Genomic DNA, 57,671 nt, shown 5'->3' on the forward strand with positions numbered 1-57,671 from the left:
AGACAACCCCGAACACGGGACGTCAGTGGCTTTCCGAGCCAGACCCTGCCAGGCCTCCATCCACACACATCATCATCACTGTGGCTTTCGCGACATGCTCGCGACCAGCAGCGGCACCGTAAAACTCGGCTGGCCTGAGACGGAGGGGACTTTCCCTCGCCCGACCGGCGAAGACCCCAGATGAACACCTCGGTCCGACCCGCACAGTGGCCTTACCCCTCACCAGCACACCGTCAGTAAGCATCGCTACGCGGAGTACAGGGTGTGTGGAAATCGGGACACTCAACGTCCCGATTTCCACACACCCCCGCATCCGCCGGAGGCGATAGCAAAGGTCCCTTGCTCTCTTTCGAGGTGGGCCTAGCAGCGCAACCCTCCTTTCGTCGTTCACGTATATGAACTTCAATCATGTCCTTGACTCTCGTTCGTAAAGAGGCTTAACGTCTAGCCCGTCGCCGCCACGACAGAGCTTCGATCCCTCGACGAGGAGGACCACGGATGCGTGTTCGTGAGCGGGTTCTGGCCATCGTGACCGGCGCTGCCCTGCTGTCGGCACTGACGGCGTACCCCGCACAGGCCGCGACGGTCCGCGTAGGGACTTCGGAGCAGCTGTCGGCGGCGCTCGCTTCGGTCACTCCGGGCACCGTCATCGAACTCGCGGCCAACACCACCTTCGCGGGCAACTTCAAGGCGGCGAAGGGTGGCACCTCCGGCAGCCGCATCACGCTGAAGGGTCCGCGAAGCGCGGTCATCAAGGCCTCGGCCGGGCGCACGCTCGAGCTCACCGGCAGCTACTGGAACCTGACCGGCTTCACCCTCACCGGTGGCCAGAAGGGCCTGATGGCGACGGGCGTCAAGAACACCGTCGTCGACGGCATCAAGGTCATCGGTGTCGGCCACGAAGGTATCCACTTCCAGTACACGAGCACCGACAACATCGTGAAGAACTCCGAGGTGACCGACACCGGCCGCGAGTTCGCGGGCTACGGCGAAGGCATCTACTTCGGTTCCGCGAAGGGCAACTGGCCCGGCGGCACGCCCGACCGGAGCGACCGCAACAAGGCACTGAACAACAAGATCGGCCCGAACGTGCGGGCCGAGTCGATCGACATCAAGGAAGGCACCACCGGCGGCGAACTGCGCGGCAACGTCTTCGACGGGACCGGGCAGAGCGGCGAGCACTTCGCCGACAGCTGGGTGGACCTGAAGGGCAACAACTACGTGGTCGCGGACAACCGGGGCAGCAAGGTCTTCGTGCACGACGCGACCTACGGCGGCTTCGAGGTCCATGTCCAGCTCGACGGCTGGGGCCGCGACAACACCTTCTCCGGTAACACCGCGGACGTGCAGTCCAGCTACGCGTACGGCTTCTATCTCGTGAAGGCCGCTACGGGGAACAAGGTCTGCGCGAGCAACAAGGTGACCGGCGCCGGAAAGGGATTCGCGAACGTGGCCGCCACGGCGGGCTGCTGACGCGATCGAAGACCGGGGGCCCGCTCAGCCCGGCGGCGGGGGCGGGCCCCCACCCTTCGTTCACTCGCTGATTCGGGCATGGTGTCGGTATGGACGATTTGTATCCGCCCATCCACGTTCGCGCCGAAGGCCTGCTCGACGTCGGCGACGGACACCGGATCTACTGCCAAGAGGCCGGGAACCCGGACGGCAAACCCGTGGTCGTCCTGCACGGAGGCCCTGGTAGCGGCATCTCTCCCATGGCCAGGCGGCATTTCGATCCCGATGCCTACCGGATCATCTTGTTCGACCAGCGCGGCACCGGCCGCAGCACTCCGCACATCGGCGAGCCGGACGTCGACCTGTCGGCCAACACCCTCTGGCACCTTGTCTCGGACATGGAAAGGCTGCGCGAACGGCTGAATCTCGAAGAGTGGCAACTCTTCGGCGGCTCGTGGGGCGCGACCCTCGCGCTCGCCTACGCCGAGACCCATCCGAGCCGCGTCACCGAGATCATCCTGCGCGGCGTCTTCACCGTCCGGCGTAGCGAACTCGACTGGATCTACGGCGGCGGCGCCGCGAACCTCTTCCCCCGCGAGTGGGAAGCCTTCCTCGCGCCGATCCCCGAAGCGCGCCGCGGCGACCCGATGTCGGCCTACCGCGAACTCGTCTACCACCCCGACCAGGTGGTCCGGGAGCGCGCCGCCATCGCCTGGAGCACCTGGGAAGGCGCGATCGTCTGCCTGCGCCCGGATCCGGCCTTCCACAACCAGTACGCGTCGCCCGACTTCGCTGTCACCTTTGCGCGACTTGCGCTGCACTACTTCTGCCACGGGGCGTGGCTTGAGGAAGGGCAGCTGATCCGGGAGGCCGGGAAGCTGTCGGGGATTCCTGGCGTGATCGTGCAGGGGCGGTACGACGCGGTGTGCCCGCCGGCGACGGCCTACGAACTGCACCGGGCTTGGCCGGATTCGAAGCTGGAGCTCGTCGAAGCGGCCGGGCACGCGGTGACGGATCCGGGGATGCTGGCCGGGCTTCGGGACGCGACGGACTCTTTCCGACCGATTTGACCAAGGCCCCTGAGTCGAGGTGCCCGCGCCTGCCAGGCAGCGAAACCTGGAACTCCTGCAAGCGTCACGGTACTGCGAAGGCCCCGCCAGTCCAGCTGGGCGGAGCCTTCCTTCGCCCTCGTTATCTAGGCAATCGAGACAACATCCGCGCGAGTTCCTCCGGAAACTCCGCCATGTGCGGTTCGGGACAAACCTCGGCGAGCCAGTTTCGATTGCAAGTTCGCTTTCAGCTGAACAAATTCGACGATTACTTGACATTGCCCACAACCTGAAGGCGGAGCCTTAAAGGTAAATGGCTGACACGGTCCGCCAACTCCTACCGAGGGCAAACATACGATTCCCGGTAATCACAGAGCCCTTCAAGCCATCCCGAAGTGTAGCCACCTTGAACAACTTAAAGCTCCACGCCTGACACAAGCCGCTCAGACTGTTTGATGGCCAATTCGCTGATCAAAATTCGATCCGAATATCAATCTCATCAAGGGAGCCCGAGCCATCGACACCATGGGGACGCCCCGGCGACCAGGACGACGATCCTGACGCCCCACCCGCCACAGCCGTCGTCCGCTGACGTTGCCGTCAAATACCGCAGAGCCCTCATCGACATCCCTGTCGATGAGGGCTCGTGTGCGGTTTTCAGGGTTCTGAATCGTCAGCCGAGAGGGTGTCGTTTTCTGAAGAACCCAAGTTCATCAAGACTGCCGCGCATCCTTCTCACTGAAGCGTCCACTCACCCAATGAAATTGGTCGAATCCCAGCCCTCATCATCGAGAACATTGCATTGCGATCTTCCCCATATTGATAGACCGATGAATCGAACCCCGCATAGAACCTTCCGTCGTTTCCCGAGTACACGGTCAGATGGAAGCTGTCCACGCCAATCGGGAATAGAGGGGTGTCAGCCACCTCTGCGCATCGGCGAGCCACCTCTGCATCACGGGTGGTGCAGACCGCGGACGGATCAAAATTCGTCCAACTTGAGATCCTCTCCCCCGCGATAACGAGGGCTGGGAGATGGTCGATCCTTAGGTCAAGATATTCACCCAAGAACTTCCTTGCCTCCTCATGACAGGCGAAACCGACACGCTCCAGACCCGCCACGATGGCATCCGTCTCACGGCGAAACCCAGCCCCCTCCCAGCCACACGACCTGAGGAATTTCTCCAACTCCGACTCGCACATCCTTTTCACCTCGATAGGTCTGTCGCTCCACGCCGAACAAGAACACTCTGACAGGATAAGCACGCGGCTTCTGAGGCACCCGTGGCACTGCGAACGGTCAAGAACTCGATGTCACTCAGCCGCAGCGAGCGCCCGACTTGATCCTCGAAATCAGCTCCATGTTCGGCGATTAGAGTATTGCAGGCCCGGATCTCGGCACAGTTATCGGCTCCGCGGCCAGCGATCTGCCCACCATCCGCAAGAACAGAATCAATCTCGGGCTCGAAATAGGCGGGGCGAGACGTATGACCAGAGTGACCTGTGGAAACCATATCCGTACCCCGGAACCGAGCTGCCGCGCTCATTGTGGCGTCCGCGGGCGCCGATTGCGCTGCTGCTCTAGCCTCACGTCCGCAGTTGTGGGTGAGGACGGGTGTCTGACCTGCAACAACGAAGTATGTGTGGTCGGTGTCGACGGTCAGGTTGTAGACCCGCCGGGTCTCCGACCACGACCGCGTCCCCGTAACCGTCGCATCCCGGTGATCCCCGGTCTCAAGCCGATGACCAGCCTTCAGATCGACGGCGTTCGACCACCGCTTCTCCGACTCGACCCAGAACGGATGCTCATCCGTCGCCACCACGGACCCACGATCGGCACCACTCGCGACACCGACCTCGACCAACGTCCGCTGACTCGCATGCGAACGGGCATCCGTCACCACTCGGACAGCGGTACGCCCCGTCGTCGGATCCTTCGCCAGGACCTTGTCCCCGACCTTGACGTCCTTGATCGGCTTACGAGACCCGTCGCCCATCACCACCAGCGTGTTCGGATCGAAGCTGTTCTTCCTCACACAGCTCGTGGCCGCCCCATCCGACGACTCGTCGTGATGCTTGCCCCGCCCCTTGTTCCGCCCGGTCAAACCACCCAAGGCGGAAAGAGCGTCCTCCGGAGAGACACCCGACTGAGCGATCTCCGACACCGCCGTCACGGTCTCGGCGACGTTCTGGACGACGTTCCCGTCTCCGACCACCTGCTTCTTGAAGAAGTCGAATACCTGGCCGGAGTCCTGCACATTGGCCTTGAACGACTGCACGATCCGAGCGGGAACCAACGGCGACGACGACACCAGATCGGTGCCCTTGAACACCGGCTTCAACGCCGCCTTCAGCGTCGGGATCGGGTTCTTCTTCGCCGTCTTCTCCGCAGCGCCCCGGGCGGCGGCCGCGACGGCCTTCTTCTTCGCGAGGATCGCTGCGGCACGCCGGGCAGCAGCCGCTACGGCCGCTTTACGAGCAGCCGCAGCGGCGGCCTTACGTGCGGCCGCGGCAGCGGACGCCTTGCGAGCGGCGGACGCGGCGGCGTCACCGGCGGTTCGACGGGCCGCCCCGGCGACGTCGTCGCCATAACGACGACCGAGATCGATGGCGTCGTCGGCGTATCGACCGGCCCGGCGGCCGCCGCCGATGAAGTCACCGGCCTTGCGTGCCCACTTCGCGGCTGTCGCGGCGTTGCCACCGAACGGGATGGCGCCCGCGGCGGACCACGCGGCGTTCTCCCAGTCACCCTCCACCGCGTAGATCGCGGCGTTGGCGAGGTCGGCGATCTCGCCGATGCCGGGGATCATGCCCGCCACGTCCAAGGCGGTGTGCACGATGCCGCCGGCCTTGTCCCACAGGTCACTGAACCAACCGTGACCGTCGGGATCGAAGTAGTTCAGCGGCGAGCCGAGGACGTAGGAGTACCGGTTCGCGCTGATGGACGGTGAGAACGGCAAGCCGATGCTGTCTCGCGAGGCGAAAGTGCCGGAACCCGGCTGGTACCACCGCGCACCCATGTTGACGTTCCCGTTGTCGGGGTCCGTCCAGTCACCCTGGAAACCGACCGACCGCGTGGCACCGGTCGACGCGATCCGCTTGCCGTACGGGTCGTACGCCGTCGAGTCGACGACGCCACCGGACGCGGGCGCCAAGGCTCCGACCACATCGCCGTGCCGGTCGGAAAGCGTGAGCCGGGAATCGGAACCCTGCGAGAGCGAAAGCAAGGAACCGTCGGGTCCGCGGCCGAACCGTGAGACACCGTCGCTGACCGCGTCTTGTTCCATCCCCGAGTACGAGAACTGCTGCCCGCCTCGGGTCGAGAGGCGATCGAAGTCGTCGTAGGTGTATTCGGTCGAGTCGAACTTGGTCAGCCGGTCGAAGGCGTCGAAGGAGTACTTCTCCTCCTTCCCGGACGACGTACGCGAGCTCAGTGAACCGCGCGGTGAGTACGCGTAGGTGTAGTCGCCGTCGGCGAGGACCCGGTTCCGTTCGTCGTAGGTCGCGTTCTTGTCACCCGCCTTGACGCGGTTGCCCGAGTCGTCCCAGCCGTACTCGGTCGACTTGCCCGAGGGGTCGGTCCAGGAGAGCATCCGCCCCTGGAAGTCGTACGAGTAGCTGTTCTGACCCGCCCCGGCGAGTCCGGCGGTGGTCTTCGTCTTGACCCGGTCGTTCGGGTCGTAGGTGTAGGCGATCGACGAGAGAACCGTGCCGTTCGCTTCCTTCAGGACGTCGGACTTCGGTCGTGCGAGGTCGTCGTAGTCGTAGGTCCTGAGCCTGCCACCGCCGTAGTCGACGGTCTTGACCTTCCCCGCCTCGTTGTAGCGGTAGGCCAGCCGGCCGCCGGTCGCGCCGTCGGTGACAGTGTCCAGCCGTCCCTGGAGGTAGCCGAACCGAGCGGTGCCGGCCGCATCCGTCCGGGTGATGACGCGCCCGGCGTTGTCGTACTCGAAGGACGCCGCGCCGGAAGTACCGGTCGCGGTCAGCAGCCCGCCGCGGTCGTTGTAGGTGTAGGCGTTACTCCCCGCCACCCGCAGACGGCCGTCGGCGTCGTAAGTGCGCGACTTCGAGACCGTGGAGACCTCGGCACCGGTCCCGGATTCGGTGAGCATCCGGTTCAGCGCGTCGAACGTCCGGTCACGGTTGACGTTCCCGGGCGCGGTCAGCCGGGTCGCGTTGCCCGTCGCGTCGTAGGACTGTGTCCAGGTTCGATCCGCGGCCGCGGGGTGGGTGGCGGTGGACGGCTCGACCACCGACTCCGGCAGGTTCAGGCTGTTGTAGGTGAAGACGGTCTTGTTCGACCGTCCGTCGGTGAACCTGGTGCGGTTCCCGGCGGCGTCGTAGCCGAAGGACGTCGTGATCGTCTTCCCGTCCGCGACCGGCTCGACCTGGCCGGACAGCCGGTTCGCCGCGTCGTAGGTGAACGTGGTGACGCGCTTCTCCCAGTCCTCCGACGTCCGCATGTTGCCGGCGAGGTCGTAGGTGAACTTGCGCTCCCGCAGCTTCGGCTGCGAGCCCGTCCACTGGCCGTCGACGTCGAACTCGGAGACCACGCGTCCGGCCAGGTCGTAGTCGAGCCGTTTCGTGGCGCCCGCGCCGTCGGTCGCCCGGACCAGCCGCCCCTGCCGGTCATAACCCCGTTTCGTGGTGACCCCGGCCGGGTCGACCGTGGTGATCAGCTGGTTCAGCTTGTCGTAGGTGTTCCGGCTCGTCTCGCCCGCCGGGTTCTCAGTGGACACGACGTTGCCCGCGGCGTCGTATCGGTACTTGGTGGTGTACGCGGCGGGTTGCGGGTATCGCTCCACCGACGTCGAGGTGGCCTTGCGTCCCAGCTCGTCGTACGTCGCCTCGACACGGGCGCCGGTCGACGAAGTGGCGGACAGGGGTAGCCCGGTCATGGTGTACGAGTACTTCGAGACCCCGGCGGCCGTGCCGTCGTCCTTCGGATCGTGCCGCTCCAGCAGCCTGCCCAGCTGGTCGTAGCGCAACTCGGTCGCGTGCTGACGGGCGTCGATCTGCTTGATCACCCGTCCCATGGCGTCGTAACGGATCTCCTTGGTCGGCGTGATCGGCGCCGTGGCGCCGGGCGGGGTGTACGACGGCAGACTCGCCTTCACCAATTGACCGAGCTTGTCGTACTGCGCCGTGGTGATCCGGCCGAGCGGGTCCTTCGTCTGCGTGACCGAGCCGAAGGTGTCGTAGCCGGTGATCATGGTCGCCTGCGCGTCCGACGGCGCGCCGCCGTTCGACTCCACGCGGACTCGCGGGCCGGTGGCCAGGATGGGCCTGGCCAGCTCGTCGTACTTCATCGTCGTGGCGTACTGGGAGGAAGGCGGGTTCCCGCGCGGATCGGTGACCGACGTCGGCATGCCGCGCTCGTCGTAACCCCAGGTGGTGTTCAGTCGTTCCGGACCATTGTGGACGGTCTGCTTGATCCGCTGGCCGGAGGCGTTGTACTCGAACTCGGTGATCTCGGCGGTGTTCACCTGCCCGCCGCCGGTGTTCGAGGGGAAGCCGGCCTTCTCGGTGCGGATGACGTTGCCGCTGCGGTCGTAGGCGAACCGCGTGCTGCGGTCGAGTCCACCGGCGTCCTCGACCGACTGCGTGACCCGGTTGACCGCGTCGTAGTCGTAGGTCGTGGTGCGGTTGCCCGCCGTGGTCTGTTTGATCAGGTTCCCGGCGCCGTCGTAGCCGTTGTTCTCCAGCACGAGGTCGCGGACATTGCCGGTGACCGGATCCCGGTAGCCCTCGGCCACGACCTGTGCGACCAGATCGTTGGTGTAGTAGCTGTTCCGGGTCATGCGACCCATCGCGTCCACGTGCAGGGTCTGCCGCCCGGACTCGTCGTACCGGAAGGATTCGAGCACCGTCGGCTTCGAGTTCCCGGGATCGGTGTCGCCTTCACCGTCGCCGGGACGGCCGTCCCCGTCGGCCGGGTCGACGACACCGCCGTGCCAGTCGTGCAGGCGGACCTCGGCGACTTCGTTGCGGGCCGTGTAGGCGTAGGACTTCTTCACACCACTCGCGTCGATTTCGAACATCCGGTTGCCGAAGACGTCGAAGCCGTACCTTGTCTCCTTGCCCTCGGGGTTGACGAGGTGCACGAGACGGCCATGGTCGTCGTATCCGCGAGTGGTGACCCGGCTCGGGTCGCCGCCGAGGAGGTCCGAAACCTCCTCTCGCTCGATGTTCCCGTCCTTGTCGTAGGACGTGACCGTCCGTGCACGATGCTTGACGCCGTTGACGGCGTTCGTGGTCTCGGGTCCTGTCTCGACCCTCACCCGCGAAAGCGCGTCGTATTCGTAGGTGGTCGTGATGCCGCCGGGATACGCGTCGACGTAGATCGTGGAAGAGGTCCGCCGTCCGGCGCTGTCGTAGACGAACCGCGTCCGCATTCCGGACTCTTGCTGGATCTCGCCGAGATCTCCGGTGCTGTAGTACCGGTAGTTCGTGTTCTCACCCGTCGGGCTGAGCGTCGACAGCAGCAGGTCGGCCGGCACCTTGTTGGGGGTGTTGATGTCGAGCGGCTCCTCGGTACCCGTGGTGTACCGATGCACGACCTCGCCGCCGTCGGGCATCTTCTGGCTGGCGAGGTCGCCCTTGGCGTTGTACAGGTACGTCGTCAGATACCGGTCGTCCTGGGCGTTCGCAGACCGTCCGTCGCGGCTCCAGACGACTTTGTCGTTACGCGGGTCGAGCGGGTTGTCCGGGCTGAGGTGATAGCCGAAGTACTCGGTCTGGCACTGGCCGGGCAACAGGCAGGTCCGCTTGCTGATCACGTTGCCGCGCGGATCGAAGCCGAGCGTGACCTTGCTGAGGTTCTCCGAGACGATGGTGTTCTGGTTGCCGGCGTCGTCGTAGTCGTAGGTCCGGATCCCGTAACCGGCTTCCGCGGCGGGCTCACCGGACCGGTCTTCCGGACGGACGCCGAGCCCCAGCGGGGTAACCGTCCGCAGGATCCGGCCTCGAACCGGGTCGTAGTCGAAGGTGTGGTTGCGGTTCGCCGGATCGGCGAACTGGACGGTGCGGATCAGGTTGGTCTCCGCACCCGTGATCACCGGCACGCCGAGCCGCCAGGTCCCGCCGTTGCGGTCGGTGTAGTTCTTGACCCGCTCGCTGACCGTGTCGTACTCCACCTCGGCGGCGATCTTGCCGCTGGGCATGGTGATCTTGCTGAGCCCTTCGGACGGCTGAGCGGCCTGGAACTGTTCGCGGACCGCGTTGTCCCCCAAAGGTTTGCTGTAGACGGCGACCTCGTCGATCGCGCCGGTGAAGTAGCCGTGGTCGTTGGCGGGCTTGGCGGGCCAGTTACCGGAGACGAAGCCGGCGCCGACGTAGGTCTTGGTCTGGTTGCCGTGCTCGATCACGCCCTGCTTCGTCGCGACCTGCGCACCGTCCAGATAGAGCCATTGCGTCGCCAGCGAGCCGGAAAGCACCACGTGGTGCCATTTGTTGTCGTTGACTACACCGGCGGTGCTCATCGGCGCGGTCGTGCCGTCCGCGAACTGACCGTAGAGCTTCCCGTTCGTCCCGACGTACAACGCCGGGGTGTAGGCGTTCTGCAGCGCGCCCGAGATCTCGTTCTGCTGGTAGCCCAGCAGGACACCGGCGCCGCCGGTCTTGAACCAGAGCCCGACGGAAAGATCCCTGCTCTTCTTGATCGCCCCGTCCGGGAGTTGCAGCACCGACGAGGAACCGTTGAAGGTCGCGGCGGTGTCGGCCGAACCCGGCACCGCTCCCGCCGCGCCGAGGACGACGTTCTTGTACTTGCCGTTGTCCTTGCCCCGGTTGAGCACCACCTGGCTGACGGCGGCGTCGCCGCTCTGATCGCCCAACCGCCAGTACCCGTCCGGCGCCGTGTCGTTGACGACCGTGCGGAACCTGGATTGATCGGCGTAGTCGTACCGGGTGACGTTCGCCAGGGGATCTTCGACCTTGGTCAGCCGGTTGCCCTCGTAGAAGTACTTCCAGTTCCGGATCTGCCCGCTGACCTCGGTCGCGAACACCTCGGCGACCTTGCGGTTCTCGATCCGGAAGACCAGTTGCCGTCCACTGGCCAAGTCAAGGGCGCGGGTGAGGGCATCACCCTCCCAGTAGATCTTCACGCCACGCCCGACGCCGTCGGTGTAGCCGGTCACCTTGCCAGAGGAGTCGAAACGATACGTGGTCGCCGTTTTGTCGGTCAGCGACCAGCCGCCGTCCGATTCGGACTTGAACCCGGCGTACCGGCCCTGCGGTGGCGCCCAGCTGCCGTCCGGGTTCGCACCGAACCTCAATTGCTGGCCGTCGGGATAGGTGACGAGGGCGTTCCCCGCGTAGTCCCGGGCCACGCGCATGTCGTACTTCGTCGCCCACCCCGTGCCGAACCAGTGGTCGCGGCGAGGGTCCAGGGAGTTGTAGGTCCGGATGACGCTCAGACCGGGGCCGGCGGTCGGCATCTGGACGTCGACCGCGCTGGAGTAGTAGTTACCGACCATCGGGTCGAAGTCGCGATCGGATCCGCTGTGCGGGGTCATGGCCATATGCGAGGTGATGGCCGGTTGCGGGACGGCGCTCAAGATGGCGCTGAACGGTAGCGCTTCGCTCTCGCTGTTGCCGTCGAACGCGAACGAACGCCAGAGATAGATCTTGTTCCAGAACAACTTCTTGTCCGGGATCGTCCAAGTAGGACTGTTCTGGTACTCCGAGCTGAAGCACTTGATCGGAGTGTCGTCCGGGCCTTTCTCGCACACCTCGAACCGGTACTTCAGGGTGCTGCCCGCCGGCGGGTCGATGTCGACACCGCTCGCCCACAGCTGCGGGGTCAGGGTCTGGACGGAGGCGCCGTTGGGCGGGTACTGCTGCTTGATGAACGGCGGCACGTCGTACACGTCGAGCCCGATCCGCGCGGGCGCGACCTGGTGATCGGTGAAGTAGTCATCGGGTTTGCGGAGCATGCTGAAGTCGAGGAGGTAGCTGCCCACCCCGATCTCTTTGATCTCCGCGTCGAGGGTCACGGAAGCGCCTCGCGCCACGTCACCGGGGAGCTCGGCGGCGATCCGTGACACGACCAGGTTCCCGCTCCGGTCGTAAGCGCGGTAGCCCAGGGCGAAGTCGTTGCGCGACCAGGCCTGCGCGCCGCGGTTGGTCACGGTGATCTTGACCTTGCCCGGAGTCGCGCGGGTGACCGGCGGTTCCGGGGTGGCGCGGTCGACGCGGTATTCGGCGTTGTAGGGCGAGTGCGTGATGTACAGGCGCGGCGGGTTGGCCGTGCCGAAGCCGGTGAAGCGCTTCCACGCCGCCGGGTCGGTCGGCGCCTGAAGGGCGAGACCGTGGTTCGGGGCACCGCCCGCCCACTGCTGGACGAGGTCGCGGCCGCCGACGCCCAGGTCGATCAGTTCGTGCGCGGTCGGGCAGTTGGACCTGGTCGCCAGCGGCGCCATGTACCCGTGCGAGAAGACCCCAGTGCCCAGCGCGCCGCCGGTCGGCGGCGTTCCGGAGGAACCCCAGTCCGCGGTGACCGGATGCACGGTCATCGGCCTGGGCGTGCAGGAACCGGACCAGAAGTTCGTCAGCTGCAACTGGGCGGCGAAGATCCGGTTGTCCTTCAGATCTCCGCCGACACCGCCGAACCTCAGGTAGCTCGAAGCGGTCTTGCCACCACTGCGGCCGATGCGCAGTTCGCCGAGGTTGGTATACCGGGTGCCGTTCTCCACCACCAGGTTGCCGGTACTGACCGACTCCTTGACCACGGTGGGATCCACCTGCACGGGGTAGACCCTTGCCGGGTCGCGCAGCCACGCGGAATCGAGTTCCACCCGCAGGATCTGTTTGCCGTCACGGTTCCCGAGCCGATAGATGACGCCTTGGGAGGTCGCGGGTTCACCGCTTTCCTGACGACTGGAGTCGATCATGTAGCCGGCCGGCACACGCATGGCGACCACGCCGGCCTGGTCGGCGAAGACCACCTGGCCGTCGACGATCTTCGCCTCGAGGCCCTTCAGGTCCAGCGCGAACTCCCAGGCGTGGGGGGCGTCGGGATTCTTGAGGACGAACCACTCCTTGGCCGCGCCCGCGGTGAACTCGACCCGCATATCGGCGTTCGGCAGGACGTCGGGGTAGCCGACCGCGCTGCCGTCCGCGTGTCCGGCCGTCGCCCGCGCGCCGAGCAGGGTGAAGGCGGCCTCGTGCCCGGAGCCGTCGCTCACCCGCATCGAGCCGCTCGTCTGTCCCATGTGGACCTGAAGCTCGTCGCCCGCCTTGCGCCACCCTCCTGCCTGCTCAGGCACGGCGCGGGTGTCGACGGGGCCGAAACCGCCCTCTGGCAGCGGGAAGTTCAGGGGATCCTGGCCGTAGACCGTGGTCTGCGTGCCGTCGGGGTTGTCATAGGCGCTGCTGTTCGTGGTGCGCCGCTGAGGGATTTCCTTGCTGGCCCGCGCGTCGAAACCGCGGACCTGGGTGGTCGGCGGCGCCACGGCCTTGGCGCTGCTGCGCTTGTCGGCGGCGGGCTCGGGGAAGGTGAGCGGCGGGTACTTCGACTGGAGCGAAACGGCGTCCGCCCGATTGACCGCGGGAGCGGCGGCATTGTCGGCGGTCGGCCGGTCCGCGACGCCTTCCGCGGATCCCGACTCCTGCTTCGGCGCGTCCGCGACCGCGGTCGCGGACGCCTCGTCTGACGACGGGAAGCGCAGCGAAGCCGCCGGGCCCAGCGTCGCCACCAGTGCGACGATCAGCAGCAACGCGAGCGTCGCCCGGAGTCTTGCGCGCAGGACAGGTCCACGACGGATCCGCTTCATGACTTCCCCCCTTGGGATGCCCACCCAGGACAGCCCTCGGCTCCTTCAGAGCAAGTTCGGCGAGTTGATATTGCTGGGCCGCGAGAAGTCCAGCAAGGCCTTTTACCGATTTTGGGCCGAATGGCCGTGACCGAATGGGCATTCGCACATGACCGATCGGCCATCGAACTTACGTTCGACAAAAAGAATTGAGCGTTAGCCGAAGATGATCTAGATCACAAACTTCGCGCTCGCCGCTCGGATCACACTTTCGGTCGAATGACGGCGCCCTGACCAGCCGCTATCGTCCGGCGTGCTCATAGTCAAAAACGAGGGCGCTGGGGGCGGAAGGTCGCGTCGCGTTACAGAATGAGCAACTCTGTCGCGCCGTCGCGGTTTTTTGTGCGTTCGTGAGCACTTTCCGCGCATGGCACTCTCCGTATTCGGAGAAGGAAGGTCCAATGGGGACTCGAAGATCCCTTGTCGTCTCCGCGGCCGCCACGATGCTGCTCGGCACCGTGGTCATCACCACCGCGCCACCGGCACTGGCCGCGCCGGTACTCCCCACGGGGTTCGCCCTGATCGACACCCCCACCGGTCAGCAGGCCGGAGACCTCACCGACGCCGCCTATCTGCCGGACGGGAGCGCGCTGACCACCGGCCGTCTGGGGTCGGTCAAGCTGGTCCCGCAGGACGGCCAGCCCGTGCAGATCGCCTCACTTCCGGTGCATACCACCGGTTCGCTCGGCCTCACCGGCATCGCCGTGGCGCCGGACTTCACCACCAGCCGAACGGTCTATACCACTCGGGCCGTCGCGACCAGTACGTCCACTCAGGTGTTCCGGCTCAGCAAATGGCGGGCAGACGGCTTGGGCGCGCCGACGGGCCTCGTGGACGAGACCTCGGTCCTCGAATTCCCGGTCAACTCCGACAGCAAGGGGATCCAGGACGTCGTCGTGGATCCCGGCGGGGACGTCCTCTGGGTCGCCACCGGGGACAACGCGGCCGTTCAGGCGCCGGCCGGTGCGACCAAGGACAACGTGGACAAGTTCGCCTTGAAGGCGCTGGACCCGGCCCAGCCGACGGGCAAGGTGCTCCGGGTCGCCACGGACGGCAAGGGAGTGGCGGACAACCCGTTCTACGACGTGGGCGCACCGGCGTCCTGGCGCAGCCGCAACTACACGAGCGGACTTCGCGATCCCAGGATCGCGCTGGACCCGCGAGGCGCCGTCGTCGTCACCGACATCGGGTGGGCCGCCCGCAGCGAAGCGAGTCTCGCGCTCCCCGGCCAGAACCTGAAGTGGCCGTGCTGGGAGGGAACCACGCGCGCACCCGGCTATCGCGACCTCCCGGAATGCGCGAACGTCGCGAACACCGTACCGATCAGTGAGGCCGCGCAGGGCGCTACGGACACCCTCGTCGGCGGGGTCGCCTACACCGGGACCTCGTACCCCGACGTATACCAGGGTCTTCATTTCGCGGCCAACAAGAGCGGGCACACGCTTTCGACCTTCGCGTTCGACACCGGGGGCAAGACCACCCAGGCGCTCACCACGATCGCTTCCGACATCGGTGACCCGGTCTCCGTCCTGAACGCGCCGAACGGCGACGTCGTGCTGGCCGACGCGGCCTCGTCGACGTTGCGAAGGCTGAGCTTCAAACCGGCGAACAGGGCTCCCGCCGCGGCGTTCACCGGAACCGTGACGCCGGGCACGAAGAAGATCTCCCTCGACGCGGGCGGATCGAGCGACCCGGACCTGGACTCCCTCGGCTACCAGTGGACCTTCGGGGACGGCACCACCGGCAGCGGCCGCGTCGTGGAACACATGTACTCGGCGACGGACGCGGTGACGGTCGGGCTCACGGTGAGCGACGCGCACGGTGCCGTGACGACCACCAGCCAGATCTTCCTTCCCGGCGAGGCCACTCCCGTGCTCTCGCTGTCGCCTCCCGGCCCGGGCACCGTCTTCCAAGGCGGTGAAACGGTTTCCTTGAGCGCTACGGCCGACGATCCGGCCGATGGACCGCTGTACGTGAAGTGGCGTGCCGACCGGGTGCGCTGCCCCCAGAACAGTGCCTGTGAAGTCACCACACTGCGCACCGGCACGGGCCCCAGTCTGTTGTTCGCTTTCCCGAACGAGACCGACACCCGGGTCGTGGTCACGGCGACCGCGGAGAACGGCCGCAACATCCTCACCAGCCAGCGGTACACCGCCAACCCGCGGACGGCCCGGCTGGCCGTCATCGGCACCCGTCCGGCGCGGATCCAGGCCGGTGTGAACGGGAGCACCAACCGGCTCGTGACCGTGAACTCCTCCGTCCAGCTCACCGCCCCGGCCAAATCCCTCGACGCGGCGAATTTCACCAAGTGGCTGGACAATCAGAGCACCGAGCCGATCCGGCAGGTGCAGATGCCGACCGCGGGGCTCACCCTCCGCGCGGAGTATCAGACCCCCATCCAGAAGCGGTACGCCGACGAGGCGCCTCTGCGCACTCTGGTGGGTACTCCGGTGGGGCTGGAACTCGTCGAGGGCGACGGACACTGGCAGCTGTACACCTCGGGCCGGCTGTATTGGACCGAGCAGCACAACGTGAAGGCCGTCTCCGGGCAGATTCTGACCAAGTACGTCGCGCTCGGGGCGCACTCGTACCTCGGGTATCCGATCACGGACGAGTTGCCCGCCCGCACGGGCGGCGGCCGCTACAACGATTTCCTGGGAACTTCGACCAGCGGTGACGCCTCGATCTACTGGACGTCCAGCATCGGGGCCATGGCCATCTACGGCACCATCCGCGTCAAGTGGAAGGAGCACAACTCGGAGTTGGGGCCGCTCGGCTTCCCGACCACCGATGAGCTTGGGACACCGGACGGGATCGGCCGGGTCAGTCACTTCTACAACAACAATGCCTCGATCTATTGGACCGCGGCGACCGGCGCGCACTACGTGATGGGCAGTATCTGGCAGAAGTGGCGTTCGCTGGGCTGGGAAGCGTTCTTCGGTTACCCGACCACCGACGAGATGACCACGCCGGACGGGATCGGCCGGTACACCCACTTCAGCGGGAACGGCTCGATCTACTGGACGCCGTCGACGGGCGCCAACGAGCTGCACGGATCGATCCGTGACCGCTACAAGGCGCTCGGCTGGGAAAGCGGAATGGGCTACCCGAAAACCGACGAGTCGGGGACGCCAGGGGGCACCGGGAAGTACAACCACTTCGTCCAGGGTGCCTTCGAGCACTCGATCTATTGGCGGTGGGGAACCAACGAGGCCTGGGAGGTCAAGGGCAAGATCCGGGAGCGCTGGAAGGCTCTCGGCTGGGAGACCTCGTATCTCGGCTTCCCGATCACCGGCGAGTACAACACCCAGACCGGCAAGCGCAGCGACTTCCAAAACGGCTACATCACCTACAACGGGTCGACGGGAGCAGTCGAAGACCGTCGATACTGAGTGACCTGAAAACGCCGGTGCGGTTTCGAGCCGCACCGGCGTTTCGCTTTACAGACGCCCACCCGAAGTCGTGTCGCCGGAAAGCCGTTGCGCCAGATAGACCGGGATCGTCGACGCGAGGATCAGCACCGCCGCCACGACGTTGACGATCGGCGCTTGGTTCGGCCGGAACAGGTTGTTCAGGATCCAGATCGGCAAGGTCTCCAAGCCGGTCCCGAGGGTGAAGGTCGTGACGATGATTTCGTCGAATGACAGCGCGAAAGCCAGCAGACCACCGGCCAGCAGGGCCGAACGCAGCATCGGGAAGGTCACCAGGCGGAACGTCGTGAGCCCGTCGGCACCGAGGTCCATCGACGCCTCTTCGAGGTTGCCGCCCATCCGGCGCAGGCGCGCGACGACGTTGTTGAACACCACCACGATGCAGAACGTCGCGTGCGCGACGATCGCGGTGAACAGGCCGAGGTCGATGCCGAGGATCGTGCGGAACGCGTTGTTCAGCGCGATACCGGTGACGATGCCGGGCAACGCGATCGGCAGGATGATCAGCAGCGACACCTGGTTGCGGCCGAAGAAGCGGTACTTCTGCAGCGCGAACGCCGCCATCGTGCCGAGTACCAAGGCGATCGCTGTGGCCGCGAGTCCTGCTTGGACACTCGTGCCGAGCGCTTTCAGCGCGCCTTCGTTCTCCGCGGCGCGGCCCCACCATTCGAGGGTGAAGCTCGACGGCGGCCAGCCGAAGGTGGTGTCCGCGTTGAAGGAATTGAGCAGTACCACCAGCAGCGGGAAGTAGATCACCGCGAGCCCGAGCACCAGCGCCGCGAGCAGGAGGTACTTGGTCGTCCGGGATAGCCGCATCGCGCGCTCCTACAGGTTGTCCAGCGCGCCCGTGCGGCGCACGGCGGCGAGGTAGGCGAGCATGATCACCACGGGCACGGTCGCGACGGTGGCCGCGAACGGCAGGTTGTTGGCCGCGCCGATGTTGTCGTAGACGACGTTGCCGAGCATCTGCGAGGTGCCGCCGACGATCTTCACCGCGATGTAGTCGCCCAGCGACAACGAGAACGTGAAGATCGAGCCGGCGACGACGGCCGGGAACGTCACCGGCAGCACCACCGAGCGAAAAGTCCGGAACGGCCGTGCGCCGAGGTCGCCCGACGCGTCCACCAAGGAGTTCGGCAGCCGTTCGAGGCCCGCGTAGATCGGCAGGATCATGTACGGCAGCCACAGGTACGACAGGGTGATCACGGTCGCGAGCACGCCGTAGCCGGGGGTGTCGAGGCCGAACGGGTTGAGCAGCCAGTGCAGGACCCCGTTGCCGGACAACATGGTCCGCCACGCGTAGGCCTTCACCAGGTAGCTCGCCCACAGCGGCGTCATGACGGCGATCACCAGTAGCCGCCGAGCCCTCGGGGAAGCGAATTTGGCCATGTAGAACGCCATCGGGAAAGCGATGACCGCGGTGATCACCGTGACCAGCGCGGCGATCCCGACCGTCCGGAGGGTGATCGTGCGGTACACCGCGTCGCTGAACAGGGTGACGAAGTTGTCCATCGACCATTCGGTCACGACCTGGCCGGTGAAGACGTCGGTGCTCCAGAACGCTGTCACGAACAACGCGGCCAGCGCGCCGAGATAGGCGAGGCCGAGCCACAGCATCGGCGCGGACAGCAGGATGCCCAGTCGCAGCTTGGGTTTGCGGTACAGGAAGGCGGAGGCTTTCCGCCTCGGCGAATCGAGGGTGGTCGTCATCGTCTCCACCTTGCGAGGGATGGGACCGGGAGCGGACGGCGTTGGGGGGCACCACCGGCCGCTCCCGGAGTTCGGGGAGGTCAGCCCTTGATCTCGGTCCAGGCGCGGGTCCACTCGCCGTAGTCCTTGCACTTGACGTCGGTGCGGCCGTCGAGGCACTGCGTGATCGGCGTCGTCCAGTACTGGATCTTCGAGGCGTACGCGGCGTCACCGGCGTGGTAGGTGTCGCAATGCGTCTTGTCCTTGGTTTCGGCGCACGCCTTGGGGTTCGAGGGCGATTCACCGAAGTACTCGGCGACCTGGGCGTTGGCCTTCGGGCTGACGATGTGGTTCAGCCACTTGTAGGAGCACGTCTTGTGCGGCGACTTCGCCGACACCATCCAGGTGTCCGACCAGCCTGTCGCGCCTTCGGACGGCAGCACCGATTCGACCGGCGCGCCTTCGCTCTTGGTCAGGTTCACCGTCACCTGCCAGGCGGTGCCGAGAACGGCGTCGCCGCTCTTGAGCGCCTGGCTTTCCTTCAGGTAGTCCGACCAGTACTCCCCCACCATCGGACGCTGTTGCTTGAGCAGGTCGACGGCGGCCTGGAACTGCCTGTCGTCCAGGGCGTACGGGTTCTTGATGCCGAGTTCCGGCTTCTTGTTCTGCAGGTACAGTGCGGCGTCGGCGATGTAGATCGGCGAGTCGTAGGCGGAGATCTTGCCCTTGTAGGGGCTGTTCGGGTCGAACATGACCGACCACGACGTCGGTGGCGGGGTCACCTTGTCGGTGCGCCAGGTGAGCAGGTTCGCGCCCCAGCCGTGCGGAACGCCGTAGGCCACGTTGTTCACGCTGTTCCACGGTCGGTTCTTGAGGAAGCCGAAGACGTCCGCGTAGTTCGGCACGAGGCCGGTGTTCACCGGTTCGACGTCCCCGGACGCGATGAGTCGCAGCGAAGCGTCACCGGAGGCGGAGATGACGTCGTACTGTCCGGTCTTCATCAGGCTCACGGCCTCGTCGGAGGTGCCGAACGCCTTGACGTTGACCTTGCAACCGGTCTCCTTCTCGAACCCGGTGACCCAGTCGACGGCCGGGTCGTTCGAGCCGTTTTCCGCGTAGCCGGGCCACGCCAGCACGTTGACCTGGCCCTCCGGCTGGCCGAGTTGCGCGAGCGCGTCGAGTTTCGGCGGGGTGAAGCCCTGCCCGCCGGGCGCGGCGGTGTTCGAGCTGGATCCGGAAGTTCCGCAGGCGGCCACGAGCAGGCCGGCGCCGAGCAGGCCGGCGAGCGCGAGTTTCCTGTTCTTCATTGAACAACCTTTCGGTACTGGGGAGGCTAACCGGCTTCGGGGACGCGGAAGCTGTGTTCGTGCCGCCAGCTCAGGCGGACGCGGCCGCCCTCGAAGTCCGCGGGCTCGGCGGTGTTCTGCCGGACCACGGAGAGCTGGCCGCCTGCGTCGAGCGTGACCTCGTAGCGCACGGTCGCGCCGGCGTAGACGGTGTTGGTGACAGTGCCGGTGGCGCTGGTCTCGCCGACGTCCGCGGACTTCGAGAGATCGGCGTCGATGCGGATCTTTTCGGGGCGGATGCTGAACACACCGGGTTTGCCGATGATGTTCTCGGCGCCGCCGCCGCTGAGCAGGTTCGAGGTGCCGACGAAACCGGCGACGAACGCCGACGCGGGCCGCTCGTAGACCTCGACCGGGGAGCCGACCTGTTCGATGCGGCCGGCGTTGAACACCGCGATGCGGTCGCTCATCGTCAGCGCCTCGTCCTGGTCGTGGGTGACGAAGATGAAGGTGATGCCGACGTCGCGCTGGATCTGCTTGAGCTCGGTCTGCATGGTGTGGCGCAGTTTCAGGTCGAGCGCGCCGAGCGGTTCGTCGAGCAGGAGCACCTTCGGCCGGTTGACCAGTGCTCTGGCGAGGGCGACGCGCTGACGCTGGCCGCCCGAGAGCTGGTCTGGTTTGCGCTCGCCGAACTCGCCGAGCCGGACAGTGTCGAGAGCCTCCTTCGCGCGCTGACGCCGCTCCGCGCGGGGGACACGTTTCACCCGAAGGCCGTACTCGACGTTCTGCTGGACGGTCATGTGCGGGAAGAGCGCGTAGTCCTGGAAGACGGTGTTGACGTCGCGATCGAAGGGCGCGAGGCGGCTGACGTCGCGGCCGTGCAGTTCGATCGCGCCCGCCGTCGGCAGTTCGAAACCGGCGATCATGCGGAGCACGGTCGTCTTGCCGGAGCCGGACGGGCCGAGCATCGAGAAGAACTCGCCGGGCGGGATGTCGAGGTCGACGCCGTCGACCGCGTGGACCTGGCCGAACTCCTTGCGCAGCCCGCGCAGCCGGATCGCCGGGTCCCCGCCGCCGGAGGTGATAGCAAAGGTCCCTTGCTCCCCCTCGGCGGAGGCGGTGGGCGCTTGATGAGGCATGGCGTGCCTTTCGGTGGTCGTCACAGCGCGCTCATCACGTGCTTGACGCGGGTGTAGTCCTCGAGGCCGTAGAGCGAGAGGTCCTTGCCGTAGCCGGACTTCTTGAAGCCGCCGTGCGGCATTTCGGCGACCAGCGGGATATGCGTGTTGATCCACACGCAGCCGAAGTCGAGCTTCCCGGCCAGCCGCATCGCCCGCTGGTGGTCGGTGGTCCACACCGACGACGCGAGCGCGTATTCGACGCCGTTGGCCGCGGCGAGCGCTTCGGCTTCGGAGCCGAACCGCTGGACGGTGATCACCGGGCCGAAGACCTCCGTCTGGCTGATCTCGTCGTCCTGGCAGACGCCGGAGATCACCGTCGGTTCGTAGAAGTACCCCTCGTCACCCTGTCGGCGTCCTCCACAGTGGACTGTCGCGTGCGCGGGCAGCCGGTCGACGAAACCGGCGACCCGGTCCAGCTGGACGGCGTTGTTGAGCGGCCCGTAGCTGACCGAAGTGTCGCCGGGTTTGCCGGTGGTGGTCGCCCGCGCCTGCCGGGTGAGGGCCGCGACGAAGGTGTCGTGGACCTCGGCGGCGACCAGGACCCGCGTCGCAGCGGTGCAGTCCTGGCCCGCGTTGAAGTACCCGGCGGCGGCGATGCCTTCCGCGGCCGCTTCGATGTCCGCGTCGGCGAAGACCACTACGGGCGCTTTGCCGCCGAGCTCGAGGTGTACGCGCTTCACGTCCTTCGCCGCCGAAGCGGCGACTTCGATCCCGGCACGCACGGAGCCGGTGATGGACACCATCGCGGGGATCTCGTGCTCGACGAGCGCCCGCCCGGTGTCGCGGTCGCCGCAGATCACGTTGAGCACGCCGGGCGGCAGGAATTCGGCGCAGATCTCGGCGAGGAGCAGCGTCGACGCGGGGGTCGTGTCGGCCGGTTTGAGCACCACGGTGTTCCCGGCGGCGAGCGCGGGGGCGATCTTCCAGACCGCCATGAGGAGCGGGTAGTTCCACGGCGTAACCTGCGCGCACACGCCGATCGGTTCTCGGCGCACGAAAGAGGTATGCCCTTCCATGTATTCGCCCGCCGACCGTCCTTCGAGGACACGCGCGGCACCCGCGAAGAACCGCAACTGGTCGACGATCATCGGCAGTTCTTCGGCCGCGGTGAGCGCGATCGGCTTGCCGGTGTTCGCCGATTCGACGAGCACGAGGCCGTCCGTGCGCGCTTCGACGGCGTCGGCGATCTTCAGCAACGCGAGCTGGCGCTGCGCGGGCGTGGTCTCACGCCAGTGTTCGAAAGCGGCGGCCGCGACCTTCAGCGCGCGGTCGACGTCCTCGGGACCGGCGACGGCGGCGGTGCAATACGGGCGACCGGTGGCGGGATCGACGATGTCGGCGACCACGCCCGACGCGGATCCGGTGTACTCACCGCCGATGAAGTGCTTCAACTGCTGCACGAGAGCTCCAGGAGCCTGGGGGCGTGAGGCGATAGCAAAGGTCCCTTGCTCCCTTGTGGGGCGGCGAGAGAGCTAAAACATATAAGTCCAGATGTTAAATGACAAGACGATGGGGCAAGATTGGTTCCATCGGGTAGTAGTTCGGGCGAAGGGCCACCATGCGCAAGGGGTTGTCGCACAGCGCGCGATCGGCGATGTTCGCGCCGCTCGACCAGATCGGCCGGGCGGAAGCGGTCACCGCGCGGCTGGTCGACGCCATCACGCTCGGGCTGCTGGCCGACTCGGAACAGCTGCCGAGCGAAGCCGAGCTGGCCGCCCAGTTCGGCGTCTCCACCGTGACAGTTCGCGAAGCGCTCGTGGCCTTGCGGCAACAGGGGCTCGTAGAGACACGTCGCGGCCGAGGCGGCGGAAGCTTCGTGAAGACGCCTGCCAACCCTTCGACCGCTTCGTGGCGAGAGCGCCTTCGCACGGTCTCGCTGTCCGAACTCCGTGACGTCGGCGATCACTACCTCGCCATCGCCGGCGCCGCGGCCAAACTCGCCGCCGAGCGGAGTTCGCCCGAAGACATCGAGCGGCTCGAACTGGCGACCGAGGACATCCGCACCGCGACCGGCACGGAGGCGTCCCGCGCCGAGCGCCAGTTCCACCTCGAAGTCGCCGCGGCCGCCCAGTCGCCGCGGCTGACCAGGGAGGAAGTGCAGCTGCAGAGCGAGCGAGGCGGGCTACTCTGGCTGCCGCTCGAACCGCAGGGCACCCGGGAAAACGCCTACGCCGAACATCGCGCGATCACCGCCGCCATCGCACAGGGCGACGGCGAGCTGGCCAGAAAGCTCACCGAGGAACACATCCTCGAGGCCATAGACCGGCTGGCGGACGTGCATTTAGACCTTCTGGCCCCTTAAGCTGCGGCATCCGCGCATCCGAGGTGAGCATCGTGAACGACACACCGTCCGCCGGTTCCGAGGTCGTCGAACAGGTATCCGCCCTGGTCGAGGACGTCTTCGGCAGACTGAAGCCGGTTCTGGCCGGCGCCGAGGGACTCTTGGCCGCATCGGCCGATGTCACCGCCGAAGACCTGCCCCGGCTCCGGCCGCTGGTCTTCGACGTCCTCGGCGGCCTGGTCGTCGGCGCCGGCTTCATCAGCGCGCCGAACGCGCTGGCCGATCAGGAATTCGGCTTCGAATGGTGGACCGAGACCGGCGACGTCGAACCGGTGCAACTGGTCATCAGTCTCGACCCGGACAGCGAAAACTTCCTCGACTACACCCGTCAGTCGTGGTTCACCGTCCCGCGCGACACCGGCCGCCGCCACATCAACGGCCCGTACGTCGACTATCTCTGCACCGACGAGTACACGCTGACCTTCACCGTTCCCGTGCGGCGCGGCGGGGAGTTCGCGGGGGTCGTCGGCGCGGACATCTACGTGCGCGAGGTCGAACGCCTGCTGCAGCCGAAACTGCGCGCGCTCGGCGGCCGCGCGGCGCTGGTCAACGCCCAGGGCCGGGTGATCGTGTCGAACAACGCGCGCCAGGCCACCGGTTCGCTGGTGCGCGCCGTCGACGTCCCGGCATGGTGGTCTTCCGGCGCGGAACCGGTCACGACGGAGACCGGCACCCACCTGCGGCGCTGCGGGGACTCGCCGATCGCCTTGGTCAGGGCCGAGCGCTGACCTGCAGCGCGAGCCAGAATTCGGCGCGCACCCCGGGGGAATCGAGGTCGCGGCCGGTCAGCTCGGCGACCTTACGCACGCGGTTACGCAAGGTGTGCCGGTGGACGCCGAGCCGCGCGGACGCCAGATCCCAGTGACCGTGGTGTTCGAGCCAGCAGGTCAGTGAGGCGACCAGTTCACCCCGGCCGGTTTCGTCGTGTTGCCGCAGCGGCGCCAGCAGGCTGTCCGAAAACGCTTGCGCGGCTTGGGAATCGACCAGCCCGAGGAAACCGCGTCCGGCGTGTTCGGCGAACCGGACCAGCGGGGATCGCTCGGCCTTCGCCGCTTCGGCCGCCTGCTTCGCCTGCCGCAGCGCCTCCGGAAAATCCACTGTGGACACCGGATCGGAGAGCCCGGCGTGCAGCCCGCCGAGCCGGGAAGCCTGCCGGACGACCGCTTCCACGTCCCCGAGCGCGACCACGAACGCGCCGGACTCACCGAAGAACACCTTCTCCCCGGACACCTCGGCATCGAGAGTTTCGGCAAACGACCTTCGCGCGCCCGCCGGACCGGTGACGGCCAGAACGGACCACGGCGCTTCCGGGACGCCGCCCCAGAGTGACTTCATCGTTCGCGTGGCGAGTTCGATGTGCCCTGCGGCGAGCAGGTCGCACAGACCCGACCGCAGCCGCCGCAGCGCGACGATGTGCTCCCGGTTCTGTTCCAGCGCAAGGGAAAGCAACGAAACCGCGGTGTTGACGATGTGCTGCCCCGCCGCATCGAGCGGCTCGCGGGTGCCGACCACGAGCACGCCACGCGCGCGGGTGTCGAGCGTCTGCAGGACGACCTCATACTCCCCCTCCTGCCCGTCCTCCCCCACCGCCGTCACCAGGGTGCCCGCGCGCAGCCGCGCGAGGTCTTCCCGGATCTCGTCGGCGAAAGGCCGCGCGGACGCCTGCGAGGCCTCGGTGACCACTCCCGCCGAATCGAGCAGGAGCACCCAGCCGTCGACCAGCTTCGCCAGTTTGCGCACCACCCCGCCGGGACCGCCCTTGCCGACGGCGGTCCTGGTCAGTTCCTGCTGCCCCTTGCCGGTGCGCACGAGCGAGGCGTACTCGTCAGCGGCGACCGCCCGGGAGACCGCGCGCGTGATCGCGATGAACGGCGTCTTCCTCGGCACCTCGAACACCGGGAGACCGACCACTTCGGCGGTGTCCACAAGGGACTGAGGGATGCTCTCGTGACTGAGGCCGACACCGAAGCCGAGCCCCGCCACGCCCGCGTCCACGAGCCGCCGGATGTACCCGGGCGACGTGGTCTCGTCGAGGGCGAGGCCGGTGGTCAGCAGCAGCTCGCCGCCTTCGAGGAAGGCCTGCGGATCGGTCAGTTCGGTGGGGTGGACCCAGCCGATCGGCCTGTCGAGCCCGCCTTCGGCCGCACGCACGCGGAGGCCGAGTGAGCGTTCGGCCGCGAGAGCGCGGAGCGTCAGTGCCATGTTGTCCAATTCTACGCCTCGATATGGACAGAATGTCGAGCTGACGCGGACCGGTCAGGCTCCCATCCTGGAGGGCGACCCCGTCCCTCGCGTCCGCAGGAGTTTGGCCGTGACCGTCACCACCGAGACCCAGCGCAGGCTGCGCACCGAAATCCCCGGCCCCGCCTCGCGCGCCCTGCAGGAACGACGCGCGGCCGTCGTCGCCGCGGGTGTGAGTTCGGTGCTGCCTGTCTACGTCACCTCGGCCGAAGGCGGCCTGCTCACCGACGCCGACGGCAACGTCCTGATCGACTTCGGCTCCGGCATCGCGGTGACCAACGTCGGCCACGCCGCCCCCGCCGTCGTGGACCGCGTCCGCGACCAGGTCGGCCTGTTCACGCACACGTGTTTCATGGTCACGCCGTACGAGGGCTACGTCGAGGTGTGCGAAGCGCTCGACAAGCTCACTCCGGGCACCCACGAGAAGCGTTCGGTGCTGTTCAACTCCGGCGCCGAGGCCGTCGAGAACGCGGTGAAGATCGCCCGCGCCGCGACAGGCTGCCAGGCGGTCGTCGTGTTCGACCACGCCTACCACGGCCGCACCAACCTGACGATGGCGCTGACCGCGAAGTCCATCCCGTACAAGCACGGTTTCGGGCCGTTCGCGCCCGAGGTCTACCGGGTGCCGGGGTCGTACCCGTACCGCGACGGCCTGTCCGGCCCCGAAGCGGCGCGGATCGCCATCGACCGCATCGAGAAGCAGATCGGCGGCGACCAGGTCGCGGCCGTCGTGCTGGAGCCGGTGCAGGGTGAGGGCGGGTTCATCGAGCCCGCGCCCGGTTTCCTGCCCGCGCTTTCCCGGTGGTGCACCGAGAACGGCGTCGTGTTCGTCGCGGACGAGGTCCAGACCGGGTTCTGCCGCACCGGCGAGTGGTTCGCGTCCACGCACGAAGAGGTCGTGCCCGACCTGATCGCCACCGCGAAGGGCATCGCCGGCGGCCTGCCCCTGGCAGCCGTCACCGGCCGCGCGGAACTGCTCGACGCCGTCGGTCCGGGCGGGCTCGGCGGGACCTACGGCGGCAACCCGATCGCGTGCGCCGCGGCGCTCGGCTCGATCGAGGTCATGCGGCAGGAGAACCTCGCCGCGTCGGCGAAGCGCATCGAGAACGCGGTACTGCCGCGGCTGCGTGCGCTGGCCGAGGAGACCGGCGTGATCGGCGACGTCCGCGGTCGCGGCGCGATGCTGGCCGCCGAGTTCGTGAAGCCGGGCACCACCGAACCCGACGCGGATCTGACCAAGCGGATCGCGCAGGCCTGTCACCAGGCCGGTGTCGTCGTCCTCACCTGCGGCACCTACGGCAACGTCGTCCGCCTGCTGCCGCCGCTGTCCCTGTCCACCGAACTGCTCGACGAGGGCCTCTCGGTCCTGGAGCACGCTGTCCGTACGGAGGCCGTCAAGTGAGCACCTTTCCTTTCTGGGTAGCCGGAAAACCGGTCACCGGCGGCGAGACCGTCGTCGTCCGCCACTCCTTCGACGGAAGCGAGGCGGGCTCGCACCACGTTCCGTCCACTTCGGACATCGAGACAGCGGTCCAGGCCGCACACGACGTCTCCGGCGAGTACGCGACGCTCCCCGCACACGTCCGGGCGAGCGCGTTGGACCACGTGTCCCGAGTTCTGGGTGAGCGGTCCGAAGAGATCGCGCAGCTGATCACCGCCGAGTCCGGCAAGCCGCTGAAGTGGTCGCGCGGCGAGGTCGGGCGCGCCGCGTCGACGTTCCGCTGGGCCGCCGAGGAAGCCCGCCGGTTCTCCGGTGACCTGCAGCGGCTCGACACCGACCCGGGCGGCACCGGACGGCTCGCGCTGGTGCGCCGCGTGCCGAAGGGCCCGGTGCTGGGCATCACGCCGTTCAACTTCCCGCTGAACCTGGTGGCACACAAGGTGGCGCCCGCGATCGCGGTCGGCGCGCCGATCGTGCTCAAGCCCGCGCCCGCGACGCCGCTGACCGCCCTGCTGCTCGGCGAGATCCTCGCCGAGACCGGCCTGCCTGCCGGGAGCTGGTCGATCCTTCCGGTGAGCAACGAGGAATCGGCCAAGCTGGTCGCCGACCCGCGCCTGCCGGTCGTGTCGTTCACCGGTTCCGTGCCGGTGGGCTGGGGCATCCGCGACAGCGTGCCGCGCAAGCACGTCGCGCTCGAACTCGGCGGCAACGCGGCGGTGCTCGTCTGTCCTGATTGGACGGATCTGGACTTCGCGGCGCAGCGGATCGCGACCTTCGCGATGTACCAGGCGGGCCAGTCGTGCATCTCGGTGCAGCGTGTGTACGCGCACGCCCACATCTACGAGGAGCTTCAGGCGAAGGTGCTGGAGCAGGTGCGCGCGCTCGGGACCGGCAACCCGCGGACGGACGGCGTGGACGTCGGGCCGCTGATCAACACCGCCGCCGCATCCCGGGTGGAGTCGTGGATCGCCTCGGCCGTCGAGGCGGGCGGCGAGCTGCTGACCGGCGGCAAGCGCGACGGCGCGACCGTCGAGCCGACCGTGCTCGCGAATGTTCCCGAGGACGCGTCGGTGATGGCCGACGAGGTCTTCGGGCCGGTCGTGTCGATCACGAAGGTGGAGTCGGTGGAGGACGGCGTGCGCCGGATCAACGACTCGCGCTTCGGGCTGCAGGCGGGCGTGTTCACGCGCGACCTGCCGACGGCGTTCGACGTGTCCGCGAAGCTGCGCGTCGGCGGGGTGCTCGTCGGCGACGTGCCGAGCTTCCGCGCCGACCAGATGCCCTACGGCGGCGTGAAGGACTCCGGCGTCGGCCGCGAGGGCCCGGCTTCGGCGATGGCGGACTTCACGGAGGAACGCGTCACCGTCCTGACCGGCCTGACCCTCTGAGCGCCCGCATCTAGTCCTCTGGATGCGTGATGCACGGGCTGGAGGTGTGTCGCGAAAGCCACTTTCGGGACGTCTGATGTCCTGAAAGTGGCTTTCGCGACGCCTTCCCGAGGAGCACGCGCCACGGCAGGCACCGCTGGGGTGCCTCGCTCCGCGTTTCGTCCTCTGGATGCGGTAGTGCGTCAGGTGAACTACCGCATTCAGAGGACTAAACGCGTGAGGTGGGAGTGCGCTTCGACCAGCGAAGGGCCGTACCAGGTCAGGTGACGGCCTGAGACCAGGACGTACTTCGCGCCGGGGAACGCTTCGGGGCCGTCGTCCGCGGTGAACTCGTAGGGCTCGTCGGGCAAGACGAGCAGGTTCGCGTCTTCGGCCGCGAAGCGCGCCTGGAGCTCTTCGAGCTTCGGGCGCGGGTACCGCTCTTCGTCGTCCGCGTAGGCGTTGCCGATCCCGACGCGACGCAGGACGTCGCCGCCGAAGGTGTCCCGGCCGAGCACGATCCACGGCTTCCGCCACACCGGCACGACCGCCCGGAACCGCTCCGGCAGGGTTTCCCGCCAGACCTCTTCGGCCTCGACCAGCCAGTCCGGCTCGGCGAGGTCGTAGGCCTGCGTCAGGATCCGCCGGATCGAGGCGAGCGCGCCGGGCACCGTCGCCGACGCCTCCATCACCCAGACCGGAATCCCGTTGGCGCGCAGGCGTTCCACGTCCTCCGGCCGATTCTCCTCGGAGTTGGCCAGCACCAGATCCGGTGCGAGTTCGAGCACTTTGTCCACGCTCGGATACTTCGAACCCCCTACCCTCGGGGCGTCCAGGTCGACCGGATGGGTGCAGTAGTCCGTGGCACCCGCGAGCCTGCCCGGGGCGCTCACCTCGACGGCCTCGGTCAGCGACGGCACGAGCGAGACCACCCGCGCCGCCGGCGCGCGCAGCGGGACCACTTCACCGAGGTCGTCGATCATGCCCGCTCGAAAGACAGTTTCCGCTTGGTGACGTCCACCGCGGTGAGCCGGACGCGGATCCGTTCGCCTTCGGGGAGTTTCTCGCCGGTGCATTTGGACATCACCGGCGGATCCTCGACCAGGATCTCGGCCTTGGTCTCCTCCGCGCGCAGCACGATCGCGCCGAACTCGCCGCCGATGTGCTCGGCCATCACCCAGACCTCGACCTGGTCGATGCAGGCTCGTTCGACCTTGGCGGCCAGCGTGTCGGACGCGGTCATCTGCTCCGGCACCTCCGCGAGCGCCACGCGCACCCACGCGGGCACCTCACGGCCGGCGCTCACGGCGAGGCAGATCTCGGTGGCGAACCGGTCGACCAGCCGCCGGATCGGCGCGGTGACGTGCGCATACGCGCCGCCGATCCCGGCGTGCGTGGTCAGGGCGGGCAGTTCGCCGTCGAAAGCGGTGTACCCGGCACCACGCAAAAGCCTTGTGGTGTCGGCGAAAAGTGCCATGGATGCGGGCTGGCCGGGGTCGAGCGCGGCCAGGAACTCCGACACGCTCTTGCCCTCGGGCCAGTCGATGTTCAGCGCCTGCGCGGATCGGCCCAGCCATTCGATCGCCTCCGCGTCGGGCTGGGGCAGCGTGCGCAGGACACCGATCCCGGCCGCGATCATGATCTTGGCCGCGGCCATTCCGGTGAGCAGCGAGATCTCGGCGTTCCACGCGTCGACGTCGTTGCGCGGCCGCTGGATCAGCGCCCAGCCGCCGTCGGGGTCGCCGCTGATCTCCTGCTCCGGCAGCTGCAGTTCGACAGCGCCGCGCCGGATCGCGAGTTCGCGGCGCAGGCGGCCCAGTTCCGGCAGCGCGGCGACCGACGGATGCGGGTCGCCCGCGTCGATCGAGGCCTGGACGGTCTCGTAGTCGAACTGCTCGGTGGACCGGACCAAGGCCCGGCGGACGCTGGTCGCCGTCGGCTCGCCGCCCGCGTCGACGTCGATGGTCCAGAGCACCGCGGGCCGGGTCTCCCCCGGCAGCAGACTCGCCGCGCCTTCGGACAGCACCGGCGGGTGCAGCGGGACGTTCCCGTCGGGAAGGTAGAGCGTCTGCCCGCGGCGCCGCGCCTCCTTGTCGAGCGCGCCACCCGGCGGGATGAACGCGGCCAGATCGGCGATCGCGTAGTGGACCCGGAACCCGCCGCCCTCGACGCGCTCGATCAGCACCGCCTGGTCGAGGTCCTTGGAACCGGGCGGATCGATGGTGACGAAGGGCAGACCGGTGGCGTCCTCGCGTTCCCCCGCCGATTCGAGCGGGTCGACGACCGCCGCCTCCGCCTCGGCGAGCACGTCGGGCCCGAACGACTCCGGCAGCGAGAACTCGGCTCGCAGGTGACCGAAGTCCCCTCCGGCCGCGTGTGTCCTGATCACGAGTGGAGGCACCACCCAACCCTATCCCGATCCGACCCGGTTGATCGCCCGTTCGGGTGCGGGCCGGTCGGGTGTACGTTACCGACCGAAATGAAAACCGATACCCTTTTCAAAACGACAGGAAGGTCCGTGGCGTGAAGATCGCGTTCGTCGGGAAGGGCGGCAGTGGCAAGACCACGCTGGCGTCGCTGTTCACCGCGTACCTGGCCGGCGGCGGGAAACCGGTACTGGCGATCGACGCGGACATCAATCAGCACCTCGCCGTCGCGCTCGGCGCGAGCGAGGAAGAGGCCATCGCGTGGCCGACGCTGGGCGACAACATGGGCCTGATCAAGGAGTACCTGCGCGGTGACAACCCGCGGATCGCCGACGCGGCCTCGATGATCAAGACGACCCCGCCGGGACGCGGGTCGCGGCTGGTCCGGCCGTTCGAGGACAACCCGATCTTCCAAGCGTGCTTCCGCGAGTTCGGCGGCGTGCGGCTCGGCGTCACCGGGCAGTTCGACGAGGACGACCTCGGCGTCGCCTGCTACCACTCGAAGGTCGGCGCGGCGGAGCTGTTGCTGAACCACATGATCGACGACGCGGGCGAGTACGTCGTCATGGACATGACCGCCGGCGCCGACGCGTTCGCGTCCGGCCTCTTCACGCGGTTCGACGTGACTTTCCTGGTGTGCGAGCCGACAGTGCGCAGCGTCGGCGTGTACCGGCAGTACGCCGACTACGCGCGGGACTTCGGAGTGCGGCTGGTCGTCGTGGGCAACAAGGTGACCGAGGCCGAGGACATCGACTTCCTGCGCGAGGAGGTCGGCGAAGCGCTGCTGGGCTGGATGGAGAACTCGCGGCACGTCCGCGCCGCCGAACGCGGCCGCGCGCGCCCGATCGGCGAACTCGAGGCGCACAACCTCGGGACGCTGGGCTCGATGCTCGCGACCGTCGACTCCGAGCAGCGCGACTGGGCCCGCTATCAGCGTCAGGGCGTCGAGTTCCATCTCCGCAACGCGCGGGCATGGGGCAGCGGACGGGCCGGGGAGGACCTCACGGCTCAGGTGGACCCGGAGTTCGCGCTCGGTCCGGCACTGGCCGGGCAAGACGCCTGACCTGCGGTTCTTCGCGCGAGGAGAGCAGGGGACCTTTGCTGTCGTTCGTTAGCGCACTAACGAACGAGAGCAAAGGTCCCCTGCTCCCTTCCGCAGGTCAGTCGCTGTTCCACTTGGCGTCTTCGGCGTCGGCCTGCCGCGTACGTTCCTTGGCGATGTCCAGGGCACGCCTGGCCGTCGCCTCGTCCGGGTACGGGCCGAGGAGGTCGATGCTCCGGCCTCGTTCCAGGTGCTCGACCTGGTTCGTCTTGGTGTTGAAGTACCAGCCCTGATCCGGGTTCGGGTCGCTCGACATACGTCCAGCGTGACATCACCCGGACGTTCTGTCATCACTTGCGATAGCGGTACGGGATCTCCGTGGGATCACCGGTCGGACCGAACTCGCCGCCCGCGGGCTGATCCAGCTTCGAGCTTTCCGGCACGTTCTCGCCGAGTTCGTCGAACCAACCCCGGCCCATCGGAATGCCTCGTGGCGGGGTGGGAAGGTCCGGCGAGACGGGGATGCCCTGCGGCGGCGAAGCGGGCGGCACCGGCTGCGGCAAGGGACCCGAAGGCGGCCCTGTCACCGGAGGGGTGACGGAAGGCATCGCGGACGACGGCGGACTCGTGGCGGGTGGCGGGCTCGCGGGCTGGGTCGGCTCGGCCTGGGGCGGCGTGACGGACCGCGTTTCCGGCGTGGCCGGAGGCGGGGTCACCGGCGGCGGCTGGCTCCCCGCGGGAGGCCGCGTCCTACTGGGCTGTGGCAGTGGCGGCAGCGCGGGAGGCGCGGCGGGCGGAGGCCCTTGGTGGGGCGCGGGTGGCTGAGACGCAGGCTCCTGGGAGGCGGGTGCCTGAGCCGCGGGTGCTTGCGGCGCGGACGCCTGAGGCCCGGGCGATTGCGGCGCGGGTGCCTGGGGCGCGGCCGAGCCACCCGGCGGCGGCCCGGCAGGCGGGGCAGCGGGTGAGGACGAGGGTGGGACAGCAGGTGCGGCAGAGGGCGGTGCGGCAGGCGGCCCGGCGGGCGGGGTGACCGTGCGCCACACCGGCGCGGGCCCGATGTTCATCGCCGCCGGAGCGCGCGGCGGCGGCTGCTGCGGTTGCGGCGGTTGCGGCTGCTGCCCGGGCGCGGGCGGCGCGGCCTGCGAAGGCGGCGGAGGTGCCTGACGCTGCGCGGGCTTCGGGATCGGGTCGAGGCACGAGACGAGCACCGTGGTGTTCGCCGGGTCGTCGATCTTCCGGCCGCTGCGCTCGCGGTAGATCATCTCGCCTTCGGTGTCCATCTCGACCAGGTAGCCGGCCTCCGCCAGCTGCTCCTCGTCGAGGTCGACGAGCTTTTCGTAGCGTGACGGGACGACCCGGTACACCGGCCAGGCGAGGTGGGCGTTCTCGTGGTGGAACTGGGCCAGCAGGGCGGCCATCTGCTGCTGCCAGGGCAGCGACATCCCCTCGGCCAGCGAACGCGGCAACACGACGTAACCGGGCTCGACCCCCGGCCAGCCCTGGTTCAGCTGATCCGCCAGCGGCGTGCTCGACGCCGGCCGGGCAGCCTGCCGCGCGGGCTGTGCGGTACCGAAAAGATCGCGGGGATCGACCTCCGGGCCGCCTCCCGTCGCGGGCTTGCCTCGCCTTCCGAATTTCCGTGCCACGTTCTTCATCCTCTGCCAGTGTGCGGCCGCTTGCCGGTGGACAGGCCGCCACTTCGGGTGAATCCGATGGTCTCGCGATCGCGATACCACGCTGTCACCATGCTAAACGCCAGGACGGACCGCCTGCGCGACCACTTCGGCCTCGTCGAAGGAGAAGTCGCGGATGTGCACCGGCACCCCGGTCTGCTGCGCCTCGACGATCTTGCCCTCGCCCAGGTACATCATCACGTGGTGGATGGTCGCCGGGTTCGACGGGACGGTGGCCAGGAACAGCAGGTCACCCGGCTGCGCCTGACGGACCGGCAGCATCGCGCCCGCCTTGTACTGGTCGCGGGAAACCCGCGGGAGGATGATCCCCGCCGACTCGTAGGCCCGCAACATCAGCCCGGAACAGTCGTAGCTGTTCGGTCCGGTGGCGCCCCAGATGTAGGGCTTGCCCTGCTCGCCGAGGGCGAACTTGATGGCCGACGCGGCGGCCTGGCTCGGCGGCACCACACTGCCCACGCTCGTCCCGCAGCCGACGACGTCGACGATCTGGCCCTCGTTCTGCACGAGGAGGGCCGCCATCGGCTCCCAGCTGTGGTACCGGTCGGGGAAGCCGGAGCGCTCCACCCGCTGCGCGGCGTCACCGGGACGCATGTTCTCCCAGTCCTGCACCGCGAGCAGCACGTCGAAGAACTTGTTGACCTGGTACGGCGGGTCGGTGACCTGCGCGACGGTGCCCCAGCCCATCGACGGCCGCATCTGGAAGATGCCGAGCGAGTCGCGGTCGCCGTGGGTCAGGTTCCGCAGCTTGGACTCGGTCATCCCGGCCTGGATCGCCACCTGCCACGCGCGCGGGGACAGCGTCCGCTGCTTGCCGATCGAGATGATCAGCCCGACGATCCCCTTCTGTTCTTCGTCGAGTTTGCTGATGTCGGAAGAACCGCGATCGGTCTGACCGGGCAGGGTCGGCCCGATCGACGCGTCGCAGGAGGTCTTGATGACGCTGCCCGCCTGGGCCTCCATGTGGTCGGTCACCACCTTGGTGACCGTGCTCGTCGTGACCACCGCGGCGAAGACCGCGGCGATCAGCACGCCGACGATGATCCCGATCTTCATCGGGTCAGCCCGCTTGCGTGAACTTGGTGACTCGCCACCCGAAGTTCAGCTTGATGACGGTGACCCGGACCTTGGGCCCGTCCGTCGGGACGTCGACCTCCATCGACCCGGCGAAGGAGGTCGAGACCTGCGGCTCCCCGGTCACCTTGGTCGCGGTGATGTTCGCGGGTTCCACCGTGGTCAGTTCCCCGGCCAGGTATTCCTCGGTGGTGTACGGCCGCAAGCCGTTCAGCCACTGCTCGGTCGTCGTGCCGTCCGGATGGTTCGCCCATGCCGTCACCCATTCCTTGGCGACCCTGACACCGCTCTGGTCAGGGGGCGCGGAGGACGGCGGCGGCTGGGTGGTCAGCCTCGGCGGCAACGTCGAAGTCACGGTCACCGGCGCGGCGGCGCCGGGACGCGACGTGGAGGTCGCCGAAGTACCCGGCCCGGACGCCGTCTGCCCCGGTTTCCCGAGGGCCTTGGGCAGCAGGATGCCCAGCGTGGTGAGTACCACCGCGAGGACGACCAGCGTGCCGACGAGGTGGCGGGGCGAGCGCAGCGGCCAGCCCCACAGTCTGCGGTAGACCGCGGTGCGCCCGCGGTTGGTCCGGATCGGCATGGGTCACCGGCCCACTGCGTGGTCTGTGTCCCGGACTTCCTCGCGGACCTCGAGCCCGCGCGAAGGCCGGTACAGCACGAAGACCGGCTTGCCCGCGACGACTTCGGGGTCGACGCGGCGGGGCCGCGGTGTCGACGGTCCCGCTTGCACCGGCACGGCACCCGAGTAGTCGGGCGTGGTGTAGCCGCCACCCGCGGAGTTCATCCGCGACGGCACCACGACCGGCTCCGGTTCGTCGTTCCAGCGCCGGTCGGCGACCGGCGAGGTGTCCACCCGGCGGCTCGGGATCTGGACAGGGCTCCGCCCACCGGAGGTGAACATGGAGTCGCCCGGACCACCCGCGGCCGGGTTGTACTGGCCGAACACCGGCACGCCTGGGCCGCCACCGGCGGGGAGCGCGGGCAGGCCGCCACCACCACCGCCGACCGCGCCGGGCCACGGCGCTCCCGACCAGGCCGCCGCGGGCCGGATCGCGCCGGAACCGTTGTCGAGCCGCTGGGAGCTGGCGAAGATCGTCGCCTCGGGCCGGAACCGGCCGCCGCCGATCGTCGCGCCCACGGGACCGCGGAGGTCGCCGTCGACGACGTCGTCGGTGTCGCGGACGTTCTGCCAGAACGCGTCCTGCGGGGTCTGCTCGTTGTTCTTCTTGCGGAAGCGGGAAAAGAGCCCGCCGCGTGGTGACGGCACCGCGCCGCCGACCATGCCGACGGACATCTCGACCATCTGCCACAGCCGCCGCACGGGACGGCCGACCATGAACAACAGCACGGTGATGATTCCCGCGAGCACCATCTTCGTCAGCAAGGACAGCGAGTTCCCCGCGGTGAAGATCGCCTCCAGCAGGAGGGTGTGCACGCCGGCCAGCACCGAGAGCACCATGAGGTTGAAGGCGACCGCGCCGAGCACCTTGAGGATCCGCTGCATGATCTGCGGCTGGAGCAGCGCGATCAGGCCGATCAGCGGAGCCGTCAGGACGAAGATCCTGATCAGCACCTGCGCGAGCAGGACCGTGGCCTTGGCCAGCAGCTGGAACAGCGAGTAGACGATTCCCTGGCCGAGGGAAAGGAAACCGGCGCCGACGCGGCTGCCGTCCTCACCCGTGAAATAGCCGGTCGCCGGGCCGAGTTTGGTGGAGATGTCCTTGAACGCCGCCTTCTTGGAGTCCACCAGCGCGGTGTCGGCGTCGCCGCCCTGCTGGATCTGACCCCAGGTGAAAGCACGCGCGTCCAGCAAGGGCGGGCCGTACTGGAGCGCCTGCGGCGAGTCCGGGCTGCCGAACTCTCCCCGGAGCCAGTTGTCGTAGACGACCCGGCAATGCAGTTCGGTCGGGACCCGGTCCCACGGCTGGCGGGCGGCCACCGCCTCCGGGGTCGCCTGGCACGGCTGCGCCGAGGGTGGCGGCGGTGTCGTCGGCGGCGGGGTCTTGGCCTCGTCGATGAAGCCGGCCTGGATGTTGGTGGTGGTCTGCACGATCGCGTTGTCGATCGGATCGAGGAACCGCAGGAGCGCCAGGGACGACGCGGCCAGCCAGACCGCGGCCAGCCCGTACAGCGCCCGTTTGCTGACCGCCGCGAGATCGCCGCGCCAGATGTTGCGGAACAACATGATCGACATGATCAGCGCGGCCAGGCCGAACAACTGGGCGTAGATGTTGTTGTAGACCTTCTCCGCCCCGGCCTTGACGGCGTTGTACAGCGGGCTGAGCAGGCTGCCCTGCAACACGGTGTAGTGCAGCGAGTTCGTGGCACCGACGAGGTTCTTGCCGATGTTGAACAGCTGGTTGCCCGCCCAGGTGTCGATCGTCGAGTTGGGCGAGGTGATGCCCGCCAGCGGGCCGCAGTCGGTTTCGAAGGTGTCCCAGACGTGGCCGGCGTACCCGTAGACGTTGTACGGGCTGCCGCCTTCACCGCGAGCGGTCGCGGGCGGATCGAGCGCGCCGACCATGCCCGCGCCGGGCCGTTCCGGGTTCGGCGCCTCACCGCAGGCCGCGGCCGACGCCGCCGGAGCGGTCGCCACGGCCTGCAGACCCAGGATCAGCATGACGACGAACATCGTCGCGCGGCGGCTGGGTCTGGTCTTGCCCGGCCGCGGCCCCTCTTTCAGGCGGCGGCGCAGCGCGTGCCAGCCGGCCGCGAACGCGAGCACGAACGCCAGTGTCATCACCGTGTTCATGCGGCATCCCTGCCGGTGCCACCCTTGCCGGCGCGCGCGTGTTGCTCGCCTTGGCTCCCGTTCCCGTTATGTCCGTTTTGGACAGCGCCTTGCACTTCTCCGGTTTCGGCCGCCAACGGGTCCGGGGCGCCGAGCATCTGATCATCGGTGAGACCGACCTCGAGTTCGGCCGCGAGCTCGAGGTCCTCTTCGAGCTCGAAGTCGTCCTCCGGCGGCACCGGGACGTACTGTTTCTCCTCCGGGACGGCCAGGTCGTTGCCCGGCTTGGCCGATTTGGCCGATTTGGCGTCGGGTGAACCCGGCGTGGTGTCCATGACCCGGCGCAGGTGCTCCAGGTGCGGCCCGGAGAAGTCGACGCGGATCCGCTCCACGCCGCCGGCACCGTCACCGAAGATGAACTGCCGCGGTTCGACGTCGCGCTGGAGATCGCGGGACGAGCCGGGCCGCCTGCCCAGCGCGGCGACGACCTGTTCGTAGCCGACGCCGACCGGGACCTTGAGCAGGCGCAGCGCGTCGGCCTGGGCGTCGTCATCGTCGAGCCGTCCGACGAACACCGAGTCCAGCAGCGCCACGAAACCCTGGATCTTCAGGAAGTCCGCGGGGATCTGCGAGGAGAGCAGCACCCGGACGTTCCACTTACGCGAGTCACGCGCGAAGCGGTTCATCAGGACGCGGCCCGTCGGGACCTCGGAGAGGAAGAACGCCTCGTCGATCCAGACGCCCTTGCGCAGTTCCTTCGGCTTCTCGTACACCGACCGCTGCGTCAGCCACGCGGCGAGGTTCAACATCTCGACGCCGAGGGATTCCGCGTCCGTCCAGTACTCGCGCGGGACGCCGTCCTTGGGCAGGGTCAGCCCCGCCATGGTCAGCACGGTCATCCTGTCGTCGCGGGTCTCGGCGTACGGGTCCGCGTCGGTCTCCGGGATGAGCAGCGCCATCCGCTCGCGCATCTCGTCGAGGAAGTCCGCGACGACGACGGCGTGCTCATGGTGCTCGCTGGAGTCCCGCCGCAGCGCGTCGATGACCTGGCCGGGGTCGGCTTCGAACCGGCCGCCGACCGCGCGGACGGCGCGCAGCAGCACGATCCGGGTCTGCGCCATCCGCGAGACCTCGTAGGGCAGGACGCCGGTGAGGACGTCGAGCACGAGACGACGCCGGGTCGCGCCCGCGAGGGCCTTCTCCCGCCGCCACGACCGCTCGGGGTCGTCCTCGTCCATGAAGTGCTCGATCTGCGGCTCGGCGACCACCCGGTACGGGTTGAGGATGCCGGGCTGCGCGTTGAGCAGGTTGATGTTCCGCGCGTACGGCCGCAGCTCGGGCAGGTCGCACAGCCGCGACAGCGGACCGGACGGGTCGAGGATCGTCCAGTGCGCGCCCGCGCGGAGCGTCTTGTAGACGATGCCGCCGCCGAGGAACGACTTGCCGCCACCGAGGCCGGCGACCATCGCCGTCAGGCCGGAGCCGTCGCGGATCTCCTGCGCCATCCACGGGTCCCAGGCCACCGGGCGCCGGGTCGCCGTCACGGTCTCGCCGAGCAGGATGCCGCGGCGGTCACCCACCTCGGCCGTCGCCGTCGGCACCGACGAGGACGCCCACACGACCGAACCGCGGCGCATGTACGCCGCCGAGGCCAGTGGCTCGCCGGGGATGAACTCCCGAGCCAGCGCGTACTGGGCCTCAGGATGCTCGACGGCGATCTTCGGCTTGTAGAGGTCGAGAAGCTGCTGGGCCAGGCGCAGCGCGTCGCGCTCCGTCGGCCCGGACACCGCCAGCCGCCACCACGAACGGACACGGGTGGCCAGCGCGGTGAAGCCCGACGTCATCTCGTCGTCGATCTCCAGCACCCGGCCCGCCTGGCGCGCCAGCGACTGCGGCGGCTCCAGCTCGTGCTCGTCGGTGTAGTGCTTGACCTGCGAACGCACCTTGTTCATCTGGCGCTGCAGCTCACCGGCGACCTCTTCGGGGCGCCGGACGTAGATCCGCGCGGACACCTCGACCGCGGCGGGCAGCCGGTCCGCGTGCTGGATCCACGGGTCGTCGACCTCGGGGATCTGCAGGCCGTGCATCTGGCCGACGGTGAGGACCGCGAGATGCCGCGAGACCCCGGCGTTCGAGCCGGTGCGGCCGCGCACGGTGACCGTCGGCGCGTAGGGCTCGGCGTGGAAGTCCGCCGCGTCGGTGAAACTGGCGAGGTCTTCGGGCTCCCAGGCGGCGCCCGGGACCGCGGGCATGTTGCGCGGCGCGGGCAGGCCCAGCGAGCACGACCGGTGCATCAGCCAGGACATCTCCTCGGCGTGCACCGGGCGGCCTTCGAGCCCGGCCGAGCCGATCACCTGGTCGAGATGTTCGACCTCGGAGTCGAGCGCGGCCAGTTCGGCGTCGACGGCCTCGGGCAGGATCTTGCGCAGCACCGGGGCGGCACTCTCGACCGCGCGGTCGATCATCCGCCGGGTCTGCACCTGGACGCCGAGATAGACCTCTTTTTCGGCCATCGAACGGCCCATCAGCTGCTGCTGCTCGCCGATGAGGTAGTCGTCGAAGGACTGCGCGCCCGGGACGTCCTTGGGACGGCCGACGGCGTTGTGCACGTGGGCCTCGGCCCACATGCGGATCGGGTACGGCCGGTTGGTCACGCGCAGGTGCAGCCAGCGGCCCTGGAGCTCCGCGTACTGCCCGGCGATGGCCGCGATCAGGTCACGGCGCTGCGAGTCCGACCGGAACGACCAGCGCTGCGGCGCGAGCCGGTACCAGGCGTAGACCTCGTACCCGGTGCGCAACAGGTGCCCGTCGATGCTTCGCGCCGCGATGGACGGGGTATAGGTGGGTATGGCCGCCTCACCGGGCAGCCGCCTCCCTTTGCCGGCCTTCTTGGGCTGCGCGGAGCGGACCTGCTGGGGCGGGTTCCAGGCCCCTTGCTGCAGGTCACGATCACGTTTTCCTCGGCTTCCGCCGCGACCGAACAACGACTACCTCCCGGCCTGAGCCGCAGGACGGCTCCGACGCGCTCGTGGTGTTCCCTGAGCTCCGGCGCCGCCGCCGTAGCCGTCGTACTGGTACTGCCGTCTCCTGCGGTGCTTCGGTAGCGGGCGGCTCGCCCGTACCCGGACGCGGGACGCGCTGGCCGCGCCACCCGTGCCCGTGGTCCGTTCTCTTGGTGTGTTGAGCTCTTTCGCCGCCATCGCGGTCACGGCGCCCAGCGGGCGCTCGTGGCTGATCTTGGCCGTGATCAACCGGGTGATCACAATTGTGGCGACGAAAGCCCAGGCGGTCGAGAAGAACCCGAAGCTCCACCCTGCCCACCGTTCGGTGGTGAGCACGAGCAGGAAGACCGGGATACCGACGAGCCACGCGACGTAGCGGGCTCTCCAGGGAAAAGTCGCTTTCGGCGGGCCGAGCCACACGGCATCGACCCGGTAAACCTCGTCATCGGTGCGGATACGCAACGCGGGCCCTGCCTCAGCCCGTGAAGAGGCCGGCGATCCACTGGCCCACGTTGACTCCGGCACCACTCACCGCGAGGCCGATGATCGCGAGCGCGATCACGACACCGGCGAGACGGCGCATGACACCCGCGTTGTCCCCCTTGCCACCGCCGAGCCACAGCAGGAGAAGGGCGACGGCCAGCAGCACCAGAGGGATGATGTTGTCGATCAGCCAGGTGCGGACGTTGCCGGTGCCGAGCTCGCCGGCGGCCAGCGTGTCGAGGGTGGTCAAGGTCATCATCGCATTACTCCCGGTGCGCGGAGAGGGGGTTCGCGCGGTTCTGGCTCGGTGGTGCTTCGAACATCATGGCGTCACGAGGCGTAGCGGTCAAAGCGCGCTCTGTTGATATCGATATGTCTACCGATCACAGAGCGAGGCACAGCACCACGACCATCCTCGGTCTCCATCATCGTTGCAAGGGTCGTCAGGATTAACCCCGGACACCCGTATTTCGCAGTGCGCAGTCGAAAACACCCGGCTTAGCCGCGCCTTGCTCACTGTGAGTACGGGTCGACCGCGGAAAATCCGGCCGCGACCAGTGTGACATGACTCGTTCGGTGGCTTCTCATGAGTCCGCTGGGTGAGCACGCATTCGACAAAAATCATCGGTGCCGATCAAGCGAAAGTCACACGTCCGTTACCCAAAGCGAAATCCGGACCCGCATTTTCACTACATAGCGTGATTATCGGCCCGTAGAGAACACATTCGCGGGAAAAGCGCCCGCTTCGACGGCCTGACGGCTCAAAGGCCCGCACAGTTCGTGAAGCCGTTTCGTCTTTTCCTCGCCGAGGTGCTCCCAAGGCCCTGTCGACGCCTCGTTCGTAGCGGCTTCGATGCGCTCGCGAAGATCGTTTCCGGCCTCGGTCAGACCGCCCTCGGCGTCGAGGATTCCCCTGTCACGGAGCTTGGCGACCGCGCCGCCCCACTGCTCGTCGCTCCAGCCGCGGGACGCCTTGGCCGCCTCGGCGAGGAAGCCCTTGCCGGTGGCGGTATGCGTGACAAGAGCGGAGAGGCCGTCGAGACCGTTGAGGACCAGCGCGGCGATATGCCCGTCACCGCGGTGCTCACGCAACAGGGTGATGGCGTGCCACAGGACGAGATGCGGCTCGCTCGGCCAGCCGAGGTCCGCGTGCCCGGCGTAGAGCGCCCGGCCGTCGACCTGACAGCCTCCGGTCGCCTCACGAGCGAGTTCGGCCGCCTCGGCGACCTCCTCGGAGCCGAGGGTCTCCTTGCCGAGCAGCCTGGTCAGCGCCGCGTCGACGGCCTCGAAACGGGCCTCGATGATCTTTTCGGGAGTGGCCAGCGTCCACGCGCGCGGGATGTAGCGGGCGACCAGTTCGGGATTGAAGTTGTAGAACGTCGCCGCGACCACGCCCGGGCTCACCGCGCCCATCGGCGCCGCGCGGCCCGCGAAGTAGGTCATGCGCCCCGGCCGGAGACCTGCGCCGGTGAGCGCGGCTTCCGTCTCGGGTGCGAAGTAGGTAAAGGAATGCAGTACGTCGAACGTCCCGCGGAACCGTCCCGTGACCCGACTCGCTTCGCCCATGAAGGCACCCTACCGGCAAGTAGCGAGGGGGCGCAGCGTCCGAAGGGGCTGCGGTGGGAGTGGCTGCGGCGGGAGCGGGGGACCTTTGGTATCGCCTCCCCTGATCCGGCGGCCGCGGGAGCGGGGGACCTTTGCTATCGCCCCGCCGGTCGGCTGCAGGTGGGCGGCGGTCCGGAAGGTGTGAAGGTCGAGTTTCCTCGACTGAGCCGAGGGAAGGGGGCCTTCACGCGGCATCGCCGGGATCGGTGGGGCTGCTGAGGCTGGAGGTGCTGATGTGGGCGAGTGAGGGGAACTTTGAGGGACCCTGGGTCCCTCAAAGAGTCCTTCACCTTTGAAGTACGTGAAGGACCCCTTCACTGCGCTAGGCGCAATGAAGGACCCCTTCATGTACTCGGCCATTGGTGCCCAAATGTCATGAAAGGGGCGTTCAGGACGAATTTCGTCCTGAACGCCCCTTTCATGACACACCCCACGCGACGCGAGAGCGCGCGTGAAGAAAGAAGTAACGGACGAGTCGGCGTGTAAGCCGGATCCTGTCCTCGCCCCGCCTTGCGGCTGGGCGAGTGGCGGCCATCCATCTAGGCCCGCCGTTGCCGGCGGGCTCGAGCGGCCTACCCGCAGGCTCGGGCGGGCAGCCCTCGATCGCCTGCGCAGGAGCCTCGCGGCTCCCTCTTGACCTTGCTCCGGGTGGGGTTTACCTAGCCGTCCTGGTCACCCAGGACGCTGGTGGTCTCTTACACCACCGTTTCACCCTTACCTCCGCCCGCGAAGCGTGCGGAGGCGGTCTGTTTTCTGTGGCACTGTCCCGCGGGTCGCCCCGGGTTGCCGTTAACAACCACCCTGCCCTGTGGAGTCCGGACTTTCCTCGAACCGGTCTCCCGGCTCGCGGCCGCCCTGCCGACTCGTCCGTCGGCGAATCCTACTGCACGGGCGCGGGCAGGCAGTTCAGGTTGCGCTGCCCGTCGGGTTTGACGACAAACCACAGATGGTCGGTGCCTTGTCCGGTCCATTCGCCGGGGCGCGCGTTGGCGAACTTGTAGAGCGGCCAGCCCGCCAAAGTCACCTGTTCGGTGCCTTCGGGCCGCCTGATCGTGTCGACGAGAGCCGGGTCGATCCCGGTCACCGACGGCGTGCCGGTGGTCGCGACGGGGATCCACACCTCGGCGCAGTCCCCGAGGCATGCCGAGCGGGCCTTGTGCGGGTTGTCGCGTTCGTACCGGAAGAGGACGGCGCCGGTCTCGTCGAGGATGGCTTGCCCCATCCGTGTCATGTAGACGGCGGTGAGCTGCGTGCCGGACGGCGGGTCCGCCGGAGTGCTGGACCGCGGGGTGCCGGGCGGCGGGACACGCGGGCTGGGGAGGGCTTCGGTGACCGGAGCCCTCGCCGTCAGCGCCACCTGGTCCCCCGGATCAGCCGCCTGCCACCACATCGCGGCGCCCACGACGAGCACCGCGATGACGACGAGCATGGTCAACCGCGATCGGCGCATCAGGCGTCTCCGTTTCTCCCGGGTGGCTGACGGGGTTCTGCTCCGCGATCTCGTTGGTCCAGTGCAGGACGGCGGAAGGGCTGTCGAGGCCGACGACGCCGACCAGGCGTCCCTTGCGGACGAAGCCGGTGACGGGCCTTTCGCCGCCGACGGGCGAGGCGAGCGCGACGGTGTCGGTGCCGAGCTTCGGGATGCCGCCCGCCTGGATGCGCATGCCGTGCTGTTCGGACCAGAACCGCGGCACCGGCGCGAACGGCCGCGCGGCCTGCGGGCCGGCGAGGAGGTTCTCCGCGGCCGCCCGGCCCATCTCGACGGCGTTGAGCCAGTGTTCGACCCGTCTCGGTGTTTCGTCGAAACGCAGGTTCGGCCACTGCGCGACATCGCCGGCGGCGACGATGGTGCTCATCCCCAGCACGTGGCAGGTGGGCGAGCAGACGACGCCGTCGTCGAGCGGCAGCTTGGCACCGCGCAGCCACGAGATCGACGGCACGGTCCCGACGGCCACGACGACGCAGGACACGTCCAGGATCCAGCCGTCGGACGAGCGCAGCCGCAGGCCGTTCGCCGTGGTCTGCCAGTTCTCGATGGACGCGCCCAGCGCCAGCCGCACCCCCCGCGACCGGTGCAGCGCCGAGAGTTTCTGCCCGATGTGCTTGCCGACGACCTCGCCGAGTAGATGCGCCGACCGGCCGATGACGGTGACCTCACGGCCCGTCTCGCGCAGGCTCGCGGCGACCTCGCAGCCGATGAACCCGCTGCCCAGCACCGCGACCGGCCCGTGGTCGGCGGCGAGGTTGTCGCGCAGTTCGGCGGCGTCGGCCAAGGTCCGGACGACGACCACGCGCGGATGTCCGTGCGGGACACCGGAAAGCCGCCGCGGTTCGACGCCGCTGGCGATGACGAGCCCGTCGTAGCGCAGTTCCTCCGCCCCGGGCAGATGGACGATCTGGCGGCCCGGTCGCAGATGCGTGGCCGGGGTGTTGAACCGCCATTCGGCGTCGATCTCGTCGAGCCGGGCGAGCGCCATCTCCGCCGGATCCGTGCCGCCGGTCAGCAGCTGTTTGGACAACGCCGGCCGGTGATAGGGCAGGCCCGGCTCGTTGCCGACGATCACCAGTTCGCCGTCGAAACGCAGTTCTCGCAACCGTTCCGCGCAGCGCAGCCCCGCCAGTCCGCCACCGACGACGACGATCCGTTCGCTCATTGTCCTGCCCCTTGCAGTCGGATGGCTCGCATCGGACAGGCCCGGGCCGCGGCCTGGACCAGCGGCACCTGTTTGGTGCCCGGTTTGCGGAGATAGCGCAGCTGGCCGTCCCCGGTGAGCTGGAAGACCTGCGGCGCTTCCGCCTGGCAGATGGCGTAGCGGTGGCATTTCTTGACGTCGACGGAGATCCGGACCGGTTCGGCGCGGCCGGTTTCGCCGTCGAGCAGCCCGAGGCGGACCAGGACCCGCGGCGGGAGCACCCGGAGCACGGTGAGCACGACGGCGGGGGTGAGCACGGTGATCCCGCCGAGCCAGACGGTCGCGAGATTCCCGTTGGCGGCCGCGCCGAGCCAGGAGTGGATCGCCAGCAGGCCGACCGAGAGATAGCCGAGCTGGTGGAACCGCTTCCGCCCGTGGCTGATCGCCCCACGGCCCAGCGCGGCGGTGACCGCGACGGCGACGAACAGTTCCAGCCCAGCGACACCCGCCGCGTGCCGTGCGAACCCGCCGCCGGCGAACGGGATCAGCAGCGCGAGCAGCCCGAACGAGTCGTCGTCGAGGAAGAGATAGGACAGGCCGTGGACGACTCCGGTGGCGAGGCTGAACACCGCGAGCACGACGTGACCTCCGCGCAACGCCTCGTGACCGGTGACGCGCCTGATCCAGCCGGTGGCGCTCAGCACGCCCCACGCCAGCGTCAGGCACAGCGTGACGTAGGCGAACCGGGCCGAAAGCGTGGCGATGTCCCGCACTCCGCCGTCGTGCGGCGACGGGGCCGTGACGACAGCCAGGAGCGCGGCCGTCATGCACGCCTGCCCGGGGCGCCGAGAACCCGTACGAGCCCGAAGGTCGCTCCCCCGGCGAGCCCCGCCATGAGTACGCCGAAAACGATGTCGCCGCCGCCGAGTTCGTTGCCGCCGGCAGGGCTGACCGTCAAGGACGTCGTCTCGGCGATGCCGGTGCTTTCGAGCAGGGTCATATGCCGCATGACGGTGTCGACGGCGGTCTGCGCGAAGGAGCGCATCGCGTCGTCGCGGGTGGCGGCCCGGACCTGAGAGGCGAGACCGAAGATGCTCCCGTGCGCGGCACGGGCACGGTTGACGTAGAGGCGGTCGAAGCCGGGACCGACGGCGGCGGCGATCTCGTCCGACCAGGACCGCTGCTCTTCGGTGGGTTCGCCGGGAAGTTCGACACGGACCTTCGAAGCGAGTTCACGGACCTGGGCGTCGAGGCGGTCATGGTCGTCGGCGAGTTTGCGGCCGACCTCCCGCACGCGCTGCCCGCTCCCGCGCTGCTCCGCCTGACGTCCGATCGGACCTTCCCACAGGCAGGCCTGCCGTACTCGCACGAGCAGTTCCCGATCATGGGAGTCGATTTCCGCGAAGGCACGATCGGGCGTTCCCAGCCATATCGCCAGGCAGGCGATCACCACGCCGAGCAGTCGATAGATCATGTCACCCGTCCCCGTCTTCAAAGTGCCTCACTGGAAGTACGGCGAACCGGAGCGGCCGGTTCGATCTCTGGCCACCACCTCAGTGTGATGTGCATCACACGACACATTTAGAACCGTTTATCGACGGCATACGTACCGGGGCAACTAATAGTAAATAGAGCACTACTGCACATGGCCCACGGCGATAGTCTGCGCTACGGTGTACGAACCTGTGAAATCCTCCGTCGCCGGGGAGGTCGCAACTCTTATGGAAGCTGTGGGCAGAGGATGTCAGTTCGGCCGCGAGCATCAGGTGAACGAGATGCCTGACGAGCTGATTTCTTTGCTGTACAAGGATTTCAGGGAGACTCTGTTCAGTCAGGTAATGTACCTGACCGGCCATGATCAACAATGGACCGAGGATGTCGTCCAGGAAACACTGATCCGCGCGTGGCAGCATTCCGACACGTTGAACCGCGAGCCGGGAATGTTGCGCGGCTGGCTGCTCACGGTCGCCCGGCGGATCGTGATCGACGGCTGGCGAAACCGGCGTGCCCGACCGCAGGAGGTCGAGCTGGACAGTTCCGAAAACGCCGAAATAGCGGACCAGACCGATCGGTCACTGTCCGCGCTCGTCATTTCCGAGGCGTTACGATATTTGGACAGCAAATATCAGGCGGTCATCTACGAGACGTATCTGACCGGGCATACGGTCCGGGAGGCGGCGGTGATATTGGGAATCCCGGAGGGAACGGTCAAATCACGGCTGTACGCGGCGATGAAGACATTGCGACGGTCGTTAGGAGAGCTGGGTTCGCGATGATGAAGCGAAAGGTGAAACACACCGATGCGGCGGCGTACGTACTCGGTGTGCTCGACCAAGCCGAGGCTTACGCCTTCGAAAGGCATTTGAAGGGCTGCGGGCGCTGCGGGCGCCAGGTCGCGGAATTCACGTCGGTGGAAGACGCGCTGGCGAAGGCCGATCTACGCTACCTGTCCCCCGGTGCCACCGTCGTCGTCCGGCGCTGCGGCAGGCCGTCGATGATCATGGCCAACCTCGTGGTGGTCCTGCTGGCCTGCGTCGTGGCGGCCCTGATGTCGTCACAACGGTCGTCCGGCCGGCATCGGCGGGTCTCGTCGGATACGGACATCCTGTCCCCGGCTCCCCTCGACGACGTGCCGGTCCATGGCTCCGACCAGCGATTACTCCCGCTACCGCTTATGTTCAAGTAGTCTGCCGCAAGCCGACACGAAGGTCTCTACGGTGCATACCGAAGTAAATCCCGAGAGTCCCTTCGGCGGGCCTTCGGTACCGAAGCGCCGCGCCGCCGGGTTACTGGGCCGAGACAGCGAACTCGACACGATCACCGGGCTGTTCCGGGCCGCGCTCCACGGCCGGGCGATCAGCGCGGTGGTGGTCGGCGAGTTCGGCATGGGCAAGTCTTCGGTGCTCGACGCCGCCGGCGAGCTCGCGAAAGCGGCCGGGTTCACCGTCGCGATCGCGACCGCGTCCCGGTTGGAGACACATCTGAGCGGCGGCGTCGGCCGTCAGCTGATCGAAGGACTGACCCACGCCCCCGCCGAGCCCGGATCACCGCGGCCGCGGGCACCGCACGCCGTCGAATCCTTGCCGGACCGCCGTCCCCGGAACGAGCAGGAGCAGACAGAGGCGCTCGACGCCTTCTTCCACACCGTCCGCCACGTCGCCGAACAGGGGCCGGTGTTCCTCGGCATCGACAACATCCACCTCGCCGACCCGTGGTCGATGCGCTGTCTCGCCTACATCCGGCACCGCGTGGAGCATCTGCCGGTGATGGTCGTGCTGACCTCCCTGACCGGGCATCTGCAGACCGGCGAGGTCGCGCTGCTGGAGATGTCCGGCTGCACTCCGGCGACGATCCGGCTGCGCGGGCTGGGAACGCGGCACGTCGCGGAGTTCCTTCGCGTCTCCCTCGGACGGTTCGCCGAGGAATGCCACAAGGTCACCGGCGGCAACCCGTATCTGCTCGGCGCGCTGCGGCGTCGCCTGGCCCCCGGAATGGACCTGGACGCCGCGGGGTCGGCGATGATCGGCGAGGTGCTGCGGGTCCGCATGCACGAGTACACCGCCGCGCCGAAGATGCTCGAAGCCGTCGCGATCCTGGGTGAGGACGCGACCTTCGATCTGCTGGCGCAGCTCGCGGGGGTCGACGAGATCACCGCGCTGGAGGCCATCGACACGATGGTGCGCGTGCACCTGCTGACCAACAGCCACCGGCCGGCGCTGACCTACCGGTTCGTCCGCAACTCGGTCCTCGCCGACATGCCGCTGACCACCAGGGCGGTCACCCAATCGCGGGCGGCGCGGCTCCTGCACGACGCGGGCGCGGCGCCGGAGCGGGTCGGCGCCCATCTGCTGGAAGCGACCGCGATCAGGATCCCGTGGGCGGTCGACGTCCTGCGGCTGGCCGCCCGGCATTCGGTGGTCGAGGGGGATCCGGAACTGTCCGTCCGGTTCCTTTCGCGTGCGTTGGAAGAACGGCTCAGCGAACGCAAGCGGATGGCGATCCTGCTCCAGCTCGCGCACGCGGAGTTCCACTGCGACCCGGATTCGGCGCCCGCCAGGGTGCGCGAGGCCGTCGACCACATCGACGACCGCGAAACCGCGGCCTTCGCGGCGACGGCCATGATCCTTTCGCTGTGCTGCGGCCCGGACGCGCGGCTGGCGATCAACTCCGCCGGCCAGTTCGCCGCGCGGCTCGACGCGGGCGGTCCCGACGCCGTCTGGCCGCTGCTGTGCATGACCTATCTCGCCGAGGCGGGCAGCAGGCTCGGGCCACCGCCGGACTTCCGCGACTTCGAACGGCAATGGGCGCCGCTGAACGACCCCGCCGCGAGACAGAGCCGATCGGGATTGCTCGCGCTCGACACGGTGCGGAGCGGGAAGTCTTCGGCGAACGCCGTCCGGCATTTCGGGGAGGCGTTGTCCGGCGAGCAACCCGAACTGTTCGAACAGCCCTACTTCTTCACGCTCGCGACGGCCGTGCTCGCCGACGAGGCCGCCCTCACCGACAAGCTCTGCCAGGTCCTCGACATCAAACGCCTGCCCTGGGACTTCCATGTGCCGAAGGGCGCCCTCGCCACTCTCGCCCGCGGGATCGCGCTGCAAGCGGGCGGCGATCTGGTGCGGGCGAGCGTCCACTACGAATCCCTGGTGCGGCAGTTCGACGAACGCGCCGTTACCGGCCGCTGCCCGATCGCGGTGCTGTGCGCGGCCAGGCTGATCGAGGTCTCGGTCGACCTCGGCCGCCACGACGTCGCGAAAGCCGTGCTGGACAAACTCGATTTCGGGGCCACCCAAGCACTTTTCACGCACAACTACCTGCTCTACGCCCGCGGCAGGCTTCGCGCGGCCACCGGCGAGCCCGAACTCGGCTACGAAGATCTGCGCGGCTGCGGCCGCCGTCTCGAACACCACGGCATGCGTTTCCCCGGGTTCGCCCCCTGGCGGGCGCACGCCGCCCGCACCGCGCTGGCGCTCGGCCGCACCGACGCGGCGGCCCGGCTCGCCGAAGAGGATCTCGACGCCGCGCAACGGTGGGGAACGCCGAGAATTCTCGGCGGCGCGCTCACCACGGCCGGTCTCGTCCGCGACGATGGCCATGGCGAGGAGGCCGAACGCCTGCTCACCAAGGCTGTCGACGTCCTCGGCGGATCGACCGCGAAACTGGCGCTGGCCGAGGCCTTGACCGAACTCGGCGCGCTACAGGCCCGGCACGGGCAGGACGAGAAGGCGATCGTCACGCTGCGCCGGGCCGTGCAGTCGGGCAAGCACTGCGGCGCGCGGCCGCTCGCGAGGCGGGCCGCCGAGGCGCTGCGCGACGCGCGGACGAGCATGACCACGGCGAGGGACAACGAACACGGCCTCACCAAACAGGAATACCGGGTCGCGGTGATGGCGTCACAAGGTCTCACCAACCGGGAAATCGCCGAGGCGCTGCACCTGACCCGCCGCACCGTCGAACTGCATTTGTCCGGGGCCTACCGCAAACTGGAGATCACCGGACGCACCGAATTGAGTGCCGCGCTCGGCCGGTCCCAGCGCGTGGACGGTGATTGACGGTTTCCGGGGGTGGCGGGTTCACTCCGCGGCATGCCGGGAATCGAATCCGAACCACTCAAATTCGCCTATTGGGTCCCCAATGTGAGCGGCGGTCTGGTCACCAGCGACATCGAGCAGCGCACCGACTGGGGATACGAGTACAACCGGGATCTCGCCGTCCTCGCGGAGAACAGCGGGTTCGAATACGCGCTGAGCCAGGTCCGCTACACGGCCAGTTACGGTGCCGCCTACCAGCACGAATCGACCGGATTCAGCCTCGCACTGCTGCTCGCGACGCAGCGGCTGAAGGTGATCGCGGCGATCCACCCCGGACTGTGGCATCCCGGGGTGCTCGCGAAGTTCATCGCCAGCGCGGACGTCATCTCCGGCGGGCGCGCGGCGGTCAACGTGGTCAGCGGCTGGTTCAAGGACGAATTCACGAACCTCGGTGAACCGTGGCTGGAACACGACGAACGGTACCGTCGTTCGGAAGAGTTCATTCGCGTACTGAAGGAACTCTGGACGAACGACCACGCCGAATTCACCGGCGATTTCTATCGGATCCACGATTTCGACATCAAACCCAAACCCCTCGGGCGGCCGCATCCGGAGATCTTCCAGGGCGGCAACTCCACCGCGGCGCGCAAGCTCGCGGGCCGGGTCTCCGACTGGTACTTCAGCAACGGCAAGGATTTCGACGGCTTCAGCGAGCAGGTCGGGGAAGTCCGCGGCTACGCGGCCGAGAACGATCACGCCGTCCGCTTCGGGCTCAACGGTTTCCTGATCGCGCGGGAGACCGAAAGCGAGGCGAAGGCCGTGCTGCGCGAGATCGTCGAGAAGGCGAACACCGACGCTGTCGAAGGATTCCGCAACGCCGTCAAGCAGGCGGGAGGCTCCACATCGGACAAGAAGGGGATGTGGGCGGACTCGGAGTTCAAGGATCTGGTGCAGTACAACGACGGTTTCCGCACCGGGCTGATCGGCACGCCAGAGCAGATCGCCGACCGGGCCATCGAGTACAAGAAGCGCGGGGCGAACCTGCTGTTGCTCGGCTTCCTGCACTACCTGGAGGACGTCGAGCACTTCGGGAAGCACGTGCTGCCGGTGATCCGGGCGAAGGAAGCGGACCTGGAGCGGGGCGCCGCCACCCCGGAACCCCTCGTCATCGCGTAACGGAGTCGAACGGGACCGGCGGACTGTCTCGTCGGGAGCGCGTCAGCGCTCGGGCAAATACACCGTCTGGCCCGGGTGCATGGAGGGGCCGCAGTCGTTGAGCGGCCTGCCGAAGCGCACCTTCTCGACCTCCGGCATGGTCTTCGCGGCGTACTCCTGGACGGCTTTCAGCTTCTCGGGGCTGGAGACGGCGTCCTTGCGCACGAAGTCCCCGTTGCGCAGTCCGCCGCCCGGGTACACGAAGACCGGCTCGTAGTCGCGGTCGATCCGCGGGTCGACCGCGATCCCGTTCCCCGCGGCCCACGGGCCCCACGAGTGGATGAAGGTCGGCTTGACCTTGTCGAACACGTAGTCGCGCAGCCCCGGCATGTCGCCCTTCTTGACGAAGTCCGCGATGTCCGCCTCGACCAGCCCTGCCATGTCGACCAGGTGCAGGCGGCTGGTCATCGACGAGCCGCCGAGGTCGGGCAGCAGCAGCGACGCCTGCTGGAGACCGAGGATGTCGGCCATGGTGTTGAAGCCGCGGCCGAAGCGGTCGGCGATGAGGCACGCGGGCACCGTCGGGGACTCTTGGAACTTCTCCGACGACGACGCGAAACCCATCCCGGACGGGATCGCGGCCGCGACCAGCACGAGCACCACCACGGCCCGCAGCACCGCCCGCGAACGGCGCAGCAGTTCACCCGCGGCCAGCGTTCCGGCCAGCGCGGCGAGGATCCAGATCGGGGTCGCGAAGCGGTGCTGGCCCATCCAGTCCGGGACCATCACGCCGTAGGCGACGATGCCCAGCGCCAGCGGCGTCATCAGCGCGATCAGCGCGCGCCGCCACTCCGCGCGGACCAGCGCGTAACCGATGGTCAGCGCCAGCAGGATCGTCCCGGCGACACCGGCGTAGCCGACCAGCTCGAACGGCTGCTTCAGCGCCGAAAGGCCGGGCAGGCCCTGCCCCTTCGCGATGGACGGGTTCGCCAGCAGCCTGCCGAACTCCGCGATCCGCCAGGCGAGATACGCCCCGAACGGGATCGCGAACGCGACCACCGACACCACGACGAACTTGACGCTCTGCCCCAGCAGCGGCTTCCGCAGCTGGAACAGCACGACGAGCGGGTACGCGGCGCCGTAGATCAGGCCTTCAGGGCGGGTCAGCGCGGCGAACGCGACCAGCACCCCGGACCAGATGGCGACCTTCGCGGTGAGCACGGTGTTCTTGCGCACGGCCACGAACAGCAGCACGGCGAGCCACGCGACGGCCATCCCGAACAGGGAGTTCTCCAGCCCGGAGATCGTCCAGATGACGAAGGACGGGATCGCGGCCAGCGTCAGCCCGACGACCAGCGTCGCCAGCCAGGCGAAGCGCTCGAAGACCTGCTTCGCCGCGACGTGGCAGGCCGCCAGCGTCCCGGCGGTGAAAAGGAGCCCCAGCAGCTTCGGGAACAGGACGTAGTCGGGTAGGCCGAACAGCATGCCGCTGTCGAAGATGCCGAAGAGCTTGCCCGCCGCCAGCAGCACCAGCCAGGTCGAGTTCGACCAGCCCTCGACCGACGGCTGCCCCGGCTGCAGCACCGGGCCGAGACCGTCGGCGAAGCTGCGCGCGTAGGAGAAGGTGATGGCCGCGTCGTCGACGATCCAGTGGCCGTAGAGGGTGGCGTGCCAGGCCAGCGCCGCGACACCGGCGAGAACCGCCAGGTACGGCGCGATCCGGGCGGCCGGGCCGCGACGGGTCGGCGTCTCCGCCGGGTCGGGCACGTCTTTTTCGGAAGCTTCGCTGAGTGCGCTCGCCGTCATGTCCCCGTCTTTGCCTTCTCGCTCACGTGCCCGTCTTCGAAACTGTAGCCAATACCCCATGACGCGCTCGCGACACGTCATATCCAGGCGTGATCCGCACCACAATCTCCGGCTAGGACAGGTGCGAGATGTCGTTGACCAACCGGACCGAGGCGTTGCCGTCCGGATAGAACTCGACGATCGAAAGCGAGGCCAGGTCCAGGTGCAGGCGGAACAGCAGCGACGGCCCGGCGTCCAGGCCCATCCGCAGCAGCGACTTGATCGGCGTGACATGGCTGACCAGTACGAGCGTGCGCCCGCCGTACCGCGCGATCAGCTCGTCGCGAGCCTTGCGGACACGCCGGTGGACGCCGTCGAAGCTCTCCCCGCCCGGCGCCGCGATCGAGGTGTCGGAAAGCCAGTTCGTCTGGAACTCGGGATCGCGGTCCATGGCCTCTTTGAAGGTGAGGCCTTCCCAGTCGCCGAAATCGGTCTCGATCAGCCCGGGATGCGTCTCGACCCGGCCGCCGAGCGCGTCCGCGATCGCCTGCGCCGTCTGCTGGGTGCGGATCAGCGGCGAGGCGATGATCGGCGCGACCTCACCGTCGACGACCAGGCCCTCCATCGAGCCGAGGCGTTTCGCGGCGGCGGCTGCCTGCTGCTTGCCGTGGTCGGTGAGCGGCACGTCGCCGCGGCCGGAGTACCGCTTGTCGACCGACATCGCCGTCTGGCCGTGCCGCACGAGGAGCAGCTTGGTCGGTGTGCCGGTGGCGCCTGTCCAGCCGACAGGGCTGATCCTGTCCTGCTTCACGGTCTTCTTCGGCGCTTCGGTCTTCTTCGCCGTCCCGGCGTCCATCGCCTCGTTCGCGAGGCCGTCCGCGTGGGAGTTCTCCGCGCGCGGGATCCATTCGTAGCGCACGCGGGAGAATCGCGCCGCCAGCTCCTTGGCCTCGGCGTTCAGCGGCTGCATCGACGGGTGCTTGACCTTCCAGCGCCCGGACATCTGTTCCACCACGAGCTTCGAGTCCATCCGGACGTCCACTGTGGACGCTCCGAGCTCGGCGGCCGCGGCGAGCCCGGCGATCAGGCCGGAGTACTCGGCGACGTTGTTGGTCGCGATGCCGACGAACTCCTTGCGCTCGGCGAGCACCTCACCGGTGGCCGGGTCCTTCACGACCGCGCCGTAGCCGGCGGGACCGGGGTTGCCCCGCGATCCGCCGTCGGCCTCGACGAGCACGTGGTCGGTCACAGGCCGGACTCCAGCGTGCGCACCAGGATGGCGCCGCAGTTCTCGCACTGGATGACGTTGTCCTCGGGCGCGGCCTTGATCTCGGCGATCTCACGGCGGTCGATGTCGAGCTGGCAGGCGCCGCACCGGCGGGCTCGCAGCAGCGCCGCGCCGATCCCCTTGTGCGCCCGGACCCGCTCGTAGAGCTTCAGCAGGTCTTCCGGGATACGCGGCAAGAGCTTGGCGCGGTCCTCGTCGCGGCGCGCCTTCGTGGTGTCGAAGTCGGCGAAGTTCTCGTCGCGCCGGACGATCGCTTCGGCGACCTCTCCCTCGGCCTTGGCGACCTCGGCACTGGTGCGCTGGGCGTCGAGGTCGAGCGCCTCACGGCGTTCCATCAACTCGAGCAGGTCGTCCTCGAGCGCGGACTGGCGCCGGTTGAGGCTGTTCAGCTCGTGCTCGATGTCGGTCATCTGCTTGGCCGCGACGGAACCGGATTCGAGGAGCTTGCGGTCGCGGTCGCCGCGGGCGCGCACCGACTCGATCTCCTTCTCCTGGCGGGCGATCTCGCGGTCGAGGTCGGACGCCGCCGTCTGGACCGAGACCAGCGCGTCACGTCGTCCGCGCACCGTCGTCTCGCCCGCGTCGATCTCGGCGATCTCCGGGAGGGTGCGGCGGCGGTGGGCGGTACGCGAGAGTTCGGCGTCCACCTTCGCGAGTTCGAGCAGCTGGCGCTGGACGGCGGGGTCGGCCTTCACGGTGCTCCTTGTGATTCTTTAGTGCTCGGTTCGGGTGGCCCGTAGCGTCCACGGGTCGGTGCACCGCGTGGAGACGTGAACGACGACGTTACCCGTAAACGCGGCATGGACGACGGCCGAGGCTTGCTCACACCACGGCCATTCGCTCGCCCAGTGCGTGACGCCTACCAGGGCGGGGACTTCGGCGATCTCCGCGAGGTGTTCCCCTGCGGGATGATGCCGGAGATCGGCGGTGACGTACGCGTCGACCCCGGCGGCGGTGGCCCGCTTGAGATAGCTGTCGCCGGAACCGCCGGAAACCGCGACACGGCGGATCGGGCGGTCCGGATCGCCCGTGCCGTAGACGCCGGGTTCCGTGCGGGGCAAGGCGTTCGCGACACGTTCGACGAAGGCGGAGAACGGTTCGGGCGCGGGCAGTTCGCCGATGCGGCCGATGCCGGTGACGCCGTCCTCGCGGGGGTCGAGCGGGCCGAGGACGGTCAGGCCGATGGCGTCGGCGAGCGCGTCGGACACGCCGGGCGAGGCGGAGTCGGCGTTGGTGTGCGCGCAGTAGAGGGCGACACCGGCGCGGATCAGGCGGTGCACGAGGCGTCCCTTGGTGCTGTCGGCCGGGACGCCGTGGACGCCGCGCAACAGCAGCGGGTGGTGCGAGACGATCAGCTGCGCGCCGCCGTCGATCGCCTCGTCGACGGTCTCGTCGACCGGGTCGACGCAGAACAGGACCTTGTCCACGTTCTCGGCCGGGTCGCCGCAGACGAGACCGACGGCGTCCCACGATTCGGCGAGTTCGGGCGGGTACGCCCGCTCCAGGGCGGCGATGACTTCGGCAAGCGCGGGCACCGGGGGATTTTCGCATGTAGCGTTTCCGGGCATGCGACTTCGGGTGCTCTGCGCGCTGCTCGTGGCCGGACTGCTGGCGGTGCCTGCGCCGGCGTCGGCGTCGGCGGGTTTCTGGAAGCTGACCGATCTGGCCGCCCGGCGCGTGCAGATCGCCGACAAGGTCGCGGCCGCGAAGTTCGGCACGCCGTCGCCGATCGACGACCCGGTGCGTGAACAGCAGATCCTCGACTCGGTGGCGGCGAAGGCGCCCGGCCTCGGCCTCGACGCGGACGGCGTGGTGCGGTTCTTCCGCGACCAGATCGAGGCGAACAAGGTCGTGCAGCGCGGCCTGTACGCGCGGTGGACCGAACACCCCGGCACGCGGCCGCCCGGACGGCCCGACCTGGCGACCGAGGTCCGGCCGGTGATCGACCGGCTCAACGCGGGACTGCTCACCGAACTCGCCGCGACCCGGGACGCGCGAGCGCGCCGGTCCTGCGACGTACGGCTCGCGGTCACGGTGCGGCTGGTCGACGCGCGGCGCGGGCTGGACCGGCTGCACTCGGTGGCGCTCGGGGAAGCGGTGCGGTCGGCCTGCACGCCCCCCTGACCTCGGGCGGGAGCAAGGGACCTTTGCTATCGCCTGGGCCTCTGAACTGCGGAAAGAGAGCGGGGGACCTTTGCTGTCGCCCTCGCGTCAGTCCAGCGCCTTCGCGTCCTTGTTGACCGCCCAGCGGCCGGCCGCGCGCATGACGCGGCCCGTCCACAGCATCGCCCGGTAGGCCTTCGTCGAGTGATCGGTGACGTCGGGGTGGACGACCTCATACGGCGCGACGGACGCGCTCGTCCGGAGGTGCAACGGCATCCTGGTCATCGCCTCTTTCGGCGATCTCGCCTGGACGAAGTGGTGCTCCGAGAGGATCCGCCCGACCTCGTAGGGGTGCGGATGCTTCACGGTGATGCGATACCAGCGGAGCCCGGTTGCCGGGGACTCGACGATGGGTAGTGGTGCGCTCATACGCGACCTTCCTGCGTGTTTCTCTGCAGGAGGTCTACTCCCGCTTCGTCCCGGCTTTCCAGCTTCGCGCGCCCGGTAGCCGTTCGGAGCCGGTGAGCGGTCGATCTCCCCCGGCCTTCACACTGATCGGGTGCTGCACATCGTCTTCGTCTGTTCCGGCAACATCTGCCGCTCCCCGATGGCCGAACTCGTCTTCCGCGCGAAGGTCGAAGAAGCCGGTCTCGACCACCTCGTGCAGGCGTCCAGCGCGGGCACCGGCGGCTGGCACGTCGGTGAGGCCGCCGACAAGCGGGCCCGCGCGAAGCTGGCCGAACACGGTTACCCGACCGGTCACGTCGCGGCCGAGGTCGACCGCGGGCATCTGGCCGCCGACCTGCTGCTCGCGGCGGACGACAGCC

Annotated in this window: 42 protein-coding genes and 1 other RNA gene (1 of these 43 running past the window's edge); 14 read left to right on the forward strand and 29 right to left on the reverse strand. The window is 68.3% G+C overall.

The features are described 5' to 3' along the window. Positions 1-498 precede the first annotated feature (498 nt). Both ACZ6YV_RS40050 and pip read left to right on the forward strand, forming a co-directional pair. Positions 499-1,473, forward strand: a complete 975-nt coding sequence (locus ACZ6YV_RS40050) for a right-handed parallel beta-helix repeat-containing protein (protein ID WP_465514611.1) — start codon at positions 499-501, stop codon at positions 1,471-1,473. Between the two features lie 89 nt (positions 1,474-1,562). Further along, positions 1,563-2,522 (forward strand): prolyl aminopeptidase, encoded by a 960-nt coding sequence (pip, locus tag ACZ6YV_RS40055; RefSeq protein WP_465514612.1) that lies wholly within the window; start codon positions 1,563-1,565, stop codon positions 2,520-2,522. 714 nt (positions 2,523-3,236) lie between these two features. Here pip and ACZ6YV_RS40060 read toward each other — a convergent pair. Together ACZ6YV_RS40060 and ACZ6YV_RS40065 are read right to left on the reverse strand one after the other, a co-directional pair. Then, complete coding sequence (locus tag ACZ6YV_RS40060; protein ID WP_465514613.1) at positions 3,237-3,704, reverse strand: SUKH-3 domain-containing protein; 468 nt, start codon at positions 3,702-3,704, stop codon at positions 3,237-3,239. Positions 3,705-3,709: 5 nt separating this feature from the next. Beyond that, the gene (locus ACZ6YV_RS40065) at positions 3,710-13,276 is read right to left on the reverse strand and encodes an RHS repeat-associated core domain-containing protein (RefSeq protein WP_465514614.1); all 9,567 of its coding nucleotides are present in this window, start codon (positions 13,274-13,276) and stop codon (positions 3,710-3,712) included. Positions 13,277-13,716: 440 nt separating this feature from the next. Here ACZ6YV_RS40065 and ACZ6YV_RS40070 point away from each other — a divergent pair, with 440 nt between their 5' ends. Beyond that, the gene (locus tag ACZ6YV_RS40070) at positions 13,717-16,707 is read left to right on the forward strand and encodes a PQQ-dependent sugar dehydrogenase (protein WP_465514615.1); all 2,991 of its coding nucleotides are present in this window, start codon (positions 13,717-13,719) and stop codon (positions 16,705-16,707) included. Between the two features lie 48 nt (positions 16,708-16,755). Here the strand turns inward: ACZ6YV_RS40070 and ACZ6YV_RS40075 are convergent, their stop codons facing one another. The 5 genes from ACZ6YV_RS40075 to ACZ6YV_RS40095 all read right to left on the reverse strand — a co-directional run bounded on the left by ACZ6YV_RS40075 (position 16,756) and on the right by ACZ6YV_RS40095 (position 22,302). Beyond that, entirely contained in the window at positions 16,756-17,562 is an 807-nt protein-coding gene (locus ACZ6YV_RS40075; RefSeq protein WP_378240562.1) for an ABC transporter permease, read from the reverse strand. Positions 17,563-17,571: 9 nt separating this feature from the next. Continuing rightward, positions 17,572-18,456 (reverse strand): ABC transporter permease, encoded by an 885-nt coding sequence (locus ACZ6YV_RS40080; protein WP_465514616.1) that lies wholly within the window; start codon positions 18,454-18,456, stop codon positions 17,572-17,574. Positions 18,457-18,536: 80 nt separating this feature from the next. Beyond that, the gene (locus ACZ6YV_RS40085) at positions 18,537-19,742 is read right to left on the reverse strand and encodes an ABC transporter substrate-binding protein (RefSeq protein WP_465514617.1); all 1,206 of its coding nucleotides are present in this window, start codon (positions 19,740-19,742) and stop codon (positions 18,537-18,539) included. Positions 19,743-19,768: 26 nt separating this feature from the next. Further along, a complete protein-coding gene (locus tag ACZ6YV_RS40090) occupies positions 19,769-20,860 on the reverse strand; it encodes an ABC transporter ATP-binding protein (RefSeq protein ID WP_465514691.1) in 1,092 nt (363 codons plus the stop codon). A 20-nt stretch (positions 20,861-20,880) separates the two neighbouring features. Continuing rightward, positions 20,881-22,302 carry a gamma-aminobutyraldehyde dehydrogenase gene (locus ACZ6YV_RS40095; protein WP_465514618.1) on the reverse strand — a complete coding sequence of 474 codons (1,422 nt, stop codon included), beginning with the start codon at positions 22,300-22,302 and terminating at the stop codon, positions 20,881-20,883. A gap of 158 nt (positions 22,303-22,460) precedes the next feature. Between ACZ6YV_RS40095 and ACZ6YV_RS40100 the strand changes: the two genes are divergently transcribed. After that, positions 22,461-23,204: a FadR/GntR family transcriptional regulator gene (locus tag ACZ6YV_RS40100; protein WP_465514619.1), complete on the forward strand. Its 744-nt coding sequence runs from the start codon at positions 22,461-22,463 to the stop codon at positions 23,202-23,204. A 32-nt stretch (positions 23,205-23,236) separates the two neighbouring features. After that, positions 23,237-23,971, forward strand: a complete 735-nt coding sequence (locus ACZ6YV_RS40105) for a cache domain-containing protein (protein ID WP_465514620.1) — start codon at positions 23,237-23,239, stop codon at positions 23,969-23,971. Here ACZ6YV_RS40105 and ACZ6YV_RS40110 read toward each other — a convergent pair. Next, positions 23,955-25,445, reverse strand: coding sequence for a PucR family transcriptional regulator (locus ACZ6YV_RS40110; RefSeq protein WP_465514621.1), 1,491 nt, complete (start codon positions 25,443-25,445; stop codon positions 23,955-23,957). The genes ACZ6YV_RS40105 and ACZ6YV_RS40110 overlap by 17 nt on opposite strands. Before the next feature lie 109 nt (positions 25,446-25,554). Here ACZ6YV_RS40110 and gabT point away from each other — a divergent pair, with 109 nt between their 5' ends. Together gabT and ACZ6YV_RS40120 are read left to right on the forward strand one after the other, a co-directional pair. Then, entirely contained in the window at positions 25,555-26,886 is a 1,332-nt protein-coding gene (gabT, locus tag ACZ6YV_RS40115) for a 4-aminobutyrate--2-oxoglutarate transaminase (protein WP_465514622.1), read from the forward strand. Then, positions 26,883-28,313, forward strand: a complete 1,431-nt coding sequence (locus ACZ6YV_RS40120) for an aldehyde dehydrogenase family protein (RefSeq protein WP_465514623.1) — start codon at positions 26,883-26,885, stop codon at positions 28,311-28,313. Before gabT ends, ACZ6YV_RS40120 begins: the two co-directional genes overlap by 4 nt. A 200-nt stretch (positions 28,314-28,513) precedes the next feature. On the opposite strand, the gene ACZ6YV_RS40125 is transcribed toward ACZ6YV_RS40120, so the two are convergent. Continuing rightward, complete coding sequence (locus tag ACZ6YV_RS40125; protein WP_465514624.1) at positions 28,514-29,275, reverse strand: helical backbone metal receptor; 762 nt, start codon at positions 29,273-29,275, stop codon at positions 28,514-28,516. Then, positions 29,272-30,681, reverse strand: coding sequence for an RNB domain-containing ribonuclease (locus tag ACZ6YV_RS40130; RefSeq protein WP_465514692.1), 1,410 nt, complete (start codon positions 30,679-30,681; stop codon positions 29,272-29,274). Before ACZ6YV_RS40130 ends, ACZ6YV_RS40125 begins: the two co-directional genes overlap by 4 nt. Before the next feature lie 134 nt (positions 30,682-30,815). On the opposite strand from ACZ6YV_RS40130, the gene ACZ6YV_RS40135 reads away from it, so the two are divergent. Further along, a complete protein-coding gene (locus tag ACZ6YV_RS40135; RefSeq protein WP_465514625.1) occupies positions 30,816-31,781 on the forward strand; it encodes an ATP-binding protein in 966 nt (321 codons plus the stop codon). 97 nt (positions 31,782-31,878) lie between these two features. Here ACZ6YV_RS40135 and ACZ6YV_RS40140 read toward each other — a convergent pair whose 3' ends face one another. The 14 genes from ACZ6YV_RS40140 to ACZ6YV_RS40205 form a co-directional block, all read right to left on the reverse strand. Then, complete coding sequence (locus ACZ6YV_RS40140; RefSeq protein ID WP_465514626.1) at positions 31,879-32,076, reverse strand: hypothetical protein; 198 nt, start codon at positions 32,074-32,076, stop codon at positions 31,879-31,881. 34 nt (positions 32,077-32,110) lie between these two features. Further along, positions 32,111-33,406, reverse strand: coding sequence for a hypothetical protein (locus ACZ6YV_RS40145; protein ID WP_465514627.1), 1,296 nt, complete (start codon positions 33,404-33,406; stop codon positions 32,111-32,113). A gap of 102 nt (positions 33,407-33,508) precedes the next feature. Further along, positions 33,509-34,507 (reverse strand): C40 family peptidase, encoded by a 999-nt coding sequence (locus tag ACZ6YV_RS40150; RefSeq protein ID WP_465514628.1) that lies wholly within the window; start codon positions 34,505-34,507, stop codon positions 33,509-33,511. Positions 34,508-34,511: 4 nt separating this feature from the next. Continuing rightward, complete coding sequence (locus tag ACZ6YV_RS40155; RefSeq protein ID WP_465514629.1) at positions 34,512-35,108, reverse strand: hypothetical protein; 597 nt, start codon at positions 35,106-35,108, stop codon at positions 34,512-34,514. Positions 35,109-35,111: 3 nt separating this feature from the next. After that, on the reverse strand, positions 35,112-37,280 hold the full coding sequence (locus tag ACZ6YV_RS40160; protein ID WP_465514630.1) for a magnesium transporter: 2,169 nt from the start codon (positions 37,278-37,280) through the stop codon (positions 35,112-35,114). After that, positions 37,277-40,243, reverse strand: a complete 2,967-nt coding sequence (locus ACZ6YV_RS40165; protein WP_465514631.1) for an ATP-binding protein — start codon at positions 40,241-40,243, stop codon at positions 37,277-37,279. The genes ACZ6YV_RS40160 and ACZ6YV_RS40165 overlap by 4 nt, the downstream gene beginning before the upstream one ends. Before the next feature lie 3 nt (positions 40,244-40,246). Next, positions 40,247-40,723 carry a hypothetical protein gene (locus tag ACZ6YV_RS40170; protein WP_378240581.1) on the reverse strand — a complete coding sequence of 159 codons (477 nt, stop codon included), beginning with the start codon at positions 40,721-40,723 and terminating at the stop codon, positions 40,247-40,249. Between the two features lie 13 nt (positions 40,724-40,736). Continuing rightward, the gene (locus ACZ6YV_RS40175) at positions 40,737-41,003 is read right to left on the reverse strand and encodes a hypothetical protein (protein WP_005166545.1); all 267 of its coding nucleotides are present in this window, start codon (positions 41,001-41,003) and stop codon (positions 40,737-40,739) included. Between the two features lie 443 nt (positions 41,004-41,446). Continuing rightward, complete coding sequence (locus ACZ6YV_RS40180; protein ID WP_465514632.1) at positions 41,447-42,310, reverse strand: SCO6745 family protein; 864 nt, start codon at positions 42,308-42,310, stop codon at positions 41,447-41,449. A 506-nt stretch (positions 42,311-42,816) separates the two neighbouring features. Continuing rightward, positions 42,817-43,215: RNase P RNA component class A (gene rnpB / locus ACZ6YV_RS40185), an RNA gene on the reverse strand. A gap of 14 nt (positions 43,216-43,229) precedes the next feature. Then, complete coding sequence (locus ACZ6YV_RS40190) at positions 43,230-43,799, reverse strand: COG4315 family predicted lipoprotein (RefSeq protein WP_465514633.1); 570 nt, start codon at positions 43,797-43,799, stop codon at positions 43,230-43,232. Further along, positions 43,720-45,003, reverse strand: coding sequence for an NAD(P)/FAD-dependent oxidoreductase (locus tag ACZ6YV_RS40195; protein ID WP_465514634.1), 1,284 nt, complete (start codon positions 45,001-45,003; stop codon positions 43,720-43,722). The genes ACZ6YV_RS40190 and ACZ6YV_RS40195 overlap by 80 nt, the downstream gene beginning before the upstream one ends. Beyond that, positions 45,000-45,809, reverse strand: a complete 810-nt coding sequence (locus tag ACZ6YV_RS40200) for a ferredoxin (protein ID WP_465514635.1) — start codon at positions 45,807-45,809, stop codon at positions 45,000-45,002. Before ACZ6YV_RS40200 ends, ACZ6YV_RS40195 begins: the two co-directional genes overlap by 4 nt. Beyond that, the gene (locus ACZ6YV_RS40205) at positions 45,806-46,456 is read right to left on the reverse strand and encodes a DUF4142 domain-containing protein (protein ID WP_465514636.1); all 651 of its coding nucleotides are present in this window, start codon (positions 46,454-46,456) and stop codon (positions 45,806-45,808) included. The genes ACZ6YV_RS40200 and ACZ6YV_RS40205 overlap by 4 nt, the downstream gene beginning before the upstream one ends. 247 nt (positions 46,457-46,703) lie before the next feature. Between ACZ6YV_RS40205 and ACZ6YV_RS40210 the strand changes: the two genes are divergently transcribed. The 4 genes from ACZ6YV_RS40210 to sfnG are packed head-to-tail and all read left to right on the forward strand — an operon-like array spanning position 46,704 to position 51,689. Next, positions 46,704-47,258 (forward strand): sigma-70 family RNA polymerase sigma factor, encoded by a 555-nt coding sequence (locus ACZ6YV_RS40210; protein WP_465514693.1) that lies wholly within the window; start codon positions 46,704-46,706, stop codon positions 47,256-47,258. A gap of 11 nt (positions 47,259-47,269) precedes the next feature. Next, positions 47,270-47,668: a zf-HC2 domain-containing protein gene (locus ACZ6YV_RS40215; RefSeq protein ID WP_465514637.1), complete on the forward strand. Its 399-nt coding sequence runs from the start codon at positions 47,270-47,272 to the stop codon at positions 47,666-47,668. Between the two features lie 31 nt (positions 47,669-47,699). Continuing rightward, positions 47,700-50,534, forward strand: a complete 2,835-nt coding sequence (locus tag ACZ6YV_RS40220; protein WP_465514638.1) for an AAA family ATPase — start codon at positions 47,700-47,702, stop codon at positions 50,532-50,534. A 33-nt stretch (positions 50,535-50,567) separates the two neighbouring features. Further along, the gene (gene sfnG / locus ACZ6YV_RS40225; RefSeq protein WP_465514639.1) at positions 50,568-51,689 is read left to right on the forward strand and encodes a dimethylsulfone monooxygenase SfnG; all 1,122 of its coding nucleotides are present in this window, start codon (positions 50,568-50,570) and stop codon (positions 51,687-51,689) included. Positions 51,690-51,731: 42 nt separating this feature from the next. Here the strand turns inward: sfnG and ACZ6YV_RS40230 are convergent, their stop codons facing one another. From ACZ6YV_RS40230 to ACZ6YV_RS40245, 4 genes are all read right to left on the reverse strand, one after another. Continuing rightward, positions 51,732-53,474, reverse strand: a complete 1,743-nt coding sequence (locus ACZ6YV_RS40230; RefSeq protein ID WP_465514640.1) for a hypothetical protein — start codon at positions 53,472-53,474, stop codon at positions 51,732-51,734. A gap of 112 nt (positions 53,475-53,586) precedes the next feature. Further along, on the reverse strand, positions 53,587-54,702 hold the full coding sequence (locus ACZ6YV_RS40235; RefSeq protein WP_465514641.1) for a bifunctional RNase H/acid phosphatase: 1,116 nt from the start codon (positions 54,700-54,702) through the stop codon (positions 53,587-53,589). Further along, positions 54,699-55,436: a zinc ribbon domain-containing protein gene (locus ACZ6YV_RS40240; RefSeq protein ID WP_465514642.1), complete on the reverse strand. Its 738-nt coding sequence runs from the start codon at positions 55,434-55,436 to the stop codon at positions 54,699-54,701. Before ACZ6YV_RS40240 ends, ACZ6YV_RS40235 begins: the two co-directional genes overlap by 4 nt. Positions 55,437-55,454: 18 nt before the next feature. Continuing rightward, the gene (locus ACZ6YV_RS40245; RefSeq protein ID WP_465514643.1) at positions 55,455-56,276 is read right to left on the reverse strand and encodes a Nif3-like dinuclear metal center hexameric protein; all 822 of its coding nucleotides are present in this window, start codon (positions 56,274-56,276) and stop codon (positions 55,455-55,457) included. A gap of 31 nt (positions 56,277-56,307) precedes the next feature. On the opposite strand from ACZ6YV_RS40245, the gene ACZ6YV_RS40250 reads away from it, so the two are divergent. Next, positions 56,308-56,865: a chorismate mutase gene (locus ACZ6YV_RS40250; protein ID WP_465514644.1), complete on the forward strand. Its 558-nt coding sequence runs from the start codon at positions 56,308-56,310 to the stop codon at positions 56,863-56,865. Positions 56,866-56,952: 87 nt separating this feature from the next. Here ACZ6YV_RS40250 and ACZ6YV_RS40255 read toward each other — a convergent pair whose 3' ends face one another. Then, positions 56,953-57,273: a hypothetical protein gene (locus ACZ6YV_RS40255; protein ID WP_465514645.1), complete on the reverse strand. Its 321-nt coding sequence runs from the start codon at positions 57,271-57,273 to the stop codon at positions 56,953-56,955. Positions 57,274-57,403: 130 nt separating this feature from the next. On the opposite strand from ACZ6YV_RS40255, the gene ACZ6YV_RS40260 reads away from it, so the two are divergent. Next, a protein-coding gene (locus ACZ6YV_RS40260) for a low molecular weight protein-tyrosine-phosphatase (RefSeq protein ID WP_465514646.1) crosses the window boundary here: on the forward strand, positions 57,404-57,671 show its 5' portion. 194 nt of this gene lie beyond the right edge of the window; 268 of the gene's 462 nt are visible here — the first part of the coding sequence; it begins with the start codon at positions 57,404-57,406; its stop codon lies beyond the right edge, outside the window.

The sequence above is a fragment of the Amycolatopsis sp. NPDC102522 genome (genome assembly GCF_055584485.1).

Coding starts and splice junctions, on each gene's coding strand:
- ACZ6YV_RS40050 (WP_465514611.1), top strand. CDS start 499: ATGCGTGTTCGTGAGCGGGTTCTGGCCATCGTGACCGGCGCTGCCCTG.
- ACZ6YV_RS40175 (WP_005166545.1), bottom strand. CDS start 41,003: ATGATGACCTTGACCACCCTCGACACGCTGGCCGCCGGCGAGCTCGGC.
- ACZ6YV_RS40110 (WP_465514621.1), bottom strand. CDS start 25,445: ATGGCACTGACGCTCCGCGCTCTCGCGGCCGAACGCTCACTCGGCCTC.
- sfnG (WP_465514639.1), top strand. CDS start 50,568: ATGCCGGGAATCGAATCCGAACCACTCAAATTCGCCTATTGGGTCCCC.
- ACZ6YV_RS40255 (WP_465514645.1), bottom strand. CDS start 57,273: ATGAGCGCACCACTACCCATCGTCGAGTCCCCGGCAACCGGGCTCCGC.
- ACZ6YV_RS40125 (WP_465514624.1), bottom strand. CDS start 29,275: ATGATCGACGACCTCGGTGAAGTGGTCCCGCTGCGCGCGCCGGCGGCG.
- ACZ6YV_RS40160 (WP_465514630.1), bottom strand. CDS start 37,280: ATGAACACGGTGATGACACTGGCGTTCGTGCTCGCGTTCGCGGCCGGC.
- ACZ6YV_RS40250 (WP_465514644.1), top strand. CDS start 56,308: ATGCGACTTCGGGTGCTCTGCGCGCTGCTCGTGGCCGGACTGCTGGCG.
- ACZ6YV_RS40070 (WP_465514615.1), top strand. CDS start 13,717: ATGGGGACTCGAAGATCCCTTGTCGTCTCCGCGGCCGCCACGATGCTG.
- ACZ6YV_RS40090 (WP_465514691.1), bottom strand. CDS start 20,860: ATGCCTCATCAAGCGCCCACCGCCTCCGCCGAGGGGGAGCAAGGGACC.
- ACZ6YV_RS40155 (WP_465514629.1), bottom strand. CDS start 35,108: ATGCCGATCCGGACCAACCGCGGGCGCACCGCGGTCTACCGCAGACTG.
- ACZ6YV_RS40205 (WP_465514636.1), bottom strand. CDS start 46,456: ATGATCTATCGACTGCTCGGCGTGGTGATCGCCTGCCTGGCGATATGG.
- ACZ6YV_RS40200 (WP_465514635.1), bottom strand. CDS start 45,809: ATGACGGCCGCGCTCCTGGCTGTCGTCACGGCCCCGTCGCCGCACGAC.
- ACZ6YV_RS40190 (WP_465514633.1), bottom strand. CDS start 43,799: ATGCGCCGATCGCGGTTGACCATGCTCGTCGTCATCGCGGTGCTCGTC.
- ACZ6YV_RS40210 (WP_465514693.1), top strand. CDS start 46,704: ATGGAAGCTGTGGGCAGAGGATGTCAGTTCGGCCGCGAGCATCAGGTG.
- ACZ6YV_RS40195 (WP_465514634.1), bottom strand. CDS start 45,003: ATGAGCGAACGGATCGTCGTCGTCGGTGGCGGACTGGCGGGGCTGCGC.
- ACZ6YV_RS40065 (WP_465514614.1), bottom strand. CDS start 13,276: ATGAAGCGGATCCGTCGTGGACCTGTCCTGCGCGCAAGACTCCGGGCG.
- ACZ6YV_RS40150 (WP_465514628.1), bottom strand. CDS start 34,507: ATGAAGATCGGGATCATCGTCGGCGTGCTGATCGCCGCGGTCTTCGCC.
- ACZ6YV_RS40080 (WP_465514616.1), bottom strand. CDS start 18,456: ATGACGACCACCCTCGATTCGCCGAGGCGGAAAGCCTCCGCCTTCCTG.
- ACZ6YV_RS40140 (WP_465514626.1), bottom strand. CDS start 32,076: ATGTCGAGCGACCCGAACCCGGATCAGGGCTGGTACTTCAACACCAAG.
- ACZ6YV_RS40100 (WP_465514619.1), top strand. CDS start 22,461: ATGCGCAAGGGGTTGTCGCACAGCGCGCGATCGGCGATGTTCGCGCCG.
- ACZ6YV_RS40075 (WP_378240562.1), bottom strand. CDS start 17,562: ATGCGGCTATCCCGGACGACCAAGTACCTCCTGCTCGCGGCGCTGGTG.
- ACZ6YV_RS40180 (WP_465514632.1), bottom strand. CDS start 42,310: ATGGGCGAAGCGAGTCGGGTCACGGGACGGTTCCGCGGGACGTTCGAC.
- ACZ6YV_RS40230 (WP_465514640.1), bottom strand. CDS start 53,474: ATGACGGCGAGCGCACTCAGCGAAGCTTCCGAAAAAGACGTGCCCGAC.
- ACZ6YV_RS40085 (WP_465514617.1), bottom strand. CDS start 19,742: ATGAAGAACAGGAAACTCGCGCTCGCCGGCCTGCTCGGCGCCGGCCTG.
- ACZ6YV_RS40060 (WP_465514613.1), bottom strand. CDS start 3,704: ATGTGCGAGTCGGAGTTGGAGAAATTCCTCAGGTCGTGTGGCTGGGAG.
- pip (WP_465514612.1), top strand. CDS start 1,563: ATGGACGATTTGTATCCGCCCATCCACGTTCGCGCCGAAGGCCTGCTC.